Below are 55,862 nucleotides of genomic sequence, written 5' to 3'. Positions count from 1 at the left end.
GGTACATGCGGATGCCGGCGAAGATGCCCCCGACGCTCAGGCCCGTCATCAGTGCGAGCAGCAGTGCCATTCCCGCTCTCCCCTCCTTTCCGTGCCGTGGACTTGGGCCTAGACGTCGATACGGGACAGACGGCGGATGAGGACGAAACCGACCGCGTACAGCGCGAAGGCGACGATCACCGCGGCCTGGCCGAGCGGGGAGCCCGTCATGCGCTCCAGGGCGCCCGCCTTGACACCGTTCATCAGGAACAACGCGCCGACGCCCAGCACGGGCACGGCGTACGAGGTCATGGTGACCTGGGACAGCTGGGTGCGGATCTCGCGGCGGGTCTCCTTGCGTTCCTCCAGGGTCTCGGTGAGGTTGCGCAGGGCGCCGACCAGCTGACCGCCCGCCCGGTTGGCCAGGACCAGGGTGGTGACCAGGACCACCAGTTCACGGGAGGGCAGGCGCTCCGCCAGCTCGCCCAGCGCGTCGTCCATCGACGCGCCCAGCGCCAGCTGGTCGGCCACCTTGTTCAGTTCCTCGCCGGCCGGGGCCTCCAGCTCCTCGGCCGCCATGCTGATCGCGGTGCGCAGGGCGAGGCCCGCCTGGGTGGCGTTGGCCAGGATGCGGGCCAGTTCGGGGAGCTGGTTGATGAACCTCTCGATGCGTTTCTGCCGCTGCCAGTTGAGGAACTGCACCGCCGCCCCGATCCCGAGCAGTCCGGCGAGCGGGCCGAAGAAGGGGGCCAGGGCGGCGTGGCCGAGCAGCCACAGGGCGGCCACCGTGGCGAGCATGCAGACGAAGAACTCGCCGGGGGTGACGTCCAGGCCGGTCGCGGCCAGTCTCCGTTCCAGCCCGCGGCCCAGCCGGGTCCGGCGCAGGCGGCGGTCGAGCGTGTGGAAACGGCGTCCGCGGACGGCCGGGACGTGACCGGTCTGCGAGAGGCGGTCGACGAGGGCCGCCCGCTGGGCCCTGCCCAGGGCGTAGAGGTGCAGGCCCACGACGGCCAGGACGCAGGCCAGCAGTGTGGTGCCGGTGGTGAGGGCGACGAGGGTGCTCAGCTCCATGGGGCGGTTCCTCCCAGTCTTCCGGCCTGTCCCCCGGCTTCCCGGGCGGCCAGCTGGTCTGCGGACCGGGCGACGCCGAAGGCCTGGGGGATCGGCTGGTTCGCCATGTAGAGGCGTTCGGCGGCGCGGCGCGGCAGCGGACAGTGCTCGAAGACGCCGTGGACCCGGCCGTCGGCCGTCATGGGCTGCGCGGCGAAGCGGGCCACGGTGACCAGCCGGTACGGCTCGCTGCCGTGGCTCTCGAGCAGGGCGATCTCGGTGACGCGGCGGGCGCCGTCGGCGAAGCGGGTGAGCTGGATGATCACGTCGACGGCGCTGTTGATCTGGTCGTGCAGGGCGACGAAGGGGACCTCCACGTCGGACATGGAGGCCAGGGTCTGCAGACGCATCAGCGCGTCCTCGGCGCTGTTGGCGTGCACGGTGGCGAGGGAGCCGTCGTGGCCGGTGGACATCGCCTGGAGCATGTCCAGGGACTCGCCGCCGCGGACCTCGCCGACGACGATGCGGTCGGGGCGCATCCGCAGCGAGTTGCGCACCAGGTCGCGGATGGTGATGTGGCCGCGGCCCTCCACGTTGGGCGGACGGGACTCCAGCCGGATCACATGGCTCTGCTGGAGCTGGAGCTCGGCGGAGTCCTCGATGGTGATGATGCGCTCGCCCTCGGGGATCAGCCCGGAGAGGGCGTTGAGCAGGGTCGTCTTTCCGGTGCCGGTGGCGCCGGAGACGATGATGTTGAACTTCGCCTGCACCAGGCCGGCCAGCAGGAGCAGCATGTGCTCGTCCAGCGAGCCGAAGTCGATCAGCTCCCGGAGGGTGAAGGAGCGCGGGAAGCGGCGGATGGTGAGGACGGGGCCGGTGAGGGAGAGCGGCGGGATGATCACGTTGACGCGCTCCCCGGAGGGCAGGCGGGCGTCGACCATCGGATTCGACTCGTCCACACGGCGGTTGACCGTGGAGACGATCCGCTCGATGGTCTGCATCAGCTGTTCGGTGGAGGCGAAGCGGAGGGGGAGCTGCTCGACCCGGCCGCCGCGCTCGACGAAGATCGCGTCCGGACCGTTGACCATGATCTCCGTGATGGAGACGTCCTCGAGGAGCGGTTCGAGGATGCCCAGGCCCAGCGCCTCGTCGACCACGCGGCGGATCAGCTGAGCGCGCTCCGCGGTCGACAGCACCGGGCCCTCCCGGCTGATGATGTGCCCGAGCACCCGCTCCAGGCGCGCCCGGCGTTCGGCGGGGGCCAGCGAGCTCATCTCCGCGAGGTCGATCTCCTCCATCAGCTTCGCCCGGTAGGAGGCGACCAGGTGGCCGTCCTGGCCCCGGTTTCCGTGCTCCTCGGAGGAGGTGATGCGTGCGCGGAGGCTCATGGTGCGGTGCTCCTCGGTCCTCGGTGGGCGGTCCTCGGTCGGTCGATCGGTCAGGGGGTCCTCGGCACGTCGGCGGTCCTCTGCGGGTCGGTGGTCCTCGGTGGGCGGTCCTCGGTCAGTGGTCGAGCGGCATGGTGGCGGTCCTGCGGGTGTCGCCGATCGGGTTCCAGAAGGGGATGACCGACGGGATGCGGACGGTGGCGGTCACGGTGACCGTGTCGCCGCCGCGGGCCTCGGCGCAGCTCGTACGGCTGCTCAGCGAGGCGGACACCGCCTCCCGGCAGCCCTGCTGGGCGCTCATGCCGAGCGAGGCGGCGCGGGCCCCCGCGCGGGCCGCCGTGCCGGCCTGCTGGGCGGCGTGGGCGACGAGCCCGGTCTGGATGACGGCCAGGGCGACCAGCATCAGGACCGGGATGAACCCCAGGTACTCGATGGCGACCTGACCGCGGTCGCATCCGCGGCCGGCTCCACGGCCGCTCCCGGAGCGACGGTCACGGCCGGGCCCGTGACCGGGGCCGTGGCCGGCTCCGGGCCGGTGGTCGTGGTGTCGTGCGCGGTGGTCGTACGACGTGTCAGTGCGTCCCGGCATGTCAGTGCGTCGCCTCCTCCACGGCTCCGGCGCGGCCCGTGACCGTGACGGGGAAGTCGATCACGCCCGGGAGGAGCACGGGCACCCGGAGGGCGACCCGGGCCTTCACAAAGCCGCCGCCCGTCCCGCAGCTCACCTCCGCCCCGCTGCGCCACGCCTCCGGCAGCTTGTCGAGCCCGGCCTGCCGGCAGGCGCCGGCCCGGCTGCCGGGGGGCGCCGCCGTCGCCGCCCGCACCGCCTCGTCGGCGGCGTTCCCCGCGAGCGTGTACGTGTAGCCCAGCAGCGCGCACTGCCACAGCAGCACCAGGGTGATGACGATCGTCGGTGTCATGCCGAGGAACTCGACGGCGACCTGGCCGCTGTCGGAGTGCAGCCGCCGCCGCAGCAGCCGTAACCGCGTTCCTCCCGCCTCCGCTGTCCGCGCTCTCATCGCCTCGCCTCCCTGCGCCGCCGGAAGCTCACCGACCCGCGGTCGCCGCCCCGCAGCCGGCCGCCGCCCCTGGGGACGCCCACGGGTGCCTTGAGGAGACCGAGTTCGCCCGCGAGGCCCCACAGGGCCTGTTTGACCGTGCTCCTGTTGTCCAGTTCGTGGACGCGGCCGGCGTCCACCGCGCCCTGGAGTTCCTTGAAGGCCGCGGGGATCACCGTTCCCGCCACCATGGTTTTGGTGATCTTCCGGATGAGCGACGGCTGGATCTCGGTGCCCCGGGTGTGGCGGTTGACCACCACCGTGGTCTCCTCCGCCTTGCGGATCTGCAGCCGGTCCCACATCCGTACGGCCCTCTTGGCGCCCCGCACCGCGATCACGTCCGGGGTCGTCAGCAGCAGGGCGACGTCGGCCGTCTCCACCGCCGCCGCGCTCGCCCCGTTCATCTGGGCGCCGCAGTCCAGGACGACGATCTCGTAGCGGGAACGCAGGGCACTGACGATCTGGCGGACCGCCCGGTCGGTGACCTCCTCGCCGCGCTCGCCCTCGCCGGGGGCGAGCAGCAGCGCGAGCCCGGTGTCGTGGCGGAAGACGGCGTCGGCCAGGACGCGCGGGGAGATGTCGGTGATGGCGGCGAGGTCGGCGACCGAGCGGCGGAACTGGACGTCCAGGTAGGAGGCGATGTCACCGGTCTGGAGGTCCATGTCGACCAGGGCCGTGCTGTGGCCGGAGGACTGGGCGGCCAGAGCGAGGTGGACCGCGGCGAGGGTGGCCCCCACCCCGCCCTTGGCCCCGCTCACCGTCACCACGCGCCCGCCGACTCCGGTGAACGGGTCGCCGCCGTGGCCGAGATGGCGCCGTACGCCCGCCGCCCACTGGGCCACCGTCTGCACCCGGCCGGCCAGTTCCTCGTAGCTCAGCGGAAGCGAGACCAGGCCGCGCGCGCCGGAGTCCATCGCGGCGGAGAACAGGCCGGGGCTCGCGTCGGAGGTGAGGAGGATGACGCCGACCGCAGGGAAGCGCAGGGCCACCTCACGGATCAGTTCCAGGGCCGGGACGGGGCCGATCCGTTCGTGCACCACCACGATCTCGGGCAGTTCGTCGACGGACTCGGCGGCCAGACGCGTCAGGGTGTCGACGAGCTGGGTGGAGTCGGCGACCGGGGGAAGCGGCTCGGTGCCGGGGAGCTGGCTGAGCAGGGTGACGAGGGACCGGACCGCGTCCGCGTCGCCGACTGCCGCGAGAATCCTGGTGGGCATGCGTGCGGGCCTCTCACTTGTCGTTCGCGAGTTCGTAGGTCCGGTCCTTGTCCGGGACGCCGGTGGTGGTGCCGGGCGCGACCAGTGCGAGCCGGACCCGCTGGGCGAACGACTCGGCGTAGGTGATGCGCTGGGCGTCGAGGGTGGACAGCGCGAAGGTGATGGGGACGGCCTGGGTGGGCTGCTGGGTCCTGTTGTCGGCGTCGGGCTCGAGGGCGGTGATCCGGCCGACGTCCAGCACCTTGGCATTGGTTACAATGATCTTGGACTGATCGGGATCACCCTCCCGCCGTCCTGCGAAGGTGGCGTACACGTTGACCGTGGAGCCCGGCGTGATCTTGCCGGCTACGCCGGTCGCCGCATCGATCATGATGGCGACCTCTTGCTGCCCCGGCTGCAGAGCGGGCTGATCCACGATCATGTCGCTCTGCAGCAGGGAGCCTTCGCGCAGGGTGGTCACCGCGATCTTGCCCCGGATCCGGGACAGATCGGTCACGGCGGTGGGCGACAGCCACCGCTCGGGCATCGTGATCTTCTCGAACTGATCCTCCTTCAGCTTGGTGTACGGCGGTATGTCCTTCTTGAGCCGGTAGGCGGTGACCTCGGGGCCGACCTTGGACTCCACGTCACTGATGACGGAGAGCACGCCCGCGAACGCGCCGAGGGCGCAGAGGACGGACAGCAGCAGGAGTATCACGCCGCGGCGCTGACGGGAGTTCATGAACCGTGCAACCTCATGGGGGATATCGGTCGGCGGAGTCGGGCGGGGGCGAAGAGCGGTGGTTCAGGACTCACCCGAACCCGGTGGGCACCGGGCTCTCGTGGACGGGCGGGCTGGCGGAGCAGAAGACGCAGCGGTCCCCGATGACGTCGATGCCGCACCAGTGGCACGCGCTGCGGCGCACCGAGGTGACGAGCTGGTAGAGCACCGACAGGTCGGGCAGATAGGTGCAGAACTCGATCAGCTTCCCGGTCCCCCACCAGGTGGCGGACTCCTCCGGGAGCAGGGCCTCGTGCAGTCCCTGCACGCGCCAGGCGGGGGCGAGGGCGGTGCCGACCCAGTCGGACTGGAGCCGGCCCCTGGCCACCAGCATCCAGGTGGCGAAGTCCGGTCCGGTCAGGGCGGCTTGGGAGTCGAGCCGCACGAGCTGCGGCTCGGGGTGGGCGACGACGGCGAACTGGCTGCCCGGAACCCAGGACTTGGCGTGCGCCTTGAGGCCGACGGGGACGTGGTCGAGGCGGGCGACGGAGCCGAGGACCGCGCCGGAGTGGATGTAGTGGGTGAGCAGCCGGGCGGCCGAGGCGAGCACGCCGGGGCCGAGGTCGCAGGAGGCGAGCTGGCGTAACTGGCGGGCCAGGACGGCCAGTCCGAGCGGGGGCAGGTCGGGCTGGAACAGGGCGATGCGGTCGCTCTCCAGCAGGGAGCGGATGGTGTGCAGGCGGCGCGCGACCCCTTGGGGGACGGCGCGCGAGTACACGACGACGACGTACCCGTGGTGGTCGATCAGCGCCTGCATCCCGTCCAGCGTCTCCTCGAGCGGCCGGCGGTCCAGGTCCGGCAGGACGACGGCGGGCACGGTCCGTTCGTCCTGCGCGGGCAGCGCCATGTCGGCACTGGTCACGGCAATGGCAGTTGACACGCGCTGCTCCCCGTTCGACGCCTGTCGGTGTGCCGTCGTTCCCCCGGCGCACCGAAGTGACTTCACTGCGTGACTCTTCCAGCACTGTATCCACGCCACTACCGAGGGAGAACAACGATTTCGCAGCCGAACGCCGGCTCCCGCTGCACAAGTCACCTGAAAACGGGGCAGGTCGAGCATCCCACCGCGCTTCCGAAGCAAAGGGGAGCGCACCGGCGGCCGGTCCGCGCCCCCTGCGCGAGGGCGGCCCGGCGGACCCTGACGGGGATTTGGTCTGGACCTATTGACAAGGAAAGTGGTCTGGACCAACTTGTACAACCAAGCGGCGGCCACCGTTTCTCCGTCCCCCCTCCTCCCCATCTCCCTTACCCCGCTGTCCCTTTGACTCCCCCTCGACTCCCCTTTCCTCCCTCTTTCTTCCCTGATTCCCCCTTCCTCCTCTGCCCCTTCTTCCCCACAGGAGGCCTCAGTGGACCGCACACCAGGCACGCCCGGACCCCGCAGACGGCGGCTGCGCCTGTGGTCGGGAGCCGTCACCGCCGCCCTCGCCCTCTCCCTCGCCGTCACCGGCCAGGCCTCGGCGGCGGACGTCAACAACGCCAAGAACGCCGGCTTCGAGTCGGGCCTGAGCAACTGGACGTGCTCGGCCGACAGCGGTACGACCGTCTCCTCCCCCGTGCACAGCGGCTCCGCCGCGCTGAAGGCCACACCGGCCGGACTGGACCACGCCAAGTGCACCCAGACGGTGGCGGTCCGGCCCGACTCGACGTACACACTGAGCGCCTGGGTGCGGGGCGGCTACACCTACCTGGGCGCGACCGGCACCGGCACCACGGACGTGTCGACGTGGACACCGGACTCGGCGGACTGGAAGCAGCTGTCGACCACCTTCACCACCGGCCCCTCGACGACCTCGGTGACGGTGTATCTGCACGGCTGGTACGGGCAGGCGGCGTACTACGCCGACGACGTCTCGGTGTACGGCCCCGACGGGGGCGGCGGCGGTGACCCGTCCCCGGCCGTTCCGGCGGCGCCGAGCGGTCTGAGGGTGACCGGCACGACCTCGTCGTCCGTCTCCCTGGCCTGGAACGCGGTCTCGGGCGCGACGGGCTACAGCGTCTACCGCAACGGCACCAAGGTCACGGCGGTGACCGGCACGACGGCCACCGTGACCGGGCTCGCGCCCTCCACCTCGTACTCCTTCCAGGTCACCGCGACCAACGCGGCGGGAGAGTCGCCGCGGTCGGCGACCGTGACCGGCACCACCACGAGCGGCGGAAACGGCGGCACGGGCCTGCCGAAGCACGTGGTGACCGGGTACTGGCAGAACTTCGACAACGGCGCGACCGTCCAGAGGCTCTCGGACGTCCCGTCCCACTACGACATCATCGCGGTCGCCTTCGCCGACGCCACGAGCACTCCGGGCGCGGTCACCTTCAACCTCGACACCGCCGGTCTGCGGGGCTACACCGTCGAGCAGTTCAAGGCGGACATCAGGGCCAAGCAGGCCGCCGGCAAGAAGGTCGTCATCTCGGTGGGCGGCGAGAAGGGAACCGTCAGGGTCGACGACTCCGCCTCCGCGACACGCTTCGCCGACTCGGTGTACTCCCTGATGCAGACGTACGGCTTCGACGGCGTCGACATCGACCTGGAGAACGGCCTGAACGCCACCTACATGACCCAGGCCCTGCGCGCCCTGTCGGCCAAGGCGGGCCCGTCGCTGATCATCACGATGGCCCCGCAGACGATCGACATGCAGTCCACCTCGGCCGCCTACTTCCGGACCGCGCTGAACGTCAAGGACATCCTCACGGTCGTCAACACCCAGTACTACAACAGCGGTTCGATGCTGGGCTGCGACGGCAAGGTCTACAGCCAGGGCTCGGTCGACTTCCTCACCGCCCTGGCCTGCATCCAGCTGGAGAACGGCCTCGCCCCCTCCCAGGTCGGCCTGGGCGTCCCCGCCTCCCCGAGGGGAGCGGGCAGCGGCTACGTCTCGCCCACGGTCGTGAACAACGCCCTGGACTGCCTGACGAAGCTCACCAACTGCGGCTCCTTCAAGCCGCCCCGGGCCTACCCGGACCTGCGCGGTGCCATGACCTGGTCCACCAACTGGGACGCCGCGGCCGGCAACACCTGGTCGAACACGGTGGGCCCCCACGTGCACGCCCTGCCGTAAGACAGGACGGTCCCCCCACACGGTCCCCCCACGGGGAACGGGTGCCGCGCCACCGCGCGGCACCCGTCACTTCCGGGCCGTGAAGGGGGTTGCCGGGAGGGCTGTCGTCGTGGCGCCGCCACCGCAGGGTGCGTCCGCTGTCGGCCCGTGACGCCGACCGGCCCCTGCGACGGCCTGCTGAAGGCGTGTGCCGGACCCCGGTCCCCGGCGGGGTCCGGCACCGCCGGGGCCGGAAATCGCCGGGGCAGAAGCCGCCGGGGTCAGGAGCCGGCGGCGGGCGACTCGTCCGCGGTGTCCTTGTCCGCCTCGCTCCTGCCGTCCCCGTCCTTCTCGTCCCTGTCGCCCCTGTCGCCCTTGTCCTCTGCCTCGCCGTCCTCGAAGTACGCGTCCAGGACCGCGTCCAGCTGCTTCTCCCACTCGGCGAAACGCGACCTGGCCGGAGCGTCGATCTCGATCGGGTACCAACGCTGCTCGGGGGTGTGGACGACGACGGTGAACCGTTTGCCGAAGCGGGAGGTCGCCGTCTCGACGGCGGCGATCTCGTCCCAGCGGAACTCGCACTCCTGGTCGTCGAGGGACAGATGGACGCCCCTGTGGTCGGCGACGATACGGGCCCGGCGGTCGGCGGCCTCGAACACGGGGCCGTCGACGGGCTGCTCCTCGGACTGCTCCTTTGTGCCGGGCTCCTCGGCGGGCTCCTCGGCGGGCGCCGCGTCCTGCGAGGGCGCGTCCTCCGCCTCGGACGGCTTCCCGGTCTTCTGCTGCCGGGCGTCCTCCGGTTGCGCCGATGCGGGCGCGGTGAGGCCGGGGATGTAGGCCGGGTCGAACCCGGCGCCCGTCACGGGCTCGGCCTTCAGGGGCCGGCTGCTCGAACCTATGCGCTGCTCCACAGCGGGCAGTATGGTCGACAGACCCGCGGCGGACACAGCCAGCCCCCGACTTCGCCGTGACGGGGCCCGGTCAGCCGAGCACCGCCAGCGCGTCGATCTCGATGAGCAGGCCCGGGGGCAGACCGACGTAGACCGTGGTGCGGGCGGCGGGGGGCTGGGTGAGGCCCTGCTCCTCGAAGTAGGCGTCGTAGATCTCGTTCATCTCGGCGAAGTGGTCCACGTCCGTGAGGTAGACGCGGAGCATCATCACGTCGTCCCAGGTCGCGCCGCCCTCCTCCAGGACCGCCCGGACGTTGGCGAGGGTCTGGAGGGTCTGCTCGCGCAGGGTGGGGCCGGCGAGCGTGGGCGGCCTGCCCTCCTCGGCGGGCAGGAAGCCGACCTGGCCGGCGACCTGGAGGATGTTGCCCTTGCGCACCCCGTGGGAGAACTTCGCGGGCGGGGTGGTGTGGGTCCTCGGAGCGAGCGCGATCTTGGGTGCCGTGGGGGCCTTGTCCGTCATGCCGGGTCCTTCGCTGGTGTTCTGCCGGAGAATTCGTCGCTGATGGCGTCCGCGGTACGGCGCACCATCGGGAGCAGGGCGAGGAGTTCGTCGGCGGTGACCACGACGTTCGGCGCGGAGACCGACATCGCGGCGACCACCCGGCCGTCGGCGCCCCGGATGGGCGCGGCGACGCAGTTGATGGACTCCTCGTGACCGCCGAAGTCGGTGGCCCAGCCCTGTTCGCGCACCGTCGCCAGCTCCTTGAGGTAGGCGGCGGCGTTCGGTGTCGAACGGGCCGTGTACATCGGGTAGTCGAGCTTTTCCACGACCGCGCGCCGCTCGGCCTCGGGCAGGTCGGCGAGCAGCAGTTTGGCCACGGCGGCGACGGTGACGGCGACGGGCTTTCCGATGCGGGAGTACATGCGCACCGGGTAGCGGCTGTCCACCTTGTCGATGTAGAGCACCTCGCTGTCCTCGCGCACCGCGAGATGGACCGTGTGCCCGCACTGTTCGTTGAGGCGTACGAGGTGGGGGTGGGCGATCTCCCGGACGTCGAGGTTCTCCATCGCCTCCTGGGCGAGGGCGAAGAGCCGGGCGCCGAGGCGGTAGCGCTGGTCGGACTGACGGTAGACCAGGCCGTGCTCGTGCAGGGTGCGCAGCAGCCGCAGGGCGGTGGACTTGTGCACCCCGAGGCGGCCGGCGACCCGTCCGAGGTCGGCGGGGCCCTCGGCGAGCAGCGGCAGGATGCTCAGCGCGCGGTCGACGGTCTGGCTCATGGCGTGCGGACCTCCTCGTCGTCCCCGGCCGCGGCTCGTGTCGTCCAGCCGGGGCCGAGGCGAAGTCTCCCCCATGCCGCCTCGTCCAGGGCGACAAGCCGGTCGGCGTGGTCGCGGGCGGGGGGTGCGGCGAGGTCGCCGGGGACGGTGAGGGCGGCGGCGGCCGTCAGATGGCCGTGGCGGAGCCGGTCGCGCAGGGGCAGTCCGCGCAGGGTGGCGGAGAGGAACCCGGCGGCGAAGGCGTCGCCGGCGCCGACGTGGGCGACGACGTCCACCCGGGGCGCCGGGACGAACGTCGCGGTGCCGGCGCCGCCGCTGCTCCTGTCGTACGCGATCGCCCCGTCCGCGCCCTGCTTGACGACCACGGTCCGCGGCTCGGGCAGCGCGTCCCGGACGGCCCGGGCGTCGTGCAGTCCCCAGGCCGCGCGCGCCTCGTCGGCCCCGACGAACACGATGTCCGCTCCCCGTGCCAGCTCCAGCAGCATCCGTGCGTCGTCCCTGCCGCGCCACAGCAGGGGCCGGTGATTGACGTCGAAGGAGACGAGCGGGCGGCCGGGACGGGGAGCGAGGAGGTGGCGTACGAGGTCCCGGCAGGCCGGGGAGAGGGCGGCCGTGATGCCGGTCAGGTGCAGCACGCGCCCGGAGTACGGCACGGCCTCGCCGACGTTGCCGACGCTCATCGCGGAGGCCGCCGAGCCGGCGCGGTGGTACACCACCTCGTGGGCGTCGGTGGCCCGGTCGCCGGCCGTGCGGAAGTAGAGGCCGGTGGGGCGGTCGGGGTCGCGTCGTACGGCCGTCACGTCGACGCCGTACGCTCCGATCGCCTCCAGCAGGTGATCACCGAAGCCGTCCGTGCCGACCCGGCTCACCCAGCGCGTCGTGTGCCCGGCGGCGGCGAGCGTGCAGGCCACGTTGGACTCGGCGCCGCCGATGCTCCGCTCGAAGGACGGTGCGTCGGCGAGGCGGCCCGGACGGGAGGGCAGGAACGCGACCATGGACTCGCCGAGCGTCACGACGTCCACCGGCTCGAGGCCCGCCCCGGTGTCCGTCCCGGGGGCCGTGCTGTCGTCCACCGGGCCGTCTGCCCCGTTGCCGCCCTTGCGGGGTCCGCCGGTGGTCACGATGCTCGTGGCTCCTGGGTCGTCCGGGTCGCGGGCTCTTCGTCGTGGGCTTCATTGACCCCGTCCGGCCGGGATGTTAGACAGCGGTGAGCGACATGCGCAATGAACGTTGCAGACAGTGCAACACCCCGATCCGACCGGGAGGTTCCGTGGGCACCGAGGCACTCGCCCGTCTGGCCGAGGAACGCGTCGACCACCGCTTCAAGGGCCTCCCGCCGGACGCCCACGGCCTGACCCTGGGCGAGCTGGCCGCCCAGCGCCGCAACCTCTTCACCGACGGCTTCACCACCCCCGTGCTCGCCCTGTCCGCCGAGCGCCTGGAGCACAACCTGAGGCTGATGGAGGCGTACACGGCCCGCCACGGGCTCGCCTTCGCCCCGCACGGCAAGACCTCCATGGCCCCGCAGCTCTTCCACCGGCAGATCGGGCACGGCGCCTGGGGAATCACCCTCGCCGTGCCCCACCAGGTGTGGGTGGCGCGGGCGTTCGGCATCGAGCGGATCTTCCTGGCCAATGAGCTGGTGGACCCGGCCGCCCTGCGCCGGATCGCCGCCGAGCTGGCCGCCGACCCGGACTTCCGCTTCGTCTGCTGTGTCGACTCCGTGCGCGGAGTGGAGCTGATGGACGCGGCCCTGAAGGGAACCGCGCGCCCGGTGGACGTGGTCGTCGAGCTGGGCGCCGGACAGGGCGCGCGGACCGGGACGCGCACCGAGGCCGAGTGCGCGGCGGTGGCCGACGCGGTGGCGGCCACGGACACCCTGCGGCTCGTCGGGGTCGCCGGGTACGAGGGCGAGGTCCCGCAGGCGGACCCGGAGCGGGTGCGCGCATGGCTGCGCCGGCTCGTCGCGCTCGCCGTGGACCTCGACGCGGCCGGGCGGTTCGCGCGGGCCGGGGAGATCGTGGTGAGCGCGGGCGGCAGCGCCTGGTTCGACGTGGTGGCCGAGGTGTTCGCGGAGATTCCCGAACTCTCCCTGCCGGTGCTGAAGTTGCTGCGCTCGGGGGCGTATGTCTCGCACGACGACGGCCACTACCGCGAGCTCACGCCGTTCCGCCGCGTCCCGGAGGAGGGCGCCCTGGAGGCCGCCTTCCGGCTGTGGGCGCAGGTCGTCTCCCGGCCCTCTCCCGACCAGGCCTTCGCCAACGCGGGCAAGCGGGACGCGGCCCACGACCTCCATCTGCCCCTCGCCCAGGTGGTGCGCCGGGACGGCGTCGAGCGCCCGGCGACGGACGTCCGGGTCACCGGCCTGTCCGACCAGCACACCTGGCTGAGCACCGGCCCCGCGGCGGATGTGGAGGTCGGCGACTGGATCGGGCTGGGGCTGTCCCACCCGTGCACGGTCTTCGACAAGTGGCCGCTGATCGTGGTGGTGGAGGCGGACGGCACGGTGGTCGACTGCATGCGCACGTTTTTCTGAGGGCCCGCCTCGGAAGGCTCTCGGGACAGGAGGTGTCCCCATGGATCCCGTCGACTTCGCCGACTTCGCCGATCTCGTCCTCCGGGACGCGGAGGTCGTCGACGGCACCGGCGCTCCCTCCTACCGCGCCGATGTGGCGGTCAAGGACGGCCGGATCGTCTCGATCGTCAAGGAGGCCGCGGCGGCGGGCTGCCAGCGCCCGCGGGCCAGACGGGAGATGGATGTGGAGGGCCTGGTCCTGGCCCCCGGTTTCATCGACATGCACGCCCACAGCGACCTGGCCCTGCTGAGCGATCCCGACCACAGTGCGAAGGCCGCCCAGGGCGTCACGCTGGAGGTCGTCGGGCAGGACGGGCTGTCGTACGCGCCGGTCGACGACCGCACCCTGGAGGAGGTCCGCCGGGCGATCACCGGCTGGAACGGCCCCGGCGACGACGTCGACTTCGACTGGCGCTCGGTGGGCGAGTACCTGGACCGGCTGGACCACGGCTTCGACGGCCGGGGCATCGCGGTGAACGCCGCGTATCTGATCCCGCAGGGCACGGTCCGCGCGCTCGTCGTGGGCTGGGAGGACCGCGAGGCCACGCCGGAGGAGCTGGACCGGATGCGGCAGGTGGTCGCCGAGGGCATGGAGCAGGGTGCCGTCGGCATGTCGTCGGGGCTCACCTACACGCCCGGGATGTACGCCAGTGACGCCGAACTGACCGAGCTGTGCCGGGTGGTGGCCGCCCACGGCGGCTACTGGTGCCCGCACCACCGCAGTTACGGGGCCGGGGCGCTGAAGGCGTACGAGGAGGTGGTGACCCTCGCGCGCGAGGCGGGCTGCCCGCTGCACCTGGCGCACGCCACCTTGAACTTCGCCCCCAACAAGGGCCGCGCGCCCGAGCTGCTGGCGCTGCTGGACGACGCGCTCGCCGCCGGCGCCGACATCACCTTCGACACCTATCCCTACACCCCCGGCTGCACCACCCTGGCCGCGTTGCTGCCGAGCTGGGCGGGCGAGGGCGGCCCGGACGCCCTTCTCGCCCGGCTCGCCGACGAGACCGTCGCCGAGCGGATCCGTCACGACCTGGAGGTGACCGGCTCCGACGGCTGCCATGGCGTGCCGGTGGAGTGGGACACGGTCGAGATCTCCGGTGTCACCGATCCCTCGCTGGCCGGGTATGTCGGCCGCACGGTGCGCGAGTGCGCGGACCGGCGCGGCGAGGCCCCGTGGGCCACGGCCCGCCGGCTGCTGATCGAGGACCGGCTCGGCACGACGGTCCTCCAGCATGTCGGCCACGAGGAGAACGTGCGGGAGATCATGCGCCACCGCGTCCACACCGGGGGCTCCGACGGCATCCTGCAGGGCGCCCGTCCGCATCCACGGGCCTACGGCACCTTCCCGCACTATCTCGCCCGGTACGTACGGGAGTTGGGCGTGCTGTCGCTGGAGGAGTGCGTCGCGCACCTGACCGGGCGCCCGGCGGCCCGGCTGCGGCTGCCGGACCGGGGAGTGGTCCGCGAGGGCCACCGGGCCGACCTGGTCCTGTTCGACCCGGCCACCGTCGCACCGGGGGCGACCTTCGAGCAGCCGCGCGCGCTGCCGACGGGGATTCCGTACGTCCTGATCGACGGCCGGTTCGTGATCGAGGACGGGCGGCGCACGGACGTCCTGGCGGGACGGGCGGTCCGCCGGACCTGAACACGGCCGCCCGCCCCGGTGAGCGGACTACGGCCTGGGCAGGGTGCAGCCGCTCCGGTTCAGGTCCAGCCTGTTGCCGGAGGCGAAGCAGGCGGGGATCTGGTGGGTCTGCTGGGCGTAGTTGATGCCCCGGCGGACGGTGACGGTGCCGTCCGCGTCGACCTCGCAGGGGTTGTTCACGGTGCAGCGGGCGCCGTCCTCGTTGCCGGTGTTGTTGACGGCGACGACCCTGCCGGTGGCGGCGTCGACGACGGGCGAGCCCGAGGTGCCGCCGATCGTGTCGCAGGCGGGGGTGTAGCGGACGGAGTCCTTCCAGGTCCAGCCGCCCTCCTTCAGACGGTGGACGAAGCCGTCGATGGCGCAGCTGTAGATCCGTTTCCAGTACCCCGAGACCACCTTGATGGCGGTGCCGGCGGCCGGACGGGTGTCGTCCAGGGTCAGCGCGTCGATGCCGTAGGAGTTCCTGATCTGTGCGTAGGTGCTGGTGAGCCGGTAGAGCGCGGCGTCCGTGCCGGTCATGGTCGCGTACACGATCCGGTCCGCCCGCAGCGTCGCCACACGGGTGCCGGCCGAGTCGAGCAGGCCGAAGGTGCGGCTGGAGGACCGGTCGACCAGGACCTGTCCGGGTGCCGGGAAGCCGGTCTCCAGGCAGTGGCCGTTGGTGAGCACGAGCGCCGGGTCGCCGTCCGCGGAGCCGGGGAGACGGACGACCGAGCCGGAGCAGTTGCTCAGGGCGACGGTGCCGGCGAAGTCGACGGCCGCGGGGGCGGCGGCCTGCCGGGCGGGGAGTGCGCCGGCTTCCTTCTGCGCCGAGGCCGTGCCGCCCGGCGCGGGTGCGGCGGGCGCGGCGGCCGCGGGTGCCGCACCGGCCCCGGCGGTCACCAGGGCGAGCAGGGCGGCGACGAGAGGCTTTCTCATGTGGGGTCCCCTCCGACGACGGGGGCGGCCGGAAGACTTCCAGCCGCCCGCTTTATTGTCATGAACATTGTCAGATCGGAGGGGCGGGGGAACAAGGGCGCCCGACCAGGCCGCAGGGCCTTCCCTGCCGCCGCCGCGGCGGCACGCGCCGACACGCGGATGTCTCACGTGGCGGAAAACACGCGCCATGGGGCGTTACCCAGTCGTAAGCTCCCTGACATGCAGGTGATCCAGTCGACCAAGCTCGCCAACGTCTGTTACGAGATCCGGGGCCCGGTGCTCGAGGAGGCGACGCGGCTGGAGGCTGCCGGTCACCGCATCCTCAAGCTGAACACGGGCAACCCGGCCGCATTCGGCTTCGAGTGCCCGCCGGAGATCCTGGAGGACATCCTCCGCAATGTCGCCACGGCCCACGGCTACGGCGACGCCAAGGGCCTGCTGGCCGCACGGCGCGCGGTCGTCATGCACAACCAGACCCTCGGCATCGAGACGGACGTCGAGCACGTCTTCATCGGCAACGGCGTCTCCGAGCTGATCGTGATGGCGATGCAGGCGCTGCTGGACGACGGCGACGAGGTCCTCGTGCCGGCGCCGGACTATCCGCTGTGGACCGCCGCCGTCTCCCTGGCCGGGGGCACGGCCGTCCACTACCGCTGCGACGAGCAGTCCGACTGGATGCCGGACCTCGCCGACGTGGAGCGCAAGGTCACCGACCGCACCAAGGCGCTCGTGATCATCAACCCCAACAACCCCACCGGCGCGGTGTACGACCAGGCCGTGGTCAAGGGGCTGACCGACATCGCCCGCCGGCACAACCTGCTGGTCTGCTCCGACGAGATCTACGACAAGATCCTCTACGACGGCGCCACGCACACCCCGACCGCGAAGATCGCCCCGGATCTGCTGACCCTCACCTTCAACGGCATGTCCAAGGCGTACCGGGTGGCCGGCTACCGGGTCGGCTGGATGGCGATCTCCGGGCCGCGTGCGCACGCCGACTCCTACATCGAGGGCCTGACGGTCCTGGCGAACATGCGTCTGTGCGCGAACATGCCGGGGCAGCACGGCGTGGTCGCCGCGCTCAGCGGACGGCAGTCCATCAACGACCTGGTGCTGCCGGGCGGGCGGCTGAAGGAGCAGATGGACACCGCCTACGAGCTGCTCACCCAGATCCCGGGCGTGACCTGCGTACGGCCGAAGGGCGCGCTGTACCTCTTCCCGCGCCTGGACCCCGCGGTCTTCAAGATCAGGGACGACCGGCAGATGGTGCTGGACCTGCTGCGCCGTGAGAAGATCATGGTCGTCCAGGGCACCGGCTTCAACTGGCCCGAGCCGGACCACTTCCGGATCGTCACCCTGCCCACGGTCGCCGATCTGCGCGACGCCGTGCGGCGGATCGGGAACTTCCTGGAGAGCTACAGTCAGTTCTGACGTCCCGGAAGCTCACTCCCGGTGCACGCCCGGACCGCTTCTGCGAACACCCTCAATCTTAGACAAGTTCTAAGCTAGGATGACTTCTGTCAGAGCACAGGAGGCCATCCCATGTACGAACCGATCCGTTCCGGGCGCCCGACGGCCGGTGCCTCCTCCGGCTTCCCGCACCGCTCCCGCGAGGAGGAGCTGGACATCCAGCTCGCCGGCCATCTCTCCGCACTGCTCGCCGTCACGGACGAACTGCGCGGCCTGGAACCCTCCCCCGACCTGGACGAGGCGGCCGAGCGGCTCGCCGAGCAGGTGTCCCGGCTGCGCTCCGGCCATGCCCCGGTCCGCACCCCGGCACCGGTGGCCGCCGGCTCCGACCCCGCCGCCCTGCACGAACGGGCCCACGCCCTCGCCGGCCGCGCCCTCGTCGTCGCCGCCTCCCGCGCCGACACGACCGTGGCGATCCTGGCGGCCGAACGCATGGACGCCCATGCGGCGGCCCGGGCGAAGCAGCGCAAACTGAGCCACGCCGGCTGACCCCATCCAGCCGGCACGGGCTCCTCGATCGGCCCCGGTCCGCGTGCAACCGCAGCGACGCGCGGACCGGGCGCCCTCTGCCGTGCGCACCGGCGGCGCGGCGCCACCGGCCGGGGAAGAGCACGGAAGAACCGGGGAAAGAACACGGAAGAAGCAGAAGAAGCAGCGAAGTCCGCACAGCGGAAAACCGCTGCGGCACGCCCAAGAGGCCGGGTGCGCACGCCGTTGTGCGCACCCGGCCTCCCGGCAGACACCGCGGCCGGCCGGGCAACGGAGCGGTCAGGGCACGTCGGTCGAGCCGGCCGCGGAGATCGGGCGGGGGTGAAGCGGCCCCGTCAGCCCAGGCGCTCGACGAGCGCGCGGTACTGGTCCCACAGCTCCTTGGGCGTACGGTCGCCGAAGGTGTTCAGATGTGCGGGGATCAGGGCGGCCTCCTCGCGCCACACGTCCTTGTCGACCGTGAGCAGGAACTCGAGGTCCTCGTCGGACAGCTCCAGACCCTCCGTGTCCAGGGCCTCCTTGGTCGGCAGGATGCCGATGGGGGTCTCCACACCCTCGGCCCTGTCCTCCAGCCGCTCCACGATCCACTTCAGCACCCGGCTGTTCTCGCCGAAGCCGGGCCAGACGAACCTGCCCTCGTCGTCCTTGCGGAACCAGTTGACGTAGTAGATCCTCGGCAGCTTGGACTGGTCCTTGCCCTTGGCCACGTCGATCCAGTGGGCCATGTAGTCGCCCATGTTGTAGCCGCAGAACGGCAGCATGGCGAACGGGTCGCGGCGCAGCTCGCCGACCTTGCCCTCGGCGGCGGCCGTCTTCTCGGAGGCGACGTTCGCACCGAGGAACACGCCGTGGTTCCAGTCGAAGGACTCCGTCACCAGCGGCACCGCGCTCGCCCGGCGGCCGCCGAACAGGATCGCCGAGATCGGCACGCCCTTGGGGTCCTCCCACTCCGGCGCGATGATCGGGCACTGCGAGGCCGGCACCGTGAAGCGGGCGTTGGGGTGGGCGGCGGGCGTCCCGGACTCCGGGGTCCAGGAGTTGCCCCTCCAGTCGGTCAGGTGGGCCGGGGTCTCCTCCGTCATGCCCTCCCACCACACGTCGCCGTCGTCGGTGAGGGCGACATTGGTGAAGATCGCGTTGCCCCACAGCGTCTTCATCGCGTTGGCGTTGGTGTGCTCACCGGTGCCGGGGGCGACACCGAAGAAGCCGGCCTCGGGGTTGATCGCGTACAGCCGGCCGTCCTCGCCGAACCGCATCCACGCGATGTCGTCGCCGATGGTCTCCACCGTCCAGCCGGGGATCGTCGGTTCCAGCATGGCCAGGTTGGTCTTGCCGCAGGCGCTCGGGAAGGCGGCGGCGACGTACTTGGCCTCGCCCTGCGGGGGCGTGAGCTTGAGGATCAGCATGTGCTCGGCCAGCCAGCCCTCGTCACGGGCCATGACGGAGGCGATGCGCAGGGCGTAGCACTTCTTGCCGAGCAGGGCGTTGCCGCCGTAGCCGGAGCCGTACGACCAGATCTCGCGGTCCTCGGGGAAGTGCGAGATGTACTTGGTCGAGTTGCAGGGCCAGGGGACGTCCTCCTGCCCCGGCTCGAGCGGGGCGCCGACGCTGTGCACGGCCTTGACGAAGAAGCCGCTGTCGCCGAGCTCGTCCAGCACCGCCTGCCCCATGCGGGTCATGGTGCGCATGGACACCGCGACATAGGCGGAGTCGGTGATCTCCACACCGATCGCCGAGAGCGGCGAGCCCAGCGGCCCCATGCAGAAGGGGACGACGTACATCGTCCGGCCCCGCATCGCCCCGCGGAAGATGCCGCCCTTGCCGTCCTTGCCCTGGAAGATCTCCCGCATCTCGGCGGGCGCCATCCAGTTGTTCGTCGGCCCGGCGTCCTCCTCCTTCTCGGAGCAGATGAACGTCCGGTCCTCGACACGGGCCACGTCCGAGGGGTCCGAGGTCGCGTAGTAGGAGTTGGGGCGCTTGATCGGGTCGAGTTTCCGGAAGGTTCCCTTCTGGACGAGCTCTTCGCACAGCCGCTCGTACTCGGCCTCGGACCCGTCACACCAGACCACGCTGTCCGGCTGCGTCAGTTCGGCGATCTCGTTGACCCACGAGATCAGTTCCTTGTGCTGGGTGGGGATGACGGGGGGAGCCGCGTTGTCGCGCGCCACGATCGCTCCTAAGTGAGGGTTTTTTGACCTTGTCGCCCCGTGGGGGCCACGGCCCGGATGCCTCGTAGCGCTCATCCGGTACCGACCGCACTCATTTGATCATCCGACGAGAGCGCCCATCTGTCCAGAGGGGCGCACAAGTGAGCAGCGTGACGAACCCCACGGTTTCCCTGCCTCTTTGCGGATTCTTTGCGTCTGCTTGGGGTCTCGGTGAAAGACTTTTTGCGTTCCCCGCATCAGCGCGGCAACTGTCCGGCACTGACAGGCAACTTACGGTTCCGTAGGTACGATGCGCGCATGACAGCCTCCGTCTCCGACACGCCCTTGGACACACCGGCTGCCGACCGCGGCCCGGTCGAGCTCTCCCTCCCGCATCCGGTCAAGCCGAAGCTGCGCGGCTGGCTGCATCTGGGCATGTTCCCGGCCGTGCTCGTCGCGGGGCTGGCCCTCACCGCGCTGGCCGTCTCCCCCCGCGGGCGGATCGCCTGCGGGATCTACGTCCTCACCGCCTGCCTGCTCTTCGGCGTCAGCGCGCTGTACCACCGGGGCGACTGGGGGCCGCGCATGACCGGCATCCTGCGCCGGCTCGACCATGCGAACATCTTCCTGATCATCGCGGGCACCTACACCCCGCTGACCCTGCTGCTCCTGCCCGGCGCCAAGGGCCAGTGGCTGCTGTGGGGCATCTGGGCCGCGGCCGTCGCCGGCATCGTCTTCCGCGTCTTCTGGGTGGGCGCCCCCCGCTGGCTCTACACCCCCTGCTACATCGCGATGGGCTGGGCGGCCGTCTTCTTCCTGCCCGACTTCCTGCGCACCGGCGGCGTCGCGGTCCTGGTCCTGGTGGTCGTCGGCGGCGTCCTCTACAGCGCGGGCGGCATCGTCTACGGCATCAAGCGGCCGAACCCCTCCCCGCGCTGGTTCGGCTTCCACGAGGTCTTCCACTCCTTCACGCTGGCCGCGTTCGTGGTCCACTACGTGGGGATCTCCCTGGTGGCGTACCAGCACGCATAGCCGTCGCCCGCTCCCGCAGGCCCCTCCCGTCGCCGTGCCGAAAAAGGCCGCGGGGCGTCCCGCGCATGGCCCGCACCTCGGCGGACAAGGACAATGACGCCCATGACCGCCGCACGTCCCGTCCCCGCCGACCGTCCTTCGACGGGGCTCAGGGAGCGCAAGAAGCTCAAGACCCGGCAGGCGATCCGTTCGGCGGCCTACGCGCTGATCGAGGAGCAGGGGTACGACGCCACGACGATCGAGCAGATCGCCGACCGTGCCGAGGTGTCGCCGTCGACCGTCTGCCGGTACTTCCCGGCCAAGGAGGACATCGTCCTCATGGACGCGTTCGGCTCGGCCCTGCTGGAGGAGCTGCGGGACCGGCCCGCGGACGAGCCGTGGACGGACTCGCTGCGGCACGCGATGCGCCAGGCGCTCGCGCCGAGCACGGGCGAGGAGCCCGGGGCGGCCCGGCTGCGCGCCCGGCTGGCCGCCGAAGTGCCCGCGGTCCGCGCCCGGATGCTGGAGAAGCTGTCGGACACCGCCCGGCTCGTCCGCCGGGCGGTCGCGGCCCGCACCGGGCTGGACCAGGACGGCCTGGAGATGCGGGTCTTCGCCGCCTCCCTCGTGAGCGGTCTGCTGGAGGCCGCCCTGTACTGGGCCGAGCACGGGCACCGGGACGAACCGGACGCCCTCGTGGAGCGCGCCCTGGAGGTCCTGGACCACGGGCTGCCCACCGCCGGCTCCGGAAGGAAGTCCGGGGAGAAGTCCGGGGAGAAGCCCGGGGACGAGGCCCGGGAGGAGTCCGGGGAGAAGTCCGGGCACGAGGCCCGAGGAAGGGCCCGGGGAGCACGGTCCTGAGAAAACCTGGGGTCCCGGTCCCGCGCCCGTGCCATCCTGGCCGGGTGAACGGTCCCGAGATCCGCGTCGAGTTCGCCCCCGGCCTGCATCTGTTCGTCCCTCACTCCCGGCGCCACGGCGCCACCCCGGTCGTCACCGACGGCGTCTCGACGCTCGGTCACGTCGTGGAGTCCCTGGGCGTGCCGCTCACCGAGGTCGGCGCACTGGTGGTGGACGGCCGCACGGTGCCGGCGTCGCACGTCCCCCGGGCGCACGAGACCGTCCAGGTGCGGGCCGTGACACGCCCCCAGCAGGTTCCCGGCGCTCCCCTGCGCTTCCTCCTCGACGTGCATCTGGGCACCCTCGCCCGCCGTCTGCGTCTGCTGGGCGTGGACGCTGCCTACGAGTCGACCGACATCGGCGACCCGGCCCTCGCCGCCCGCTCCGCCGCCGAGAAACGCGTCATGCTCAGCCGTGACCGGGGCCTGCTGCGCCGCCGCGAACTGTGGGCGGGCGCCTTCGTCTACAGCACCCGCCCCGACGAGCAGCTCCACGACGTCCTCGACCGCTTCCGCCCCGCTCTCGCCCCCTGGACCCGGTGCACCGCCTGCAACGGCCTGCTGGAGGACGCCGCGAAGGAGGAGGTGGCCGACCAGCTGGAGCACGGCACACGGCGCACCTACGACGTCTTCGCCCGCTGCCGCGACTGCGGCCGCGCCTACTGGAAGGGCGCCCACCACGAGCAGCTGGAGGCGATCGTGGAGCGTGCCCTGGCCGGGTACGCCGACCGGACGTGACCCCGCCGCCCCCGTCCCGGGCCTGTCCCGGACCGGGGGCTTGTCCGGCCCGGGGTCGTCCGGGCCCGGCTCAGCCGCTCAGGGCGGCACGCAGACGGTCCGGGTCGGTGGTCGGGGCGTCGCAGGTGAAGTCGCGGCAGACATAGGCGGCCGGCTCGCCGTTGACGAGCGGCCGGCCGGCGAGCAGGGGGAACTCGTCGCTCCCCGGGGTGCCGCAGGCGACGACGGCACCGGGGGCGGTGCCCAGAAGTGCCGTACGGTGCAGGGCCTTCGCCGCCTCGTCGTCGAGGGACGGCCCCACGACGGCCACCTCGCGCGGTCCGTCGAGCAGGGCCTCGGCCACGGCCAGCCCCCAGCCGATGTAGCGGGGGACGCGCGGACCGAGCGCCCGGACCACGCCCAACGCCTTCTCGGCGGCGGTGCGATGGGCCTCGGAGCCCGTGTGGGCCGCATAGCCGAGCAGGGCGCCGGCGGCCGCCGTCCAGCCGGAGGGGGTGGCGTTGTCGGTGGGGTCCTGGGGGCGGCGGATCAACTGCTCGGCGTCGACGGCCGTGTCGTACAGGGCACCCGTCTCCGGGTCGGTGAACCGGGTGAGCACATGCCCGAGGAGCAGCCCGGCGAACTCCAGCCACACCCCCTCGCCGGTGACGGAGGCCAGGGCGAGGAAGCCCTCGGCCACGTCGGCGTAGTCCTCCAGCACCCCGGCGTTGGCGCCGGGCCGGCCGTCCTTGCTGGTGCGGCACAGCGCGGCGTGCTCGTCCATGTGCACCCGCACCAGGAGGTCGGCGGCGGCGGTCGCGGCGTCCACCAGGTCCGGACGGTCGAAGTAGGCGCCGGTCTCGGCGAGGGCGGCGATCGCGAGCCCGTTCCAGGCGGCGACCACCTTGTCGTCCCGGCCGGGGGCGGGGCGCTCGGCCCGCTTCTCGAACAGCCGGCGCCTGATCGACTCGATCCGCCCGGCGTCGGCCATGCCCTCCTGCTGCGGCAGCCGCAGCACGGAGGCGCCGTGCTCGAAGGTGCCCTCCTCGGTCACGCCGAAGTACCGGGCGGCGAGTTCGGCGTCCTGCTCCCCGAGGGCCTCCCGCAGCTGCCGCGGGGTCCACACGTAGTAGGCGCCCTCGGCGTGCCTGCCGGTCCCGTCGTCGCTGTCGGCGTCCAGGGCCGAGGCGAACCCGCCCTCCTCGGTGCGCAGTTCACGCACCATGAAGTCGGCGGTCTCCAGGGCGACACGGCGGGCGAACTCCGAACCGGTGGCCCGCCACAGATGGGCGTAGACCCGGCACAGCAGGGCGTTGTCGTACAGCATCTTCTCGAAGTGCGGCACCACCCAGTCCCGGTCCACGGAGTACCGGGCGAAGCCGCCGCCGAGCTGGTCGTAGATGCCGCCGCGGGCCATCCGCTCGCAGGTGTCCTGCGCCATCTGCAGGGCCCCCTCGGAGCCGGTGCGGGCATGGTGCCGCAGCAGGAACTCGAGCACCATCGACGGCGGGAACTTCGGCGCCCCGCCGAAACCGCCGCGCCGCGCGTCGTACTCCCGGGTCAGTGCCAGCAGCGCCTGCGCCGTCTCCGGTGCGCCGGGGACCTGTGCGGCGCCGTAGTCGAGCTCCCGGTTCGCCAGGTCCCGCACGATCCTCGCGGCGGCGTCGGCGATCTCCTCCCGCCGGGTCTCCCACGCCTGCCGCACGCCCTCCAGCACCTGCCGGAACGACGGCATCCCGTGCCGGGGCACGGGCGGAAAGTACGTACCGAAGTAGAACGGCTCGGCCTCGGGCGTCAGGAACACGGTCATGGGCCACCCGCCGTGTCCGGTCGCCGCCTGGACGGCCTCCATGTACACCGCGTCGACGTCGGGCCGTTCCTCGCGGTCGACCTTGACGTTGACGAAGTGCTCGTTCATGACGGCGGCCGTGTCCGGGTCCTCGAAGGACTCATGAGCCATGACATGGCACCAGTGACAGCTGCTGTACCCGACGCTCAGCAGCACGGGGACCCCGCGCCTGCGCGCCTCCGCGAAGGCCTCCTTCGACCATGGCCACCAGTCGACCGGGTTGTCGGCGTGCTGGAGCAGGTACGGAGAGGTCTCATGGGCCAGTCGGTTCGGCATGCCTCCATCCTGCCTCACCGGTCCCCCGCCGGGTACGGAACGTGATCACCGCACGGCGTCCCGTGCGGGTCCCGGGAGGGCATGTGCGCACCCGGCCACGCCTTCTCGTCGCGGCCCGCCCGCGGCGGTCACCGGCTGCGCGACGGGAAGCCGGAGGGCTGCTCCCGGGGCCCGCCGACTGCCGGGCGGCGGGGCATGAGCCGAAAGGCGGGCCGGCAGGCGGGCCCGGCGTCCGGGCACGGTGCCGGGCCGTCCGGCGCGAAAGGTGCGCGGAAGGCGACGAGGGGAGCGGCGCCGGCCGGGTGGTGCGGGCGGCACCGCCCGGTGTCAGCTCTGCTGGGCCCCGGGATCGGCCGCGGGGGCGCCGGACGACGTCTCCGCCTCCGGCTCCTCCTTGAAGTCGACCCTGTTCATGTGGCGGTTCATGGACTTCATCAGGCCCCACACGGCCAGGGCCATCACGGCGAAGACGATGAACCCGAGAACGCCGGGGGTGACCTTGTTCGGGTCGACCTCGGCGAGGGGGACGAGGTGCGTCACTGCCGTGTTCGCGCTTGCGCTCATGCCAGGCATTGTCCCTCAGGACTGCCGGATGCCCGCAAAGAGGTCGTCCTCGGGGAGCGAGGTGGCCACGAGGGACTTCGCGAGCTCGTACTCCTCGGTGGGCCAGACCTCCTTCTGGACCTCCAGCGGCACCCGGAACCAGCCGCCGTCGGGGTCGATCTGCGTGGCGTGGGCGATCAGCGCCTTGTCGCGGATCTCGAAGAAGTCGGCGCAGGGGACGTGCGTGGTGATCGTGCGGTCCTTGCGGCCGGACTTCTCCCAGCGCTCGAGCCACTCGCCGTAGGGGGACTCCAGGCCGCGGTCCAGCATGGCCTTGTGCAGCGCCTCGGTGCGCGGGCGGTTGAAGCCCTGGTTGTAGTACAGCTTCAGCGGCTGGTACGTCGGGCCGTACTCCTCCACCGGGTACTTCTCGGCGTCCGCGGCTCCCTCGAAGGCCACCATCGAGATCTTGTGGGTCATGATGTGGTCGGGGTGCGGATAGCCGCCGTTCTCGTCGTAGGTGGTGATCACCTGGGGACGGAAGGAGCGGATCCGGCGCACCAGCTCACCGGCCGCCTTGTCGACGTCCTCCAGGGCGAAGCAGCCCTCGGGCAGCGGGGGCGGCGGGTCGCCCTCGGGCAGCCCGGAGTCGACGAAGCCGAGCCACTCCTGCTTGACGCCGAGGATCTGCCGGGCCTCCTCCATCTCCTTGCGGCGTACCTCGTGGATGTTCTCCTCGATGTACTTGTCCCCCTGCAGCTTGGGATTGAGGATGGAGCCACGCTCTCCGCCCGTGCAGGTCACCACCAGCACGTCCACCCCCTCGGACACGTACTTGGCCATGGTGGCCGCCCCCTTGCTCGACTCGTCGTCGGGGTGCGCGTGCACGGCCATCAGTCTCAACTGCTCGGTCAAGGCTCAGTCCTCAAGATCAGGTCGGTGCCCGGTGCAAGCGGGCAGTCAACGGTGCCGCCCCACGGGTACGCCGTCGGGTCCATCGTCCCGGGGTGGCGGTCGGGCAGTCGTGCGTGGGCTTCTATAGTGACCGAATCGGGGGTCGAATAATTCCGGGTTGCACCCCTGGGAGCCCCCGCGGGACACGGGTTCCGCCCCGGCCGAGAGGACGATCATGAGTACGGTGAGCACCAGGCCGCCCGAGGGCCGCTACGGCCGCTCCCCGGGCGAGCGCGACGACCGCGGGCTCAAGATCGTGGGCGCCGTTCTGGGCGCGGCCCTGCTGGCCCTGATCGGCTACTTCGGTTATCACTACGTCGGCCGGAACGAGATCAGCGGGCAGGTCGTCTCCTTCGAGACCTCGCAGGACGCGATGCGGATCCAGCTGGAGGTCCACAAGGACGCCGACGTCCGCGGCTACTGCACCCTGCGCTCACGGGCCGTCGACGGCAGCGAGGTCGGACGGGCGGACTTCCGCTTCGACCAGCGGGCCGCACGGATCGACACCGTGGTCACGCTGCGGACGACGACACGGGGCGCGACAGCGGAGCTGGTGGGCTGCCATGCCGACTGACGCGCCGCCCGGTACGTCGGTCGGCGCATCCGGACGGGCCGGAATAGAGGGGCGTCGACCTGCGTTGACGTAGGTCTTGTGGCTTATGTCCTCCCCCTTTGAAGCGGGGGTTGTTAGGCTCGTGGTTTCGCCCATCCAAGAGGGAACATCCTTCTGGGTAGGGCGATGCTTTTGTATACCCAGTACCGACGAGGAGCACCTGTGACCCAGACCAGCGAGAACGTCACCTGGCTGACCCAGGAGGCGTACAACAAGCTCAAGGAAGAGCTTGCCTACCTTACTGGTCCTGCGCGCACGGAGATCGCCGCCAAGATCGCGGCAGCGCGCGAGGAAGGGGACCTGCGTGAGAACGGCGGGTACCACGCGGCCAAGGAGGAGCAGGGCAAGCAGGAGCTCCGCGTACGCCAGCTGACCCAGCTCCTGGAGAACGCGAGGGTCGGCTCGCCGCCGGTCGAGGAGGGCACCGTCGCTCCGGGCATGGTCGTCACGATCGCCTTCGACGGCGACGAGGACGACACGCTGACCTTCCTGCTGGCCTCGCGCGAATACGCCAGCTCCGAGATCGAGACCTACTCGCCGCAGTCCCCGCTGGGCTCCGGCGTGATGGGCCACAAGGTCGGCGAGACCGTGGAGTACGAGCTGCCCAACGGAAAGACCGCCTCGGTGAAGATCCTCAGTGTCGAGCCGTACAAGGGCTGAGCCCGCACACACCCGCCGCCCCTTCTGGTGAACCCCCGGCGCCTCGCCTGTGCGCCGGGGGTTCCCTCATGCTCCGGCCGGTTTGCCGGCCCTTCCGCCGTCGCCGTGCCTCATGCCGAGGCCGAGCGGTACTTGCGGACCGCGAGCGTACGGAAGACCGCGATGATCAGGAGCGACCAGATCACCGAGGCCAGGATCGGGTGCTGCATGGGCCACGCCTCGGGCGTCCGGAAGCCCGGGGGAATGTTGCCGAACAGCTCACGGCACGCCTGGACGGTGGCGCTGAACGGGTTCCACTCCGCGATGTGCCGCAGAACGGTCGGCATCTGGTTCGCGTCCACGAACGCGTTCGAGATGAACGTCAGCGGAAACAGCCAGATCAGACCGCCGGACGTCGCCGCCTCGGGCGTGCGCACGGACAGGCCGATGAGCGCGCCGATCCACGAGAACGCGTAGCCGAGCAGCAGGAGCAGCAGGAAGCCGGCGAGCACCTTGCCGATGTTCTCGTGCGTGCGCCAGCCGACGATCAGGGCGACGAGCGCCAGGACGACGACCGTGAGCGTCGTCTGCACCAGGTCGGCGAGGGTGCGGCCGGTCAGCACCGCGCCGCGCGCCATGGGCAGGGAGCGGAACCGGTCGATGAGGCCCTTGTGCATGTCGTCGGCGATGCCCGCCCCCGCGCCCGCCGTGGCGAACGTGACGGTCTGGGCGAAGATGCCGGCCATCAGGAACTCGCGGTAGCTCTCGGAGGAGGCGGTGGAGCCGACCTGGATCGAGCCGCCGAACACATAGCTGAACAGCACCACGAACATGACCGGCTGGATGAGCCCGAAGATGACCATCTCGGGGATCCGGGTCATGCGGATCAGATTGCGCTTGGTGACGACCAGCGAGTCCCGGAGGGACTGCATCACGGGGTTGCCGGACGGCTCGATGCGCACACTGTCGGTGACGGCACTCACTTGACGGTCTCCTTCTCGCGCCGGCGGTCTCTTGCGGCGGCGCTCTCCGCGCCGTTCTCCTCGTCCGTGGCCTCGGCCACGCGGCCCGTGAGGGACAGGAACACGTCGTCGAGCGTGGGGCGGCGCAGCCCGATGTCGTCGATCTCGATCCCGCGGATGTCCAGCTCGCGGATGATCTCGGCCAGCAGCTTGGCCCCGCCGGTGACCGGCACGGTCAGCTTGCGGGTGTGCTCCTCGACGGTGGCGTCGCTCGTGCCGAAGCCGCGCAGCACCTCGCAGGCGGTGGAGATGAACGCGCGGTCGTGCACGACGACCTCGACGCGCTCGCCGCCGGTGCGGGCCTTGAGCTGGTCGGAGGTGCCGCGGGCGATGACCCGGCCGTGGTCGACGACCGCGATTTCGTGCGCCAGCTGATCGGCCTCCTCCAGGTACTGGGTGGTCAGCAGCAGGGTCGTCCCCCCGGAGACGAGCTCCTTGATGACGTCCCACAGCTGCTGGCGGTTGCGCGGGTCGAGGCCGGTCGTCGGCTCGTCCATGAACATCACCGGCGGGGAGACGACGAGCGCCGCCGCCAGGTCGAGCCGGCGGCGCATGCCGCCGGAGTAGGTCTTCGCGGGCCGGTCCGCGGCCTCGGTGAGGTTGAACTGCTCCAGCAGCTCGGCGGCCCGCTCCTTCGCCGCGCGGGGCCTCATCTGGTAGAGCCGGCCGACCATCTCGAGGTTCTCCCGGCCGGTCAGATACTCGTCGACCGCGGCGAACTGACCGGACAGGCCGATGGAACGCCGCACTTCATTGGGCTGCTTGAGCACGTCGAGGCCGGCGACGACGGCCTTGCCGCTGTCGGGTCGCAGCAGGGTCGTCAGACAGCGGACGGTGGTGGTCTTGCCCGCGCCGTTCGGCCCGAGCAGTCCGAGCACCGTGCCCTCGGGGACATCGAGGTCGACGCCGTCCAGAGCTCTTACATCACCGAAGGTCTTCACCAGCCCTTCGGCGTAGATGGCGCCTGGCATAAGGGATCTCCACGTCAATAGGGGATTGCCGGAAAAGCCTAGAGAGACAGGTTGCGTTCCGCCCGGAATTTTTCTGCGCGACGTCCGCGCACATCCACGAGACGCGACACACACCATAACGCGATGTATCGCGTTCTTCCAAGGGGTTTTCCCGAGGCTGTGGCAGACAGGGGCGCGCACGGCCGTGACCTGGGCTTTCTGCCGCCCGTGGACCGGTCGGCCGGCGGGTCGGCCCGACGGGGCGGGCGGTCCGCGAACGGCCGGCGGGGCCGGGACGGCCCGGCCGGCGGGTCGGCGGGTTCGGTCGTGGCTCCTGCCGGCGGCCTCAGCCGGTGTCGGCCGGTGTCAGTCGATGTCGGCCGGTCGGCCGGTGTCAGTCGATGATCGTGTAGCCGGCGTCGCGCAGGGCCTGCCGGACCTCGGCGCAGTGTGCCGGCCCCTTCGTCTCCAGATGCAGCTCCACCTCCGCCTCCGTGAGCCCGAGCCGTGGGTCGGTGCGCACATGACTCACGTCGAGGACGTTGGCGTCGGCCACCGACAACACCCCCAGAAGCGTGGCGAGCGCACCCGGCCGGTCCGCCAGCCGCAGCCGAACGGCCAGGTAGCGGCCCTGCGCGGCCATCCCGTGCCGCAGCACCCGCTGCAGCAGCACCGGATCGACGTTGCCGCCGGACAGCACCGCCACCACCGGGCCCTCGAGGCCGCCGAGGCCGTCCGCACCGCCCAGCAGCGCGGCGACCGGACTCGCACCGGCCGGCTCCACGACCAGCTTGGCCCGCTCCAGGCACAGCAGCAGCGCGGCGGACAGCTCGCCCTCGGTGACCGTACGCACCTCGTCCACCAGCTCCTCGACGATCGCGAACGGCACGTCGCCCGGCCGTGCGACCCTGATGCCGTCGGCCATCGTCGACGGGTTCTCGATCGCCACCGGCCGCCCCGCCGCCAGCGACGGCGGATACGCCGCCGAGCCCGCCGCCTGCACCCCGATGATCCGCACCTCGGGCCGGAGCGCCTTCACCGCCACCGCGACACCGGCCGCGAGCCCGCCGCCGCCGATGCCGACGACGATCGTGCGCACCGTCGGGCACTGCTCCAGGATCTCCAGTCCGACCGTGCCCTGGCCCGCGATGATGTCGGGGTGGTCGAACGGGTGGATGAACACCGCCCCGGTCCGGGCCGCGTGCTCCTGCGCGGCGGCCAGGGTCTCGTCGACCACCTGGCCGTGCAGGCGGACCTCGGCGCCGTAGTCCCGGGTGGCGCTGACCTTCGGCAGCGGGGCACCCTTCGGCATGAACACCGTGGCGTGCACCCCGAGCAGCGACGACGCCAGCGCCACGCCCTGCGCGTGGTTGCCGGCGCTCGCGGCCACCACTCCCGCGGCACGCTCCTCGGGCAGCAGTCCGGCGATCCGGACGTAGGCGCCGCGCAGCTTGAACGACCCGGTCCGCTGCAGGTTCTCGCACTTGAGGTACACCGGCACGCCCACCAGCTGGGACAGATGCCTGCTGCTCTCCATCGCGGTCACCCGCGCCACCCCCGAGAGCATCTTCTGCGCGCCGCGCACGTCGTCGAGGGTGACGGCCCGCAGCGGGCCGGCCGTGCTGTAGCTCATGTCCCCAGTCTCGCAGTGCGCGGGCCGCGGACATGGTTGCGCCTCTCCCGCGGCACCGGTTTGCCCAGCACCGGTACGCCCCGCCCCTCAGCCGCGTACTCTGTCCCCCAACCCAAGCAGCCCTTGAGAAGTGAGCCCTCCGCCATGCCCGCTACACCTGACAAGCCGACGGACCCGACGGCCGTCGGTGACACCGGTCTCCTCGACGCCCTCCAGCACGAGGTGGCGGTCTTCGCCCGCCGCGCCGAACAGACCAGGCTCGGCGGGGTCGGCCAGGTGCGCAACTCCATGGACCGCGCCGCCTACCTGCTGCTCAACCGCCTGGACAAGGAAGGGCCGATGGGCGTCAAGGCGCTCGCCGCGAGCATGGGCATCGACTCCTCCACCGTCACCCGCCAGGTGGCACCGCTCGTCGACACCGGGCTCGTCAAGCGCACCTCCCATCCCGAGGACGGGCGGGCCGTGGTGCTCCAGCTCTCCCCGCGCGGGCTGGCGCGGCTGGAGGAGGTCCGCGCCTCCCGGCGGCAGCTGATGGCCGAGCTGACCCAGGACTGGAAACCGGAGGAGCGCGAGGCCTTCTGCTCGCTGCTGACCCGCTTCAACCGTGCCCTCTCCGCCCGCCAGGCCGCCCACTGCGCGGCGCAGCAGGACACGTCACCGGCGTCCTGAGCCTCCTGTGCCGCCCGTGCCGCTCGGGGTCCGCCGCCGGCGGCGCGCCGCCGCGGACGCCGCGCCCCGCGCACGGCTCTTGACCGGCGGGACGCCGCTGTCCTCATATGAGACCGGAAGTGTCCTCGTGGACGAGTACGAGTCATGCACGAGACCGGGACATGAGACCGGGCCCCGCACGCCGCACGGGCACGGATCCCGCCGTCACGGTCGCCCTTGGCAGGAGGCGCGGTGCAAGAACGGCAGGCGTCCCAAGGCGCCCGCCGGGCCCGGGAGTTCGAGGCGTTCGTCGCGGGCGCGGCCGGCCGGCTGCTGCACGTCGCCACACTGCTCACCGCGGAGGTCCCGGACGCCAACCCGCACGCGCGGCGTCTGCTGACCCTCGCCCTGGCGCACACGTACGCGTCCTGGGACCGGCTGCGCGGCGAGGACCCGTACGCCCGCACCCGCGAGCGTCTGGTCACCCGTTTCGCCCACGAGACCTGGTACCGGCACGGGGGCCGTGCCCGCCGGCAGCCCTCCGGCGCCCTGGCCGCCCTCGCCCCGCGGGAACGACTGGTCGCCGTCCTCAGGCTGTACGAGGGAATGGCCGAGGACCAGACGGCGGCCCTGCTGGGGCTGCCCGCGGACCGCGTCCGCGTCCTGTGCGACCGCGCGGTCGCCGCACTCGCCCGCCCGGCGTACCGTCCGGCACCGGCGGTACGCGGCCCCGAGGTGGCACCGTCGTGAACGCCGTGCGCACACGCCCCGGCCCAAGGAGGCGGCGGTGAACCGGACCGAGCGCGAGGCCGCCGTGCGGCGGCTTCTGGAGCAGCCGTCGCCGCAGGTGCCGGCGGAGCTGTACGGCGACGCGGTGCGCCGCGGGGAGCGCATGCTGCGCCGCCGGACGGCCGCCCGCCGGGCGATGTGGCTGGTGCTGTGCGCGGTCGCCGTGGTCCTCGCCGTGTGGGCGGCGACGGCCCGGCCGTGGGTGGAGCCGCCGTCGCACACGACTCCTCCCGTGGCCGACTGGTGACCTCCGGCCGGTGCTCCCCGGCCCGCCGGAATCCCTGGCCGGCCGGTGCTCCCCGGCCGGCCGGTGCTCTTCGTGCTCCCCGGCCCGCCGGTGCGTGCTAGCCGAGCGCCTGCCGCAGGTCCTCGAGCAGGTCGTCGACGTTCTCGATGCCCACCGACAGCCGGACCAGATCCCCGGGGACCTCCAGGGCGGAGCCCGCCGCGGAGGCGTGCGTCATCCGACCGGGGTGCTCGATCAGGGACTCGACCCCGCCGAGGGACTCGCCGAGCGTGAACACCTTGGCACGGTTGCAGACCTCGACGGCCGCCTCCTCGCCGCCCTGCACCCGGAAGGAGACCATGCCGCCGAACGCCTTCATCTGCTTGACGGCCACCTCGTGACCGGGGTGCTCCGGCAGCCCCGGGTACAGCACCTGCGTCACACGCGGGTGCCGGGACAGCATCTCGGCGACCTTGGCGGCGTTCTCGCTGTGCCGGTCCATGCGCACCGCGAGCGTCTTGACGCCGCGCAGCACCAGCCAGGAGTCGAACGGACCCGCGACGGCGCCCATGGCGTTCTGGTGGTACGCCAGCTCGTCGCCCAGCGCCGGGTCGCTGACGACCAGCGCACCGCCGACGACGTCCGAGTGACCGCCCATGTACTTGGTCAGCGAGTGCACCACCACGTCCGCGCCGAGCGCGAGCGGCTGCTGCAGATACGGCGTGGCGAAGGTGTTGTCGACGACGAGCTTGGCGCCCGCTTCGTGAGCGACCTGGGCAACGGCGGCGATGTCGGTGATGCCGAGCAGCGGGTTGGAGGGCGTCTCCACCCACACGGCCTTGGTCCTCGGGGTGACGGCGGCCCGTACGGCGGCCGGGTCGCCGGTGTCCGCGACCGACCACTCCACGCCCCAGCGGGAGACGACCTTGTCGAAGAGGCGGAACGTGCCGCCGTAGGCGTCGTTGGGGATGACGACGTGGTCGCCGGGGCGGAGCAGCGTACGCAGCAGGCAGTCCTCGGCAGCCAGACCGGACGCGAACGCGAGACCGCGGCGGCCGCCCTCGAGGGCGGCGAGGTTCTCCTCCAGGGCGGTCCTGGTCGGGTTGGCGCTGCGGCTGTACTCGTAGCCGCCGCGCAGGCCGCCCACGCCGTCCTGCTTGAAGGTCGACACCTGGTAGATGGGCGGGACGACCGCCCCGGTGAGGGGGTCGGCGGTGTTGCCCGCATGGATCGCGAGCGTCTCGAAGTGCTGACTGATGTGCCTGTCGCTCATGGGCCCGAGGGTAATGGGCTTGCGGAAGTGCTGGCGGACGACAGGGCCCGGCCCCGTGCGCGGCCGGGTTTTCCACAGGCCGGCGGGACAGGTTGGCCAAGTGTCGGCACGGTCTGGTTCGCTGGAGGCATGGAGATTCTCTGGGTCCTGATGGCACTGGTCATGCTGGGCTTCGTCCTGCTTCCGTACATGCGGCGCAAGCGCGGCGTCATCGAGCAGGTGCCCCCGGGGCACCCGGACGCCGCGGACCCGGCGAACTACGGTTTCGTACGGCAGGAGCAGCTGGACGTCCGCCTGCCCGGCCCCGACCAGGACCTGCTGGACGTCCTGGATGTGGTGCAGCGGACCCAGGACTACCGTGCGGCCTCCCAGCTCCTCGCGGGCACGGAGAAGGAGGGCGAGCTGCGCTGGCAGCGTGTGCAGGCCTTCGCCGGCGCCGCCGCGCTGGAACTGCAGCAGCGGCCGGGCGGGGTCGGCGAGACGCCGGGCGGACAGTGGCTGCGGGTGTGGCGCACCGAGGCGCCCAAGGACCCGGGCGGCGCGGCGGTGCACGCGGAGTTCCTGGTGCAGCAGGCGTGGCGTACGTCGACCCCGGGCACGGACGAGTTCCGGATCATCATGGAGGAGGCCAAGGAGGCGTGCGGCCAGGCCGCGCTGCTCGCCCCGGGCGATCCGGTCCCCTACATCATCGAGCTGGCCGTGGCACGCGGCCTGGCGTACTCGCAGCCGGAGTTCGAGAAGCTCTGGCTGAAGATCCTCGACCGTGCGCCGAACCACATGGGGGCCCATCTGGCGGCCCTGCACTACTGGTGCGAGAAGTGGCACGGCTCACGTGAGCTGGCGATGTCGTTCGCCGAGGCCGCGGCCGCCCGCGCGCCCCGGGGTTCCCTGCTGGCGGGCCTTCCGCTCTTCGCCGTCTTCGAGCACATGCCCGAGGTGAACCTGGTCCAGGGCTTCTACCAGAGCGAGGTCGTGACCAAGGCGATCCACGGCGCGCTCCACGCGGTGCAGTCGGCCCGCTCCGACGACCCGGTGCAGGCCCACGTCCGCCATCTGCTGCTCTTCTTCCTCGTCCGCTGCGAGCGCTGGGCGGAGGCCATGCACCAGCTGGTGCACATCGACGGCCATGTGGGCGCCCTGCCGTGGACGCTGTCCGACGACCCGGCGGCGGAGTTCGCCCTCTACCGGGCCCTGGCGGTGGCGGGCTACGAGGCGAACGGCGGCAGCCCGGCGACGCTGCTCCACTGAGACACCTCTCGTCCCCGGCGCCCTCGTCCCCGGCCGGACCGGTGCTTCCCCGGCGAACCGGCTCCGAAGTCCGGCCCGGGGGCCTCTCCCCGGCACGCCCGGCCCGGGGCTGAACCGGGGCTGAACCGGGCCGGGTGGGAGCCGAACCGGGCCCCCGGCGCGTTCGGACCGGGGCCGGAGCAGGGCCGGGAGCGGAGCCCGAGCAGGATCTGAATTGCCCCTCTGACCTGCGGTGGGGCATACTCCGCCTACTTCGCCTGCCGCGTTTCCCCCCACACGCACCACCGCGCGGTCGGCTTCCGGCGGCCGTCGCTCCGCCATGTCCGCTTTCACAGATTCTGTGGGGGGTCCGCCCGATGGGCGCAACTCTGCGCGCGCTGCGCGCCGTCGCGCTGCTGCTCGGCTTCTACGCACTGAACCTCGTCCTGCTCGCGGTGCTGGCCGCCCTCGACGCGGCGGCCCTGCGCTGGGCTCCCAGCGCGCTCGCCGGGAAGATCGTGATCGTCTCGGTCCTGCTGGCCGTTCCCGTGATACGCGGCATGTTCATGCTGCGCGCGCCGAAGGGCGAGGACGTGGCGGGCCTGGAGGTCACCGAGGCCGACGAGCCCCGGCTGTGGGCGCTGGTGCGGGAGCTCGCGGACGCCGCCGGCACCCGCGCCCCCGACCGGATCATCCTCACCGGCGAGGTCAACGCGGCCGTCGCCGAGCAGCCCCGGCTCCTCGGCCTGCTCCCCGGCCCGCGCCGCCTCTACCTCGGCATACCGCTCATGACCGGGCTGAGCGAGGCCCAGCTGCGCGCCGTGCTCGCCCATGAGTACGGCCACTTCACCGGCGGCGACACCCGGCTGGCCGCCGTCGTCGTCCGGGGCCGGACGCGGATCGAGCGGATCATCGAGCAGTTCCGCACCAGGGCCGAGCGCAAGGTCGCCGAGGAGCGCGCCCGCCAGGAGAAGGCCGCCGCCAAGGCCGTGGCCAAGGGCAAGAAGGCCAAGGAGATCGACACGACCGGGGCCGGGCTGACGTACCGGACGATGGCCCGGATCTACACCCTGTACGGCACCTTCTACCTGCGGGCCTCACTGACGACGGCCCGCGACCAGGAGTACGCGGCGGACCTGGCCGCCGCCCGGATCGCCGGCCGCGACGCGACCGCGTCGGCGCTGCGCGAGATCCCGGCGCTCGCCACCGCCCACGCGTTCTACCTCGACTGCTACGCCATGCTCGGTGTGCGGGCGCGGCTGCTGCCGCCGCGCGGCGAGCTCTTCGGCGGCTTCGGCCGGATGCTGAGCGCCCGCGCGCTGGAACTCGTGGAGCTGCGCGCCCAGCTGCCCGACGAGCCCGCCTCCCCGTACGACTCGCACCCGCCGATCGCCGAACGCGTCCGCCGCATCGAGGCCCTGCCCGCCGACGGCCGCGCCGAGGAGGGCAAGGGCGTCGCGCTCGACCTGCTCACCGCTCCGGAGCGGACCCTGGCGGCCCTGGAGGACGCGGTCCTGACGGAGGAGGCCCGCACGTTCCGCCGCGCCGCCGACTGGGACGAGCTGCTGAACGTCTCGATGGCCGAGTCCCTCGCCTCCCTCGACACCCCGCTGCACCGGGCGCTGGCCGTCTACACCAAGGACCGGCCGACCCTGTCCGGGCTGCTGGCGGTGATCGACGACGGGCAGCTGTGGCGGCTGGCGCAGCGCCTGCCGCTGTCCGACGAGGCGGCGGCCGCGACGGGACGCGCCTTCCGCGAGTTCGTCCGTCCCATGCTGCGTGAGGCGCTGCGGAGCATGGTGCTGGCCGAGTTCAGCGCGCACTCGCTGGTGACCTGGGAGTTCTCCTGGGAGCGGGCGGCGACCGCCCACCTTCCCGGATCCCTCGCGGGCGACGGCGAGAACGACGGGGGCACCAAGGCCGGTGCCGTCCTCGCCGCGGCCGTGGAGGCCGCGCTCGCCGACCGCCCGGACACCGGACCGCTGCGCGCACTGCTGCCCCCGGCACCGGCCGCCTGACGCCCCTTCCCCTGTGTCCTCCCCGGCACCTCTCCTCGACGACTTCCCCGGCACCCTTCCCCGACGACCGAGAAACGGAGCCCGTGCCCTATGACCGTCCTGCTGTGGATCCTGGGCATTCTGGCCGTCCCCACCGTGCTCTTCGCCCTGTGGATGGCCCGGGTCTTCGTGAAGGAGTACCGGAAGGAGCTGAAACGGGCGTCCCAGTCGCCGGGCACCGAGGACGCCTCGGAGGTCGCCGAGCAGTTCGGTCTGCTGCCCCCGGAGCGGCAGAACACCGACTGGGCGGCCCCGCTGCCCGCCGGCTGGGCGGCCGCGCTGAACGCCGCGCGCGGCGGGGACTGGCGGCCGGCCGCGAAGGTGCTGCACACCATCGGCCGCGACTGGGAGCGCCGCTCCGCCGCCGTGTCCCTGTTCGCCGAGCAGGCGGCCGAGGAGGACGCCTGGCTGCTCGAGTGGGAGACCGAGCACCCCGACGACCCGGACGCCGCCGTGGTCCGGGCCCGCAGCACCGTGTTCCTCGCCTGGAAGATCCGCGGCAGCAAGCGGGCCCAGTACACGACCCGGGAGCAGTTCGAGGGCTTCCACCGGACTCTGGTGCGCTCCCGCGAGGAGATAGCGCGGGCCGCCGCCCTGAACCCCGACGACCCCACGCCGTACATCGCGGAGATCTGGGTGGCGCTCGGCCTCGGCTACCCGCACTCCGAGATGGACAAGCTCTGGGCGGAGATCACCGCCCGTGCCCCGTACCACTACGAGGCCCACTTCTCGGCGTTGCAGTACTGGTGCGCGAAGTGGCGCGGCTCGGAGCAGCTGGCCACCGGGTTCGCCGAGCGCGCCGCGGCCGGTGCACCGCTGGGCAGCCTGCTCACGGCCCTGCCGCTCATCGCCCACTACGAGCACGACGAGTCGGAGGACAGCGCCGTCGACCGCACGCCCGAGATGGTGGCCCGGGTCGACGCGGCCCTCGCCGACGCGGCGGCGGCCGACCCGGCCCACCCGCGGCTGCCCGAGCTGCGGCACCTGCTGGCGTACTACCTGTCGCTGCAGGACCGGGACGAGGCGGCCCTGGAGCAGTTCAAGCTGGTCGACGGGTATGTGAACGCGCTGCCGTGGCGTTACCGGAACGACATGGCCGAGTACTACTGCACCATCCGCGACTCCTCGGCCGCAGCGGTGGCCGCGGCTGCCGAGCCGGCCGCCTGAACCCGGAATGCGGGCAGTGTCCTGAATCCGGAATGCGAGCGGCGCCGGAATCGTTCTCCTTCAGTGCCGTCGCCCGTGCACTGCGAGCGGCGGAACCGACGGGCCCGTTGTGACGGGCGGGCCCGCCTCAGACCGACAGGGAGACCCTCATGCTCTTCGGCCGAACGCCGCAGATGCCCACCCCCGAGCAGGCGCTCAAGGGCCGGCCCGCGCCTCTGTTCGAGGTCCCCGACCGCCACACGGTCCTCGGCACCCCGCTGCTCGGCCCCTACCCCGAGGGCCTGGAGATCGCCGACTTCGGCATGGGCTGCTTCTGGGGCGCCGAACGCAGGTTCTGGCAGCTCCCGGCGGGGGTGTGGACCACTCTGGTCGGCTACCAGGGCGGCTACACCGAGAACCCCACGTATGAGGAGGTCTGCTCGGGCCTGACCGGTCACGCGGAGGTGGTCCGCGTGGTCTACGACCCGAAGGCCGTCTCGTACGACCGGCTGCTGAAGACCTTCTGGGAGTCCCACAACCCCACCCAGGGGTACCGTCAGGGCAACGACGTGGGCACCCAGTACCGCTCTGCCGTCTACACCCACACCCCCGCCCAGGCAGCCGCGGCGGAGGCCTCCCGCGAGGCCTACCAGAAGGTCCTCACCGCGGCCGGCCACGGCACGATCACCACGGAGATCCTCCCGGCCGACGGCCGCCCCTTCTACCCGGCGGAGGCCTACCACCAGCAGTACCTCGACAAGAACCCGGCGGGTTACTGCGGTCTGGGCGGCACCGGGGTGTCCTGCCCGGTCGGCGTCGTGCCGGCCGAGAGCTGACGGCTCCGAGTGGGTTTCAGAACCTACGCACGCAGGGTCCGCGACGAGCGGCTGCCACTCGCCCGGCGGTACGCCGCCCTCAGACGTGCCGTCGGGCACTACTGCCCGCTCGGTTTCCACGCGACCTGGGCCTACCTCGCTGCGACAGCCTGCCCCTCCGCCGATCTGCGCACGGATCCGGCAGCCATGCTCCGCGCGCTGGACACGCTGGAAGCCAGCCGCGAAGTCCGGCTCGCAGAGGTGCGGGCACTCGCCGATCGCCGCTCCATGGAAAAGGCGGCCGGCCGGCGAACCCCTCGGCCCGTCGACACGGCGTTCCTGCGCGGTCTGTCCTGGCCCGGCGACACAGCGCCCTCACGTCCGGGACTCATCGCCGCCGTGGCCAACCGTCACGCGGCGTTCCAGCGTTTTCCCTTCCCGGACAGGACACTGTGCGACGACACCCAGGCACAACAGCTCGCTGGCCTGCGCGCCTGCCTCGACGCCTGCGCAAGGTCGTACCTGAGAGATCCCGGGCGGATGGACCGCGCAACACGCCAGGTCCTGGCCGGCACAGTCGACGGCATCCAGCGCCGCCTTCGCCCGGGCAACACGCCCCTGAACACCCACCTGCTGGAGTGGCTGTGCTTCGCCGCCCTCCTCACATACGCCGCGAAGACGTCTCCCGCCCCTTGAACGGTGGCACCAGCAGCACCTCGGCAAGAACCCGGCGGATTGCCGCGGCCCGGGGCGGCACCGGGGTCGAGCCGGCCACCCCGTTCGAAGCGAACCGGGAAGCCTCGTGCCCGGCGGGCATGGCTCCGGCGCGCGAAGTCACCGAAGACTCCGGCGACTACTCCGCCCGGACCGCCTCGAGGCGGGCGTCCACGGCGACGACACCGTCGATGCCCTGGCACAGGCCCACGACCACCGGGACGAGGCGCGGTTCCGGAACGTCGCCCCGCAGGGTGACGGCGCCCTCCCGGACCTCGACCTCGACGGTGCCCTCCTCCAGGCCGAGGATGCGTCCCAGCACCTCCCGCTCGACCTCGTCGCGGATGTCGTCGTCGGAGCGGACGAAGACGCTCAGCAGGTCGCTGCGGCTGACGATGCCGATCAGAAACCCGTGGTCGTCGACGACCGGCAGTTGCTTGACGTGCCTGTCGCGGAGCTCCCGTGCGGCCCGGGGGATCGTCCAGTCGGCACGGGCGGTGAAGACCGGGCTGCTCATGAGCGCGCTCGCGGTCCGGGCCCGGGCCTTGCCCCAGGCGTGCTCGTCGTCCCCGTCCTGCCCCTGCGCATCGGGCATGCCGGTCTCGTGCCGCAGCACGTCGGACGCGGACACGACACCGACGGGGGCGCCCTCGTCGTCGACGACCGGGATCGCGGCGACGTCGTTCGCGTCCATCAGGGAGACGATCTCGTGGAACGGTGCATCGGGGCGGAGGGTGACGACCTCCTCGGTCATCACGTCACCGACCGTGCGGCGGTGCAGCATGGCATCGGCCTCCTCCGCTTCGCGACGGCGCGACGCTGCGCTGCGGCCTTCGCGACCACTCGTCCATGCCCTTTTTCCTTGCCCCCTTCTTTCCATGACATCACCGCACCGCTTCGGCGACCAGTGACGTTCGTCCTGCCGGGGAGGACCGGCGGTCCCGTGGAGCGACCTCTCGCGCCACGGGCTCAGGGGGAGGACGCCGTATGGACCGGGTGGAGGCCGCGCGGGACCGCGTGCTCGGTTGGGTCCGCGCCCTGGAGGCGATCGATGCGGCCCTGACGCTGCGCGGGCATCGGACGGGGCTCTTCTTTCGGGCTCCGCCGTGGGCGGCCCCGGCCCCCTCACCCCCGGTGTCGTCACTTGTGTCGTCGATGCGGCGGCAGGCCGCACGTCCCGGCGGGCGGCCGGGAGCGGCGGTTCCAGGGTTCGCCGTTCGGTGTTTCAGCGGGAGACAATGGGGCTCCCGGGTCGGGTGAGGTGGTGCCGATGCCCGTATGGCATCTGCGGGACTATCACGACGACGATCTCGACCAGGCCATCCAGATCTGGGACCAGAGCCGTCTGATCGGCGAGGATCCCGTGTTCCCGGTCTCCGAGGTGATGGCCGCGGCCAGGGCCGGTCAGCCGGCGGTGGTCGCGACGGTCGGGGACGAGCTGGTGGGCATGGCCGTGGCCCAGGCGCACGGCAAGCGGGGCTGGATTCTTCTGATCGCGCTCGCCTCCCGCTGGCGCGAGCGCGGGATCGGCAGTGCGCTGCTCGGCGATCTGGAGCGGCGGCTGAGGGCCCTGGGCGTGCGGCACATCAGCGCGCTGCTGCCCGCGGGCGCCGCCGGGACGAAGGCCCTGGAGAACTCCGGCTACCGGCTGCGTGACGACCTGACCTACTACGAGAAATTCGAACCGGCCGGCGCCGCCAAGGTCGACGTCCTCGCGACGCTGGGCGGTCGCATGCTGCCCCAGGGGCTCTGGGACGCCATGGCGGGCATGGAGCGGGAGAAGCAGGTCGTCGAGCGCCGTGTGGTGCTTCCGCTGACGGAGCCGGAGCTGGCCGACCGCTACGGTGTCGTACCGCCCAAGGCGATCATCCTGTTCGGCCCGCCCGGCACGGGGAAGACCAGTTTCGCCCAGGCGGTCGCCTCCCGGCTGGACTGGCCGTTCGTGGAGATCTTCCCGTCCCGGCTCGCCGCCGACACGGGCGAGGGGCTGGCCGCGGCCCTGCGGGAGACCTTCGCGGAGCTGGCGGAACTGGACTCGGTGCTGCTCTTCATCGACGAGGTCGAGGAGATCGCCGCCGTGCGGTCCGGGAAGGCGGTCGACCCCGGGCACGGGGTGACCAACGAGCTGCTCAAGCTCATCCCCGTCTTCCGTGAGCGGGACGCGCGGCTGCTGGTGTGCGCCACCAACTCGGTCCGTTCCCTCGACCCCGCCTTCCTGCGGCCGGGCCGGTTCGACTACGTCATCCCCATCGGGCCCCCGGACCCGGCCGCCCGCAGGGCGATCTGGAGCCGTTACCTCGGGGACGCCGCCGCCACGGTCGACCTCGACCGGCTGGTCGAGGCCAGTGAGCTGTTCACGCCGGCCGACATCGGGTTCGCGGCCCGCAAGGGCGCACAGGCGGCGTTCGAGCGCGAGGTCACGCGCCGCGAGGGCCGGCCGGCCACCACCGAGGACTATCTGGGCGCCATCGCCGACACCCGGCCGACGCTGACCCCGCAGGCGATCGAGGAGTTCACCGAGGACATCGAGACGTACAGCCGGCTCTGAGCCGCTTTCCGGGCCGGCCGGCGCCGTGGGCCGCGGGTTTGTGCGTGCCCGTGTCCGCCCGTCGTGTTCCCGCCGCGGCCGCGGACGACCGTCCAGGTCGTGCACGACCGTCCGCGGCCGTGCGCGGCCGCCCGCTGTCACAGGTGCCGTGCAAGGTGCCCCGCCGACATCGCCGAGGCGGAGGACGAACACCCACCATGGTCACGGCTGCTGCCGTCTACGCGTACGCGATGCGCGCCCGGATCGCGCCGCACCTGCGTGCGCTGGGTTTCCAGGGGTCCGGTCAGCGGTACGAGCTGCCGCGCGAGAAGGCCTGGGCCCAGCTGGGCTTCCAGAAGTCCCGGGGCAACACCGCGAGAAGCGTGCGGTTCACCGTCAATCTCTCGGTGATCGGCAAGGCGGCCTGGGAGCGCGCCCGCGAGGAGGCGTCGTGGCTCCCGGGGCGGCCGAACCCGAATGTGCACCACGGCTCCAGGGGCGAGATGGTCCGGATCGGCCTCCTGCTTCCCTCCGGGTCCGACGTCTGGTGGGGCTTCGAGGCCGGGGAGGGCTCCGTCGAGGAGCTGGCGGAGCCCTGTGCGACGGACGTCTGCACGGCGATCACGGACTGTGCCGTGCCCCATCTGCACCGCGCCCTGGCGGCTCTTCCGTAGCCACGGACCCGGTACGCCCGGGGCACGGCCCGCTCCGCGGACGGACCGGACGGGGACGGCCCGCCCGAAGCGGGGCTTCGGGCGGGCCGTCCGTCATCCGTCACCGGCTCGCGTCGCGCCGGACTTCGCGGCTCGGCTCACTTGCCGTAGTACGCGTTGTAAATCGAGATCGTCGAGGTGTTGCCCTTCTTGTCGACGATCTTGGCGCGGTAGGAGACGCCCTTGCCCTTCGCCGGGTTCTTGACGGTGATCCTGCCCTTCTTGACGGTGACCTTCTTCCAGGTCTTGCCGTTGTCGTACGACACCCAGACGGACAGCGACTTGAGGTTCTTGCCCGCGGCGGCGCCCTCGACGGTGACCGGGAAGGTCGTCTTCTTGCCCGCCTTGACACGGTTGTCCGTGCCGGTGGTGGCCTTGAAGCGGGCCGAGGAGGCCGGGAGCTGGGTGGTGCGGGACGACTTCTTGGAACGGAAGGTCCAGGTCGCGTCGATGCGCGTGGAGGCGTTGGCGATCTTCGCGCTGCGGGTGACCGAAGCGGTCAGCTTGTACGCGGCGTCACCCGCGGGGACGGTGAAGGAGTCCCCGGTCAGCGGGTCGCTGTTGGAGCCGACCTTCTTGTTGTTGCGGTAGAGGGTCGTCTTCGCCGAGGTGATCTCCGAGTAGCCGGCGTGTCCGGCGGAGTCGGCGAACACCGGCAGCGAGCCGTAGATCTCGTTGCCGTCCCGGAACAGGCCGTGGTCCCGGCCCAGACGCGGACCGAACACCGCCCTGTTGAAGGTCTTGGTGTAGGTCTTGCCGCCCTTGAAGGTCTGCGGCGCGCCGAGCGTGTAGGACGCCTCGACGACCGGGAAGCCGTCGCGGTCACGGCCGCCGTACTGGTCCACGTCCATCGACCACTGGATGCCGTGGCCCGTCGACAGGCGCAGTGTGCGCGTGCCCGGCAGCTTCTGCTCGATCGGGAAGCCGATGACGAAGTCCTCGGGGAGGAAGCCGTACGTGGTGACGCCGCCGGTCTTGCGGGAGCCGCCCGCGGCCATGGCGACCTTCACCGTGGCGAGTTCACGTGCCGTGTAGTGGCGCGTCTTGCCGCCCTGGAACCGCTTGACCTTGGCGGTGGTCACCACGTTGTACTCGGTGCTCGCGCCCTTGGTCCACTGGCCGTTCCAGAGCTGGGTCAGTCCGCTGACGTCCCCGCCGAGGGATCCGGTGCGCAGGTCGGACCAGCGGTCGGCGTAGACACCGGCGCCGAATTCCGCCGGCTGGTAGTAGTAGCTGATCAGCGCCGACTGCTGCCGCGCGGACTTGTCCGGCACGGTGATGCTGGCCGCCTTGGCGGTCCGGGCGTCGATGGTCAGCGTGAGGTTCCTGGTCACGCTGAGCTTCGGCTGGACCAGCCAGTCCAGGCCGCCCTTGTAGCTCTGGGAGTCCTTCACGATCCAGGACTCCAGCAGGTACGTGCCCTTGGGCACGCGCACGGTCGTCGTGCCGGAGCCGGAGGGGGCCACCGGGTAGAAGCGGCTCTCGCCGAGGCCGGAGTAGCCGTACAGGGTGGTGTCGTGGTCGGCGGCGGGCTTGCCGTCGCGGCCGATGTGCTTGACGGTGACGTCGTAGGACTCGACCTCGCGGTTCACGGCCGCGGCCGTGCGGACGCTGTGCCCGCCGCCGGTCGCCGTGACGTACGCCGAGTAGGCGCCGTCCAGGGTGCCGCCCAGCCGGGTGTCGACGGTCAGGTCCACGGAGGCCTTGCCGCCGGCCGGGACGGTCACCTCGGTCGCGCCGAGCGTGAAGAAGCCGGACGGGGCCGCCTCTCCCCGGGGGTTGGTGGCCGTCAGGTCCAGGGTGAGCGTGACGTCCTCGGTGCCGAGGTTGCGGTAGGTCAGCTGCTTGGTGACCGGCTTGTCGTCGGTGTGCGGCCAGGCCTGGGTGCCGAAGCTCACCGACACCGGGTCGGCGATCACGGTCTGCCGGATCGCCCGGTCGACGGCGATGCGGCCGGCGCCCTGCTGGAACGCGGTGTACGGGCCGCCCTTGGCGGAGCCGGTCAGCGCGCCCTTGAGCTCGGCGTAGCCCCAGTCGGGGTGCTGCTGCTTGAGGAGGGCGGCGGCACCGGCGACGTGCGGGGTCGCCATGGACGTGCCGTCGATGGCGAAGTACCCGGCCGGGTTCTCGCCGATCTCCTGGCCGATGAGGCTGTTCTTGGCCGCGGCGGCGGTGATGGCGACACCGGGCGCGGTGACATCGGGCTTGACCGCGCTGTCGCCGACGCGCGGGCCGGTGGAGGAGAAGTCGGCGAGCTCGTCCTTCTTGTCGACGGCGCCGACGGTGAGGGCGGCGTCCGCGCTGCCGGGCGAACCGATCGACTCCGGGCCCTCGTTGCCGGCGGCGATCGTGAAGAGGACGTCCTTCTCGGCGGAGAGCTTGTTGACCGCCGCCTCCAGCGGGTCGATCCCGGGCGTGTCCAGGCCGCCGAGGCTGAGGTTGACGATGTCGGCGCCCTGCTGGGCGGCCCACTCCATGCCGGCGAGGATGCCGGAGTCGTCGCCGTAGCCGGAGTCGTCGAGGACCTTGCCGTTGAGGATCTTCGCGTCGGGCGCCACGCCCTTGTACTTGCCGCCCGACTTGGCGCCGGTGCCCGCCGCGGTGGAGGCGACATGGGTGCCGTGGCCGTGGCGGTCGGTGGTGCTGTTCGTCGCGGCGAAGTCCTTCGCCGCCACGACCTGGCCCTTCAGGTCGGGGTGGGTGGCGTCGACCCCGGTGTCCAGGACGGCGATCTTCACGCCCTTGCCGGTGTAGCCGGCCTTCTGGGCGGCGGGGGCGCCGATCTGCGGCACGGACTTGTCGAGGCTGACCCTGCGGACGCCGTCGAGCCAGACGTGGGCGACACCGGCGGCGGTCCTGTTCCCGTCGGTGAGCGCTTTCCACAGCTCGGGCGTGTCCTTCACCGGGGTCTGCACCGCGTCGGCGTTCAGCGTCCTGAGAGTGCGGCGCAGGGTGCCGGCCTCGCGGACGTCGGCCCGCGTGCCGGTGGCGGCGCCCTTGTAGCCGACGATGACCTTCAGGCCGTTCTTGAACGACCGCCGGGTGGCCGACTTGTTCAGCTCGGTGATGTCGAACAGACGTCGGTCCAGCGTGCCGGAGGCGATCAGACGGGCCGCGTCGGCCGGCACGACATAGGTGTGTCCGCCGGACCTGCGGACCTTCACGGGTATGTGCGCGCGCCCCTTGGCCCGCTTCAGGCCGACCACGTTCCCCTTGGCGTCCACGGTGACCCGGTCGCCGGTGATGAGGGTGATGTCGCGGTGGGCGGTGAGCCGGGCGGCGTCGGACGAGCGCTGCTCGGGTCCTGCCGAAGCCGGGCTGGTCAGACCCGCGGCGAGGACTACGGCTGTCGCGGCGGCAATGGTGGCCGCGCGCGCCTTGTTCACTTGTCTGCGCAAGAATCCCCCTGGGATATCAATGACCGGGTGAATCCCCTGTTCACCCGACCGGGGGAAGCCTCGCACAAGTGCACGCAGATCCCCCCGGCCTCTGCAGTATGCCGGGGGGTGATCACCTGCTCAACAAAGGGGTATGACAATCAGTCAAATGTGCGATCCGCACGAGACGCAGAAGAGGGCCGGAAAGACCGGGAAGTCCGGGATGCACCCCGGGCGGACGTCTACGCGCCCGTGTTCTCCTCGACGGTGATACGTCCCTGACGGATCGTCACCAGGCGGGACGCCTTCCGCGCGAGGGCGGAGTCGTGGGTGACCATCACGAACGTCAACCCGTGCTCCTTCCACATGCGTTCGAGCACGTCCATGATCTCGTCGCGTGTCGACTCGTCCAGGTTTCCGGTGGGTTCGTCGGCGAGCAGCACCTTGGGCCGCTTGACCAGGGCACGGGCGATGGCGACGCGCTGCTGCTGACCGCCGGACATCTCGCCCGGCAGATGCGTGAGCCGTTCGCCGAGTCCGACCGACTCCAGTGCCTCGGCGGCCCGGGCACGGCGCTCGGCGGCCCTGACGCCGAGCGGGACGAGAGCGGTCTCGACGTTCTCCTGCGCGGTCAGCGTCGGGATCAGATTGAAGGACTGGAAGACGAAGCCGATGTGCTCACTGCGCACCCGGGTGAGCCGGGCCTCGGACAGACTGGCCAGATCGATGCCGTCCAGGACGACTTCACCAGAGGTCGGCCGGTCGAGCCCGCCCAGCATCTGCAGCAGGGTCGACTTGCCGCCGCCGGTGGGGCCCTGGACGACCAGCCGGTCGCCGTCGCCGATGGTCAGATCGATTCCGTCGAGGGCCTGGACGGCGTCCTTGCCGCGGACATAGCGCTTGGTGACGCCTCTGAGTTCGTACATGGGAGGAACAGCTCCTGGGACACGGGGAGTGGGACAGGAAGAAGCCGGGCCGGCGGTGGACGCAGGGGGGCGCCGGGGGGAGGCCGGCCGGCGGCGGACACGGGAGTCGGGCCCGGGGAGCCGGGCCGGCGGCCCGGGGATGCCGGGCCGCCGTCTAGTCGACGCGCCGCAGCGCGTCCGCCGGGCGCAGCCGGGCGGCCCGCCAGCCGCCGAACGCGCCGGCGATCAGACCGCCGGTCACCGCCAGGCCGACCGCGAGGGCGATGGTGGTGGCGCTGACCGGCGCGGTGAGCGCCACCTCGAGCGAGGTCGTACCCGGCCCTCCGGGACCGCCGCCGAGGACGGCCCTTCCGCCGCCGGGACCGCCCGCCCCGCCCACGGGGCCGCCCATTCCGCCCAGAGGGCCGCCGAGTTGCGCCTGCAGCACCGGGCCGACCGCGGTCACCAGGTACGCGCCCGCCAGGCCGAGCGCGATGCCGAGGGCCCCGCCGGCCAGGCCGTTGACGACGGCCTCGCCGACCACCTGCCGGGTCACCCGGCCCGATGTCCAGCCCAGCGCCTTGAGCGTGCCGAACTCGCGCACCCGGCGGGAGACCGCCGAGGAGGTGAGCAGTCCGGCGATCAGGAACGCGGCCACGAGCACCGCGGCCGACAGCCAGGTGCCGACGCCGGTGGCCAGCTCGGCGGCGGTGGACAGGGAGCCGGAGACGGTCTTGGCCAGGTCGCTGGAGGTGGTGACCGTGGTGCCCGGGACGTTCTTCTGGATGGCGCTCTTGACGGTGTCGAGCTGCTGCGAGTCGGTCGCCTTGACGTAGATCGTGGTGACCTTGTCCTTCTCGCCGCTGAGCGTCTGCGCCTGCTTCAGCGGGATGTAGAGGTTGGCCGCCGCGTCCCCGCTGCTGGCGGTCGCGATGCCGATGACCTCGTAGGTGACGTCCTTGATGGTGACGGTGCTGCCGACCTCGAGCTTCTTCTCCTTGGCGTACGCCGCGTCGGCGACGGCCACCCGGGCGTTCGTCTCGCTCGTCCTGAAGCCGCGGCCGCTGGTGATCTTCGAGGAGGTCAGCGGGCCGAGCTCCGGCCGGGTGACGTCGGTGCCGTAGACCGTGTAGTGGTTGACGTCGAAGTCGGCGCCGCCGCCCTCGATCCTTGCCGGCGGCCCGCCGCCCGGCCCTCCGCCCGGTCCGCCGCGCTGCTCGCCGCCGTCCTGCCGGATCCGGCCGCGGGTGAACTGCCCGCTGACCTTCACCACGTCGAGGCTCAGCCCGCCGACGGCCGAGGAGACGCCCTTCTGGCCGGCGACCTCGGTGACCGTCGAGGCCGGCAGGGTGGCGAAGCCCTGGGTCATGACCAGGTCGCTGCTCTGGGTGTCCTCGGAGCCGTCGTCCTTCGCCTCGAACCGGAAGCGCGGGCGCTGTCCGCCCTTTGAGGGAGGCGCGGCCGCCTTGGTGACGCTCATGTCCGTGCCCAGCCCGTACAACGACTGCAGGACCTCGTCCTGCGCCCTGCTCATGCCGCGGGACACGGAGTTGACCACGATGACAAGGGCGATGCCCAGTGCGAGACCGGAGGCGACGACGAGGGCCGCCTTTCCGCGGCGGCGCAGTTCGCGCCTCAGACAGGTGAAGAACATGCGCCGCACGCTAGGGACGCACTCTGATGGAGCCGTAAGGCCGGCCTGAGAGAACGATGAAAAGGCCGATGCCGCCCCGAGGGGGCGGCATCGGTCATGCTGCGCGAGGGCCGTCGGGCTCCCGGGAACCCCGGGGAACCGTCAGATCGCCGATCCGGCCTTCCACTGCTCCCAGCTCATGTTCCAGCCGTTGAGGCCGTTGTCCGGGGCGACGGTCCGGTCGCCGGTGTTCTGCACGACCACGACGTCACCGATCATCGAGTTGTTGTAGAACCACGCGCCCGGCGTGTTGGGGTCGTCCGCGCCCTGCTTGTCCTCCAGGCCGACACAGCCGTGGCTGGTGTTGACCCTGCCGAAGACGCCCTTGCCCCAGTAGTTGCCGTGGATGAAGGTGCCGGAGGTGGTCAGACGCATGGCGTGGGGCACGTCCTTGATGTCGTACTCGCCCTTGCCGTCGTCGTCGGTGAAGCCGACCGTCGCGCCGTTCATCCGGGTCTCCTTGAACTTCTCGGAGATCACCATCTGACCTTCGTAGGTCTTGGTCTCGGGCGCACCGGCGGTGATCGGAATGGTCTTGACGACCTTTCCGTTCCGCGTGACCTTCATCTGCTTGGTCTTGGCGTCGACGTAGGAGACCTGGTTGCGGCCGATCTTGAAGGTGACCGTCTTCTGCTGGACGCCGTAGACGCCCTCGGCGCCCTCGACGCCGTCGAGGGCGAGCTTCAGCGTGACGGTGGAGTTCTCCTGCCAGTACTCCTCGGGACGGCAGTCCATGCGCTGGGAGTTGAACCAGTGGCAGACGACCTCCTGACCGCTGGAGGAGGTGACGGTGATGCCCTTCTGCACGGCCGCCTTGTTGGTGATGGCCTTGTCGAAGTTGATCGAGACGGGCATGCCGACACCGACGGTGGTGCCGTCGTCCGGTGTGAAGGTGCCGATGAAGCTGTTCGCCGGGGAGACCGTGGTGAAGGAGGCGTTCTCGTGGGCGGCGCGCCCCTGGGCGTCGGTGGCGCTCGCGGAGACCTTGTAGGTGGTGGCGCGCTCGAGCTGCCCGGTGGGCTTCCAGCTCTTCTTGTCGTCGGATATCCGGCCCTCGACGGGCTTGCCGTCGGCCGTCGTCATGGTGACCTTCGTCAGTGTGCCCTTGGTCACGGTGACGGTGGCGGAGTTGTTGATGGAGGCGTTGTTGGTTCCGTCCGCGGGTGTGATCTTGATCTGGGCCTCCGACGACTTCTGAGCCGCGGCCTGGTCGGCCTTGGCCTGCGAGGAGTCGCCGCTGCCGGCCGCGTCGCTGCTGCCGGAACAGGCCGTGAGCACCAGTACACCGCCGAGCAGTGCGGACGCGGCCATCAGGCGACTGCGCCGCTTACTGTTCGTCATCACACGCTTCTCCATCGTTTGGCGATCCCCAAAACCCCTCGGGCTTCCCGTCGCAGATCCTCAACGCTACGACCGTTTCGCCCCTTTTCCCATGCCGCCCGTATGTGGGCCTCACCACGTTCGACGTGCCGGGTCGGCCGGTACGTTCCGTGAGACGAAGAAACCCGAACGGTGGTTCCGGGCGGCGGTCACGACCGGGTTCCGACGATCCGGACGGGGTCAGCCGGGAAACCCGGGATGCTCCCTGCGGTCCACTCCCCCTCCGCCGTCTTCCTCCTCACCCTCCTCGTCGTCCCCGGCCCTCTCATCATCCTCGTCCAGCTCCCAGTCCGGTGCGTCGGGGTCGTACTCGATGTGCTCACTGGACCAGGACGCCTGCTGGAGTTCGACTCCCGGGATCCCCTCGGCCAGGACGACGGGGTCGACCAGATACGCCAGGGCCTCCGCGGTGTCCTCGGTCACAGCCCCTTCGAGCTGCCGCCGCTCCTCGGGGCCGAGTTCCCCGTCCTCCGCGATCCGGCGGCGGGCCCTGTCCACGACGGCGTCCTCGTCCGCGACCTCGAGGACCAGCTCGACGCGAAGCCGTACAAAGCGCGTTGTCTCCGTGGTGCTCATGTGCGGAGCGTACGGCTCAAACCTTCCGTGACTTTCCTGTGACCCGCGCTTTTCACTACCATCACCCCACACGGCCAATTCGCCAGCGCCACAAGGGGATCGATATTCCGTGTCATCCGCTCGCCGTACGTTGCTGACCGCCACCGCCGCGGGCACCCTGCTGGGCGCCCTGTGGTTCGTCCCCTCCGCGAACGCCTCGGTGGACGCCCCCGTGAGAGAGACGGGTCCGGCCGCGCAGACGACGGTCACGGAGCAGGGGCGGCCGGCGTCCACGACGGCGGAGGACGCCGGGACCCGGGTCGACCCCGCGGCCGAGGCCGCGACCGGGACCGGGTCCGGGACCCAGCTCGCCGCCACCGGAAGCATCGACACCACTCCCTACGTCATCGGCGGGACGCTTTTCCTCGCACTGGGTGCCGGTTTCGTGGTGTATTCCGTGCGACAGGAACGGTTCGACCTCTAGTCGGCCGAAGCTGCGACGAGTTGAGCGACTTGTGGCGTGAGGACGGCCGGGGCCCTCCGGAAAGGACGGGTTCCGGCCGTCTCTCCTTCTTCCCTCCGTCTCGCTCCTCCGGCCCTTCCCGGTCTTTCTGTTCTTCTCGCCCTTCTCTCGTTTCTCTCTCTTCTCGCTCTTCTCTCGTTTCCCTCGTTTCTCTCTCTTCTCGCCTTTCTCGCCGCTCGCGCCGTTCTCGTCGTTCTCGCCGCTCTCGTCTTTTTTTTCGCCGCCTCAGCGCAGCGGACCGACGACGGCCTCCGCCGCCGCGACGAGCCGGCCGTCGCGCACAAAGGCCTCCGCGGCGGCGAGGTCGGGGGCCAGGAACCGGTCCGGGCCGGGGCCGCCCACCCCCGCCTGCCGCAGGGCGTCGACGACCGCCCGGGTCGCCGGCGCCGGGGTCAGGCCCTCGCGCAGCTCGACGGCGCGGGCGGCGGCGTACAGCTCGATCGCGAGCACCCGGGCCAGGTTGTCGACGACCGTGCGCAGCTTGCGCGCCGCCGCCCAGCCCATGGAGACGTGGTCCTCCTGCATGGCGGAGGACGGGATGGAGTCGACGGAGGCGGGTACGGCGAGCCGCTTCATCTCGCTGACCAGGGCGGCCTGTGTGTACTGAGCGATCATCAGCCCGGAGTCGACACCGGCGTCGTCGGCGAGGAACGGCGGCAGACCGTGGCTGCGGTTCTTGTCGAGCAGGCGGTCGGTGCGGCGCTCCGCGATGGAGCCGAGGTCGGCGGCGGCGATGGCGAGGAAGTCCAGGACATAGGCGAGCGGGGCGCCGTGGAAGTTGCCGTTGGACTCCACACGGCCGTCGGGCAGGACGACGGGGTTGTCGACGGCGGAGGCGAGTTCGCGCTCGGCGACGAGCCGGGCGTGCGCGAGGGTGTCGCGGCCGGCGCCGGCGACCTGCGGGGCGCAGCGCACGGAGTAGGCGTCCTGGACGCGGGGGGCGTCGTCCTGGTGATGGCCGGTGAGGCCGGAGCCCTTGAGCAGGGCGAGCATGTTGGCGGCGGAGGCGCCCTGCCCGGGGTGGGGGCGGATGGCGTGCAGCTCGGGGGCGAGGACCTTGTCCGTGCCGAGAAGGGCCTCCAGGCTGAGGGCGGCGGTGATGTCGGCGGACTTGTAGAGGGTGTCCAGGTCGGCGAGGGCCATGATCAGCATGCCGAGCATCCCGTCGGTGCCGTTGAGCAGGGCCAGGCCCTCCTTCTCGCGCAGCTCGACGGGCCGGATGCCGTGCTCGGCGAGGAGGCCGGCGGCCGGGCGCACGACTCCGTCGGGGCCCTCGGCGTCGCCCTCGCCCATGAGGGTGAGGGCGCAGTGGGAGAGCGGGGCCAGGTCGCCGGAGCAGCCGAGGGAGCCGTACTCGTGCACGACCGGGGTGATGCCGGCGTTGAGGAGGTCGGCCATGGCCCGGGCGACCTCGGGGCGTACACCGGTGCGGCCGGAGCAGACGGTCCTCAGCCGCAGGAACATCAGGGCCCGTATCACTTCGCGCTCGACCCGCGGGCCCATGCCGGCGGCGTGCGAGCGGACGATGTTGCGCTGCAACTGGGTGCGCAGCTCCTGGCCGATGTGCCGGGTCGCAAGAGCGCCGAAGCCGGTGCTGACGCCGTAGACGGGGTCGGGCTTGGCCGCCAGAGCGTCCACGATCTCCCGGGCCGTGGCGAGAGCCGCCACCGCCTCGTCGGAGAGCTCGACGCGGGCATCGCCGCGGGCCACGGCGAGAACGTCGGACACGGTGACCCCCGACGTCCCCACCACCACAGTGTGCATATTCATATTCAGGAGCGTACGCAGTGAATGCAAGGGTGTCACCAGGGGAGCGCGAGATGTTCTTCCGCCCTCCTCCGCTCCCTTCGCCCCTCGGGGCCGCGCTCCTCCGCCCCTCCCAGGGGCCTCTCAGGGGGCACGGCCCCCCGGGGGCCTGCGGCCCCGGAAGCGGCGCCGCTCCGCCCCGGTCCGCGGTGCGGGCGGGGGCTCGTCGAGCAGGCGGACGACCGGGTCCTCGGGCCCCTCGCGGCCGGCGACGACCGGTCTGTCGGCGCGCAGGGCCTTCGCCCGGTACTGCGCGGCGTCGGCGAGCCGGAACAGCCGCCGGGCCGAGCGCACCGGCCCGATGTCGTCCTCGGTGGAGGCCACCCCGCAGGCGACGCCCTCCCCCAGCTCCAGCTCGGCCGCGCGCCGGCACAGCTCGTCGGCGGCCTTGACCACCTCGTCGGCGGACGGGCCGACCGCGAGCAGGCAGAACTCGTCCCCGCCGAGCCGGGCCACCAGGGCGCCGGGCACCATCGCCCCGCACAGCGAGAGCACGGACCCGAACCGTTCGAGGAGCCGGTCGCCGACGGCATGGCCGAGGGTGTCGTTGACCTTCTTGAGCCCGTTGAGGTCGCAGACGACGAGGCTGACGGGGACACCGTCCGCGCGGTGCCGCTCGATCGCCTCCTCCAGACGCATGTCGACGGCCCGGCGGTTGGCCAGCCCGGTGAGCGCGTCGGTGAACGCCAGACGGCGGGCCTCCTCCAGGCGCTCGGTCTGGGCGAGGCCGGCGGCGACGACGGCGGCCAGCACGGTGGCGAAGTCGGCGTCGGAGCGGGTGAAGAGGGGGGCGTCGGCCGTGCGGGCGACATAGAGCTCGCCCCATGCGCGCCCGTGCTGCACGATCGGCGCGACCACGCAGCAGCGGCGCCCGCGCCGGCGCAGGGCCGTGACGCGCTGGTGGCAGTAACCGGGACGGCCGGCGGCCGGCCCCTCGTCGGTCTCCACCCAGGCGTTGGGCTCGCCGCCCGCGGCCCAGCGTTCGTGCAGGAACTCGGTGATCTCCGGGAACTGGTGCACGGGGTAGGTCTCGTCCTCCGGGAACTCCTCCTCCCCCGGCGCCAGCTCCCCGACGTTCACCAGCACCCGCAGCCGCCCCCGCTCGCGCTCCCACACCGAGAGCGCGGCGAAGTTCCCCTCCAGCGCCTGGCACGCGCCGAGCGCGGCCGCCCGCCATGACTCGCGCGGGGTGTGCGCCGCCGCCATTCCCTGCGCCAGTTTCACGACCGCCGCCAGCCGCCTGTTCTCTCCCATCACCCCAGAGTAGGGACATTCGGGTCAAACAGGTGCACCCGGTGCGCCTGCCGGTGCACCACCGTGACAGCCGCTGCCTTGGGCGACCCGCGGGACCGGCGCGACCGCGGCGGCGCCGGACGGCCCTACTCCCCCGGCCAGCGCGGTGCGCGCTTCTCGTTGAACGCGGCCACGCCCTCCGCCCGGTCCCCCGAGAACGCCACCGAGCGCCAGGCCGCGTCCTCGACCTCGAGCCCGGCCCGCAGATCCAGCCCGTGCCCGAGCCGCAGCGCCCGCTTGGCCGCACGCAGCCCGACCGGCGAGTTCGCCGCCATCCGGGCGGCCAGCTCCAGCGCCTCCGCACGGTCCTGCCCCGCGTCGACCAGCCGGTCCACCAGTCCCAGCCCGTGCGCCTCCTCGGCCTCCAGACGCCGCGCGGTGAAGATCAGTTCGGCCGCCCGGGCCGCTCCCACCCGCCGCGGCAGCAGCTGTGTGCCGCCGCCGCCGGGAATCACGCCCACGGACACCTCCGGCAGGCCCACCACGGCCGTGCGGTCGGCCACGATCACGTCGCAGGACAGGGCCAGCTCGAAGCCGCCGCCGAGCGCATAGCCGTGCACCGCGGCGATCGTCGGCATCGGCAGCTCCAGTACGCCGGTGTACGCCGCGCGCGCGATCGGCCGCTGCCGCATCAGGTCGGCGTCGCTGAAGGAGTTGCGCTCCTTCAGGTCGGCGCCGACGCAGAACGCCCGCTCGTGCGACGACGTCAGGACCACCACGCGCGCGTCCCGGTCGGCGGCCAGCGCCGTGCACGCCCCGGTGATCGACCGGGCCATGTCCGTGGACACGGCGTTCATGGCCTTCGGGCGGTCCAGGACGAGCTCCGCGACGTACTCGTGCCGCCGCACCAGCACGAACTCCCCGAACCGCTCCTCGTTCACGGCATCCTCGCTCATCACACCCTCCTGGTTAACGAGGGTTAACAACGTAACAGGAGCAGAGGGGTCGGGTCACTACGTGTCCGCTGTCGAACTCCGACCCCTCGTTCGAGTGACATCTCGCCCAACCTTCACCGAACCCTCACCAAAGCGCATAGCGTGCGTCCCTCACGGCGCAGTGGCACGGCGCAGTGGGGGCGCGAGCGCATCGGGGAGGACTGCCATGACGACGGACACGGCCACCGTGCAGCGAAGGGACGCGGCCACCGTGCAGCAGGAGGCCCCGGCCGGCGCCGGCGCGCGGGCCTC

51 protein-coding genes (1 of these 51 running past the window's edge) are annotated in these 55,862 nt (G+C 71.8%); 21 read left to right on the top strand and 30 right to left on the bottom strand.

The genetic code is table 11. The features are described from left to right. The 8 genes from CCN35_RS09790 to CCN35_RS09755 all read right to left on the bottom strand — a co-directional run. Positions 1 to 70, bottom strand: the 5' end (the start) of a protein-coding gene (locus tag CCN35_RS09790; RefSeq protein ID WP_067397283.1) for a DUF5936 domain-containing protein. Its footprint begins 818 nt before the window's first position; the window shows 70 of its 888 coding nt (coding positions 1–70); its start codon is at positions 68 to 70; the stop codon falls past the left edge of the window. 38 nt (positions 71 to 108) lie between these two features. Then, complete coding sequence (locus tag CCN35_RS09785) at positions 109 to 1,050, bottom strand: type II secretion system F family protein (RefSeq protein WP_067397282.1); 942 nt, start codon at positions 1,048 to 1,050, stop codon at positions 109 to 111. Further along, positions 1,041 to 2,417 carry a TadA family conjugal transfer-associated ATPase gene (locus tag CCN35_RS09780; RefSeq protein ID WP_067397281.1) on the bottom strand — a complete coding sequence of 459 codons (1,377 nt, stop codon included), beginning with the start codon at positions 2,415 to 2,417 and terminating at the stop codon, positions 1,041 to 1,043. The genes CCN35_RS09785 and CCN35_RS09780 overlap by 10 nt, the downstream gene beginning before the upstream one ends. Before the next feature lie 115 nt (positions 2,418 to 2,532). Continuing rightward, positions 2,533 to 3,006 carry a TadE family protein gene (locus CCN35_RS09775; protein WP_079129853.1) on the bottom strand — a complete coding sequence of 158 codons (474 nt, stop codon included), beginning with the start codon at positions 3,004 to 3,006 and terminating at the stop codon, positions 2,533 to 2,535. A gap of 1 nt (position 3,007) precedes the next feature. Beyond that, complete coding sequence (locus CCN35_RS09770; RefSeq protein ID WP_067397280.1) at positions 3,008 to 3,436, bottom strand: TadE family protein; 429 nt, start codon at positions 3,434 to 3,436, stop codon at positions 3,008 to 3,010. Next, the gene (locus tag CCN35_RS09765; RefSeq protein ID WP_086792303.1) at positions 3,433 to 4,692 is read right to left on the bottom strand and encodes a CpaE/TadZ family protein; all 1,260 of its coding nucleotides are present in this window, start codon (positions 4,690 to 4,692) and stop codon (positions 3,433 to 3,435) included. Before CCN35_RS09765 ends, CCN35_RS09770 begins: the two co-directional genes overlap by 4 nt. Positions 4,693 to 4,705: 13 nt before the next feature. Further along, on the bottom strand, positions 4,706 to 5,413 hold the full coding sequence (cpaB, locus tag CCN35_RS09760) for a Flp pilus assembly protein CpaB (protein WP_067397278.1): 708 nt from the start codon (positions 5,411 to 5,413) through the stop codon (positions 4,706 to 4,708). 70 nt (positions 5,414 to 5,483) lie between these two features. Beyond that, positions 5,484 to 6,299, bottom strand: coding sequence for a hypothetical protein (locus CCN35_RS09755; RefSeq protein WP_086792306.1), 816 nt, complete (start codon positions 6,297 to 6,299; stop codon positions 5,484 to 5,486). Positions 6,300 to 6,801: 502 nt separating this feature from the next. Between CCN35_RS09755 and CCN35_RS09750 the strand changes: the two genes are divergently transcribed. Beyond that, positions 6,802 to 8,511, top strand: a complete 1,710-nt coding sequence (locus tag CCN35_RS09750; RefSeq protein WP_086792302.1) for a chitinase — start codon at positions 6,802 to 6,804, stop codon at positions 8,509 to 8,511. Between the two features lie 260 nt (positions 8,512 to 8,771). On the opposite strand, the gene CCN35_RS09745 is transcribed toward CCN35_RS09750, so the two are convergent. From CCN35_RS09745 to CCN35_RS09730, 4 genes are all read right to left on the bottom strand, one after another. Continuing rightward, positions 8,772 to 9,401 (bottom strand): hypothetical protein, encoded by a 630-nt coding sequence (locus CCN35_RS09745; RefSeq protein ID WP_086792305.1) that lies wholly within the window; start codon positions 9,399 to 9,401, stop codon positions 8,772 to 8,774. 70 nt (positions 9,402 to 9,471) lie between these two features. Continuing rightward, positions 9,472 to 9,900: a RidA family protein gene (locus CCN35_RS09740; RefSeq protein ID WP_086792301.1), complete on the bottom strand. Its 429-nt coding sequence runs from the start codon at positions 9,898 to 9,900 to the stop codon at positions 9,472 to 9,474. Then, positions 9,897 to 10,658: an IclR family transcriptional regulator gene (locus CCN35_RS09735; protein ID WP_086792300.1), complete on the bottom strand. Its 762-nt coding sequence runs from the start codon at positions 10,656 to 10,658 to the stop codon at positions 9,897 to 9,899. The genes CCN35_RS09740 and CCN35_RS09735 overlap by 4 nt, the downstream gene beginning before the upstream one ends. Beyond that, positions 10,655 to 11,731, bottom strand: a complete 1,077-nt coding sequence (locus CCN35_RS09730) for a sugar kinase (protein WP_245863094.1) — start codon at positions 11,729 to 11,731, stop codon at positions 10,655 to 10,657. The genes CCN35_RS09735 and CCN35_RS09730 overlap by 4 nt, the downstream gene beginning before the upstream one ends. 143 nt (positions 11,732 to 11,874) lie before the next feature. On the opposite strand from CCN35_RS09730, the gene CCN35_RS09725 reads away from it, so the two are divergent. Both CCN35_RS09725 and CCN35_RS09720 read left to right on the top strand, forming a co-directional pair. Beyond that, positions 11,875 to 13,194: an amino acid deaminase gene (locus tag CCN35_RS09725; RefSeq protein WP_086792298.1), complete on the top strand. Its 1,320-nt coding sequence runs from the start codon at positions 11,875 to 11,877 to the stop codon at positions 13,192 to 13,194. 40 nt (positions 13,195 to 13,234) lie between these two features. Beyond that, entirely contained in the window at positions 13,235 to 14,878 is a 1,644-nt protein-coding gene (locus CCN35_RS09720; RefSeq protein ID WP_067397271.1) for an N-acyl-D-amino-acid deacylase family protein, read from the top strand. 27 nt (positions 14,879 to 14,905) lie between these two features. Here the strand turns inward: CCN35_RS09720 and CCN35_RS09715 are convergent, their stop codons facing one another. After that, a complete protein-coding gene (locus tag CCN35_RS09715) occupies positions 14,906 to 15,796 on the bottom strand; it encodes a S1 family peptidase (protein WP_067397270.1) in 891 nt (296 codons plus the stop codon). Between the two features lie 219 nt (positions 15,797 to 16,015). Here CCN35_RS09715 and CCN35_RS09710 point away from each other — a divergent pair, with 219 nt between their 5' ends. Both CCN35_RS09710 and CCN35_RS09705 read left to right on the top strand, forming a co-directional pair. Next, positions 16,016 to 17,227, top strand: coding sequence for a pyridoxal phosphate-dependent aminotransferase (locus CCN35_RS09710; protein WP_067397269.1), 1,212 nt, complete (start codon positions 16,016 to 16,018; stop codon positions 17,225 to 17,227). A gap of 111 nt (positions 17,228 to 17,338) precedes the next feature. After that, positions 17,339 to 17,755, top strand: coding sequence for an SCO4983 family protein (locus CCN35_RS09705; protein ID WP_067397268.1), 417 nt, complete (start codon positions 17,339 to 17,341; stop codon positions 17,753 to 17,755). A 335-nt stretch (positions 17,756 to 18,090) separates the two neighbouring features. On the opposite strand, the gene CCN35_RS09700 is transcribed toward CCN35_RS09705, so the two are convergent. Further along, the gene (locus CCN35_RS09700) at positions 18,091 to 19,923 is read right to left on the bottom strand and encodes a phosphoenolpyruvate carboxykinase (GTP) (protein WP_086792297.1); all 1,833 of its coding nucleotides are present in this window, start codon (positions 19,921 to 19,923) and stop codon (positions 18,091 to 18,093) included. Positions 19,924 to 20,220: 297 nt separating this feature from the next. Here CCN35_RS09700 and trhA point away from each other — a divergent pair, with 297 nt between their 5' ends. From trhA to CCN35_RS09685, 3 genes are all read left to right on the top strand, one after another. Beyond that, positions 20,221 to 20,934, top strand: a complete 714-nt coding sequence (gene trhA, locus CCN35_RS09695; protein ID WP_086792296.1) for a PAQR family membrane homeostasis protein TrhA — start codon at positions 20,221 to 20,223, stop codon at positions 20,932 to 20,934. 102 nt (positions 20,935 to 21,036) lie between these two features. Continuing rightward, complete coding sequence (locus CCN35_RS09690; RefSeq protein WP_342748586.1) at positions 21,037 to 21,774, top strand: TetR/AcrR family transcriptional regulator; 738 nt, start codon at positions 21,037 to 21,039, stop codon at positions 21,772 to 21,774. Between the two features lie 44 nt (positions 21,775 to 21,818). Beyond that, positions 21,819 to 22,550: a Mut7-C RNAse domain-containing protein gene (locus CCN35_RS09685; RefSeq protein WP_067397264.1), complete on the top strand. Its 732-nt coding sequence runs from the start codon at positions 21,819 to 21,821 to the stop codon at positions 22,548 to 22,550. A gap of 70 nt (positions 22,551 to 22,620) precedes the next feature. Here the strand turns inward: CCN35_RS09685 and CCN35_RS09680 are convergent, their stop codons facing one another. The 3 genes from CCN35_RS09680 to mca all read right to left on the bottom strand — a co-directional run bounded on the left by CCN35_RS09680 (position 22,621) and on the right by mca (position 26,112). Beyond that, positions 22,621 to 24,654 carry a thioredoxin domain-containing protein gene (locus CCN35_RS09680; protein ID WP_169721346.1) on the bottom strand — a complete coding sequence of 678 codons (2,034 nt, stop codon included), beginning with the start codon at positions 24,652 to 24,654 and terminating at the stop codon, positions 22,621 to 22,623. A 327-nt stretch (positions 24,655 to 24,981) separates the two neighbouring features. Next, positions 24,982 to 25,227 carry a hypothetical protein gene (locus tag CCN35_RS09675; RefSeq protein WP_079129850.1) on the bottom strand — a complete coding sequence of 82 codons (246 nt, stop codon included), beginning with the start codon at positions 25,225 to 25,227 and terminating at the stop codon, positions 24,982 to 24,984. Between the two features lie 6 nt (positions 25,228 to 25,233). Further along, positions 25,234 to 26,112 carry a mycothiol conjugate amidase Mca gene (gene mca, locus CCN35_RS09670; RefSeq protein ID WP_086792289.1) on the bottom strand — a complete coding sequence of 293 codons (879 nt, stop codon included), beginning with the start codon at positions 26,110 to 26,112 and terminating at the stop codon, positions 25,234 to 25,236. A gap of 214 nt (positions 26,113 to 26,326) precedes the next feature. Between mca and CCN35_RS09665 the strand changes: the two genes are divergently transcribed. Next, positions 26,327 to 26,725, top strand: coding sequence for a DUF4307 domain-containing protein (locus CCN35_RS09665; RefSeq protein ID WP_086792287.1), 399 nt, complete (start codon positions 26,327 to 26,329; stop codon positions 26,723 to 26,725). Between the two features lie 201 nt (positions 26,726 to 26,926). After that, entirely contained in the window at positions 26,927 to 27,424 is a 498-nt protein-coding gene (gene greA / locus CCN35_RS09660) for a transcription elongation factor GreA (protein WP_067397259.1), read from the top strand. Positions 27,425 to 27,534: 110 nt separating this feature from the next. Here the strand turns inward: greA and CCN35_RS09655 are convergent, their stop codons facing one another. The 3 genes from CCN35_RS09655 to ilvA all read right to left on the bottom strand — a co-directional run bounded on the left by CCN35_RS09655 (position 27,535) and on the right by ilvA (position 31,008). After that, complete coding sequence (locus tag CCN35_RS09655; protein ID WP_169721345.1) at positions 27,535 to 28,386, bottom strand: ABC transporter permease; 852 nt, start codon at positions 28,384 to 28,386, stop codon at positions 27,535 to 27,537. Next, complete coding sequence (locus CCN35_RS09650; protein ID WP_086792285.1) at positions 28,383 to 29,396, bottom strand: ATP-binding cassette domain-containing protein; 1,014 nt, start codon at positions 29,394 to 29,396, stop codon at positions 28,383 to 28,385. The genes CCN35_RS09655 and CCN35_RS09650 overlap by 4 nt, the downstream gene beginning before the upstream one ends. Before the next feature lie 373 nt (positions 29,397 to 29,769). After that, positions 29,770 to 31,008 (bottom strand): threonine ammonia-lyase, encoded by a 1,239-nt coding sequence (ilvA, locus tag CCN35_RS09645; RefSeq protein WP_086792283.1) that lies wholly within the window; start codon positions 31,006 to 31,008, stop codon positions 29,770 to 29,772. A 144-nt stretch (positions 31,009 to 31,152) separates the two neighbouring features. On the opposite strand from ilvA, the gene CCN35_RS09640 reads away from it, so the two are divergent. The 3 genes from CCN35_RS09640 to CCN35_RS09630 all read left to right on the top strand — a co-directional run bounded on the left by CCN35_RS09640 (position 31,153) and on the right by CCN35_RS09630 (position 32,692). Beyond that, positions 31,153 to 31,677 carry a MarR family winged helix-turn-helix transcriptional regulator gene (locus tag CCN35_RS09640; protein ID WP_067397255.1) on the top strand — a complete coding sequence of 175 codons (525 nt, stop codon included), beginning with the start codon at positions 31,153 to 31,155 and terminating at the stop codon, positions 31,675 to 31,677. Positions 31,678 to 31,908: 231 nt separating this feature from the next. Then, complete coding sequence (locus CCN35_RS09635; protein ID WP_067397254.1) at positions 31,909 to 32,406, top strand: sigma factor-like helix-turn-helix DNA-binding protein; 498 nt, start codon at positions 31,909 to 31,911, stop codon at positions 32,404 to 32,406. Between the two features lie 37 nt (positions 32,407 to 32,443). Next, positions 32,444 to 32,692 (top strand): hypothetical protein, encoded by a 249-nt coding sequence (locus CCN35_RS09630; RefSeq protein ID WP_086792282.1) that lies wholly within the window; start codon positions 32,444 to 32,446, stop codon positions 32,690 to 32,692. Positions 32,693 to 32,789: 97 nt separating this feature from the next. On the opposite strand, the gene CCN35_RS09625 is transcribed toward CCN35_RS09630, so the two are convergent. Next, positions 32,790 to 33,944 carry a cystathionine gamma-synthase gene (locus CCN35_RS09625; protein WP_086792281.1) on the bottom strand — a complete coding sequence of 385 codons (1,155 nt, stop codon included), beginning with the start codon at positions 33,942 to 33,944 and terminating at the stop codon, positions 32,790 to 32,792. A gap of 129 nt (positions 33,945 to 34,073) precedes the next feature. Here CCN35_RS09625 and CCN35_RS09620 point away from each other — a divergent pair, with 129 nt between their 5' ends. The 5 genes from CCN35_RS09620 (at position 34,074) to CCN35_RS09600 (ending at position 39,885) form a co-directional block, all read left to right on the top strand. Continuing rightward, positions 34,074 to 35,192 (top strand): hypothetical protein, encoded by a 1,119-nt coding sequence (locus CCN35_RS09620; protein WP_067397251.1) that lies wholly within the window; start codon positions 34,074 to 34,076, stop codon positions 35,190 to 35,192. A gap of 356 nt (positions 35,193 to 35,548) precedes the next feature. Next, positions 35,549 to 37,189, top strand: a complete 1,641-nt coding sequence (locus CCN35_RS09615) for a M48 family metallopeptidase (RefSeq protein ID WP_086792279.1) — start codon at positions 35,549 to 35,551, stop codon at positions 37,187 to 37,189. Between the two features lie 90 nt (positions 37,190 to 37,279). Next, positions 37,280 to 38,395, top strand: a complete 1,116-nt coding sequence (locus tag CCN35_RS09610; RefSeq protein WP_067397249.1) for a hypothetical protein — start codon at positions 37,280 to 37,282, stop codon at positions 38,393 to 38,395. A gap of 149 nt (positions 38,396 to 38,544) precedes the next feature. Then, positions 38,545 to 39,210 (top strand): peptide-methionine (S)-S-oxide reductase MsrA, encoded by a 666-nt coding sequence (gene msrA / locus CCN35_RS09605; RefSeq protein ID WP_067397248.1) that lies wholly within the window; start codon positions 38,545 to 38,547, stop codon positions 39,208 to 39,210. A 186-nt stretch (positions 39,211 to 39,396) separates the two neighbouring features. Further along, positions 39,397 to 39,885, top strand: coding sequence for a hypothetical protein (locus CCN35_RS09600; protein WP_067397247.1), 489 nt, complete (start codon positions 39,397 to 39,399; stop codon positions 39,883 to 39,885). Positions 39,886 to 40,042: 157 nt separating this feature from the next. On the opposite strand, the gene CCN35_RS09595 is transcribed toward CCN35_RS09600, so the two are convergent. Then, positions 40,043 to 40,687 (bottom strand): CBS domain-containing protein, encoded by a 645-nt coding sequence (locus tag CCN35_RS09595; protein ID WP_067397246.1) that lies wholly within the window; start codon positions 40,685 to 40,687, stop codon positions 40,043 to 40,045. A gap of 486 nt (positions 40,688 to 41,173) precedes the next feature. Here CCN35_RS09595 and CCN35_RS09590 point away from each other — a divergent pair, with 486 nt between their 5' ends. After that, complete coding sequence (locus CCN35_RS09590) at positions 41,174 to 42,451, top strand: ATP-binding protein (protein ID WP_067397245.1); 1,278 nt, start codon at positions 41,174 to 41,176, stop codon at positions 42,449 to 42,451. Positions 42,452 to 42,648: 197 nt separating this feature from the next. Continuing rightward, entirely contained in the window at positions 42,649 to 43,104 is a 456-nt protein-coding gene (locus tag CCN35_RS09585; protein WP_067397244.1) for a DUF4304 domain-containing protein, read from the top strand. A gap of 137 nt (positions 43,105 to 43,241) precedes the next feature. On the opposite strand, the gene CCN35_RS09580 is transcribed toward CCN35_RS09585, so the two are convergent. The 5 genes from CCN35_RS09580 to CCN35_RS28310 all read right to left on the bottom strand — a co-directional run bounded on the left by CCN35_RS09580 (position 43,242) and on the right by CCN35_RS28310 (position 51,074). Beyond that, positions 43,242 to 46,541, bottom strand: a complete 3,300-nt coding sequence (locus CCN35_RS09580; RefSeq protein WP_086792277.1) for a S8 family peptidase — start codon at positions 46,539 to 46,541, stop codon at positions 43,242 to 43,244. 221 nt (positions 46,542 to 46,762) lie between these two features. Beyond that, positions 46,763 to 47,446 (bottom strand): ABC transporter ATP-binding protein, encoded by a 684-nt coding sequence (locus tag CCN35_RS09575; RefSeq protein WP_067397242.1) that lies wholly within the window; start codon positions 47,444 to 47,446, stop codon positions 46,763 to 46,765. Positions 47,447 to 47,600: 154 nt separating this feature from the next. Then, a complete protein-coding gene (locus CCN35_RS09570; protein ID WP_086792275.1) occupies positions 47,601 to 49,079 on the bottom strand; it encodes an ABC transporter permease in 1,479 nt (492 codons plus the stop codon). Positions 49,080 to 49,220: 141 nt separating this feature from the next. Continuing rightward, positions 49,221 to 50,459 carry a L,D-transpeptidase gene (locus CCN35_RS09565; RefSeq protein ID WP_067397318.1) on the bottom strand — a complete coding sequence of 413 codons (1,239 nt, stop codon included), beginning with the start codon at positions 50,457 to 50,459 and terminating at the stop codon, positions 49,221 to 49,223. Positions 50,460 to 50,678: 219 nt separating this feature from the next. Further along, on the bottom strand, positions 50,679 to 51,074 hold the full coding sequence (locus CCN35_RS28310; protein WP_067397240.1) for a hypothetical protein: 396 nt from the start codon (positions 51,072 to 51,074) through the stop codon (positions 50,679 to 50,681). A 109-nt stretch (positions 51,075 to 51,183) separates the two neighbouring features. On the opposite strand from CCN35_RS28310, the gene CCN35_RS09555 reads away from it, so the two are divergent. Continuing rightward, positions 51,184 to 51,537 carry an LPXTG cell wall anchor domain-containing protein gene (locus tag CCN35_RS09555; protein WP_236560702.1) on the top strand — a complete coding sequence of 118 codons (354 nt, stop codon included), beginning with the start codon at positions 51,184 to 51,186 and terminating at the stop codon, positions 51,535 to 51,537. Between the two features lie 264 nt (positions 51,538 to 51,801). Here the strand turns inward: CCN35_RS09555 and hutH are convergent, their stop codons facing one another. From hutH to CCN35_RS09540, 3 genes are all read right to left on the bottom strand, one after another. Continuing rightward, positions 51,802 to 53,340 carry a histidine ammonia-lyase gene (gene hutH, locus CCN35_RS09550; RefSeq protein WP_067397238.1) on the bottom strand — a complete coding sequence of 513 codons (1,539 nt, stop codon included), beginning with the start codon at positions 53,338 to 53,340 and terminating at the stop codon, positions 51,802 to 51,804. Between the two features lie 126 nt (positions 53,341 to 53,466). Beyond that, complete coding sequence (locus CCN35_RS09545; protein WP_067397237.1) at positions 53,467 to 54,636, bottom strand: GGDEF domain-containing protein; 1,170 nt, start codon at positions 54,634 to 54,636, stop codon at positions 53,467 to 53,469. 125 nt (positions 54,637 to 54,761) lie between these two features. Then, entirely contained in the window at positions 54,762 to 55,556 is a 795-nt protein-coding gene (locus CCN35_RS09540; RefSeq protein ID WP_067397317.1) for an enoyl-CoA hydratase/isomerase family protein, read from the bottom strand. Positions 55,557 to 55,862 lie beyond the last annotated feature (306 nt).

Source organism: Streptomyces thermovulgaris (assembly GCF_002155915.1).
Lineage (GTDB): Bacteria > Actinomycetota > Actinomycetes > Streptomycetales > Streptomycetaceae > Streptomyces > Streptomyces thermovulgaris.
The sequence above is the reverse complement of the archived record's forward strand: the minus strand, read 5'-3'. Positions and strand labels throughout refer to the sequence as shown.

What these genes read in the sequence shown, in the direction of transcription:
- CCN35_RS09720 (WP_067397271.1), top strand. Translation starts at nt 13,235, where the DNA reads ATGGATCCCGTCGACTTCGCCGACTTCGCCGATCTCGTCCTCCGGGAC.
- msrA (WP_067397248.1), top strand. Translation starts at nt 38,545, where the DNA reads ATGCTCTTCGGCCGAACGCCGCAGATGCCCACCCCCGAGCAGGCGCTC.
- CCN35_RS09705 (WP_067397268.1), top strand. Translation starts at nt 17,339, where the DNA reads ATGTACGAACCGATCCGTTCCGGGCGCCCGACGGCCGGTGCCTCCTCC.
- CCN35_RS09610 (WP_067397249.1), top strand. Translation starts at nt 37,280, where the DNA reads ATGACCGTCCTGCTGTGGATCCTGGGCATTCTGGCCGTCCCCACCGTG.
- CCN35_RS09620 (WP_067397251.1), top strand. Translation starts at nt 34,074, where the DNA reads ATGGAGATTCTCTGGGTCCTGATGGCACTGGTCATGCTGGGCTTCGTC.
- CCN35_RS09725 (WP_086792298.1), top strand. Translation starts at nt 11,875, where the DNA reads ATGCGCAATGAACGTTGCAGACAGTGCAACACCCCGATCCGACCGGGA.
- CCN35_RS09770 (WP_067397280.1), bottom strand. Translation starts at nt 3,436, where the DNA reads ATGAGAGCGCGGACAGCGGAGGCGGGAGGAACGCGGTTACGGCTGCTG.
- CCN35_RS28310 (WP_067397240.1), bottom strand. Translation starts at nt 51,074, where the DNA reads ATGAGCACCACGGAGACAACGCGCTTTGTACGGCTTCGCGTCGAGCTG.
- cpaB (WP_067397278.1), bottom strand. Translation starts at nt 5,413, where the DNA reads ATGAACTCCCGTCAGCGCCGCGGCGTGATACTCCTGCTGCTGTCCGTC.
- CCN35_RS09665 (WP_086792287.1), top strand. Translation starts at nt 26,327, where the DNA reads ATGAGTACGGTGAGCACCAGGCCGCCCGAGGGCCGCTACGGCCGCTCC.
- CCN35_RS09615 (WP_086792279.1), top strand. Translation starts at nt 35,549, where the DNA reads ATGGGCGCAACTCTGCGCGCGCTGCGCGCCGTCGCGCTGCTGCTCGGC.
- ilvA (WP_086792283.1), bottom strand. Translation starts at nt 31,008, where the DNA reads ATGAGCTACAGCACGGCCGGCCCGCTGCGGGCCGTCACCCTCGACGAC.
- CCN35_RS09775 (WP_079129853.1), bottom strand. Translation starts at nt 3,006, where the DNA reads ATGCCGGGACGCACTGACACGTCGTACGACCACCGCGCACGACACCAC.
- CCN35_RS09585 (WP_067397244.1), top strand. Translation starts at nt 42,649, where the DNA reads ATGGTCACGGCTGCTGCCGTCTACGCGTACGCGATGCGCGCCCGGATC.
- CCN35_RS09675 (WP_079129850.1), bottom strand. Translation starts at nt 25,227, where the DNA reads ATGCCTGGCATGAGCGCAAGCGCGAACACGGCAGTGACGCACCTCGTC.
- CCN35_RS09780 (WP_067397281.1), bottom strand. Translation starts at nt 2,417, where the DNA reads ATGAGCCTCCGCGCACGCATCACCTCCTCCGAGGAGCACGGAAACCGG.
- CCN35_RS09570 (WP_086792275.1), bottom strand. Translation starts at nt 49,079, where the DNA reads ATGTTCTTCACCTGTCTGAGGCGCGAACTGCGCCGCCGCGGAAAGGCG.
- CCN35_RS09715 (WP_067397270.1), bottom strand. Translation starts at nt 15,796, where the DNA reads ATGAGAAAGCCTCTCGTCGCCGCCCTGCTCGCCCTGGTGACCGCCGGG.
- CCN35_RS09590 (WP_067397245.1), top strand. Translation starts at nt 41,174, where the DNA reads ATGCCCGTATGGCATCTGCGGGACTATCACGACGACGATCTCGACCAG.
- CCN35_RS09600 (WP_067397247.1), top strand. Translation starts at nt 39,397, where the DNA reads ATGCTCCGCGCGCTGGACACGCTGGAAGCCAGCCGCGAAGTCCGGCTC.
- CCN35_RS09735 (WP_086792300.1), bottom strand. Translation starts at nt 10,658, where the DNA reads ATGAGCCAGACCGTCGACCGCGCGCTGAGCATCCTGCCGCTGCTCGCC.
- CCN35_RS09740 (WP_086792301.1), bottom strand. Translation starts at nt 9,900, where the DNA reads ATGACGGACAAGGCCCCCACGGCACCCAAGATCGCGCTCGCTCCGAGG.
- hutH (WP_067397238.1), bottom strand. Translation starts at nt 53,340, where the DNA reads ATGCACACTGTGGTGGTGGGGACGTCGGGGGTCACCGTGTCCGACGTT.
- CCN35_RS09625 (WP_086792281.1), bottom strand. Translation starts at nt 33,944, where the DNA reads ATGAGCGACAGGCACATCAGTCAGCACTTCGAGACGCTCGCGATCCAT.
- CCN35_RS09710 (WP_067397269.1), top strand. Translation starts at nt 16,016, where the DNA reads ATGCAGGTGATCCAGTCGACCAAGCTCGCCAACGTCTGTTACGAGATC.
- CCN35_RS09680 (WP_169721346.1), bottom strand. Translation starts at nt 24,654, where the DNA reads ATGCCGAACCGACTGGCCCATGAGACCTCTCCGTACCTGCTCCAGCAC.
- CCN35_RS09595 (WP_067397246.1), bottom strand. Translation starts at nt 40,687, where the DNA reads ATGCTGCACCGCCGCACGGTCGGTGACGTGATGACCGAGGAGGTCGTC.
- CCN35_RS09565 (WP_067397318.1), bottom strand. Translation starts at nt 50,459, where the DNA reads ATGACGAACAGTAAGCGGCGCAGTCGCCTGATGGCCGCGTCCGCACTG.
- CCN35_RS09575 (WP_067397242.1), bottom strand. Translation starts at nt 47,446, where the DNA reads ATGTACGAACTCAGAGGCGTCACCAAGCGCTATGTCCGCGGCAAGGAC.
- CCN35_RS09545 (WP_067397237.1), bottom strand. Translation starts at nt 54,636, where the DNA reads ATGGGAGAGAACAGGCGGCTGGCGGCGGTCGTGAAACTGGCGCAGGGA.
- CCN35_RS09755 (WP_086792306.1), bottom strand. Translation starts at nt 6,299, where the DNA reads ATGGCGCTGCCCGCGCAGGACGAACGGACCGTGCCCGCCGTCGTCCTG.
- trhA (WP_086792296.1), top strand. Translation starts at nt 20,221, where the DNA reads ATGACAGCCTCCGTCTCCGACACGCCCTTGGACACACCGGCTGCCGAC.
- CCN35_RS09640 (WP_067397255.1), top strand. Translation starts at nt 31,153, where the DNA reads ATGCCCGCTACACCTGACAAGCCGACGGACCCGACGGCCGTCGGTGAC.
- CCN35_RS09650 (WP_086792285.1), bottom strand. Translation starts at nt 29,396, where the DNA reads ATGCCAGGCGCCATCTACGCCGAAGGGCTGGTGAAGACCTTCGGTGAT.
- CCN35_RS09765 (WP_086792303.1), bottom strand. Translation starts at nt 4,692, where the DNA reads ATGCCCACCAGGATTCTCGCGGCAGTCGGCGACGCGGACGCGGTCCGG.
- CCN35_RS09690 (WP_342748586.1), top strand. Translation starts at nt 21,037, where the DNA reads ATGACCGCCGCACGTCCCGTCCCCGCCGACCGTCCTTCGACGGGGCTC.
- CCN35_RS09785 (WP_067397282.1), bottom strand. Translation starts at nt 1,050, where the DNA reads ATGGAGCTGAGCACCCTCGTCGCCCTCACCACCGGCACCACACTGCTG.